We start from the raw sequence: 54,673 nt of genomic DNA, 5'->3' as shown, positions 1-54,673 counted from the left end.
TTCCTGATGGATATGGAAACCAGCAAGTTCTACTTCATCGAGGTGAACCCGCGCGTTCAGGTGGAACATACCGTCACCGAAGAAGTCACAGGTATCGACATTGTGCAGGCACAGATCCTGATCGCCGAGGGTAAATCGTTGGCCGAAGCCACCGGCGCCGCCAGCCAAGCGGATGTGCACCTGAACGGTCATGCCCTTCAGACCCGGATCACAACCGAAGACCCGCAGAACAACTTCATTCCCGACTACGGTCGCATCACCGCATACCGCTCGGCTACTGGCATGGGTATTCGCCTGGATGGCGGCACGGCCTATGCGGGTGGTGTAATCACGCGGTACTACGACTCGCTGCTGACCAAGGTCACGGCCTGGGCCCCGACGCCACAGGCCGCGATTTCGCGAATGGACCGAGCGCTGCGCGAATTCCGTATTCGTGGCGTCAGCACCAATATCGACTTTGTCATCAACCTGCTGAAACACCCGACCTTCCTGTCGAATGAATACACCACCAAGTTCATCGACACGACGCCCGAGCTGTTCACCTTTAAACGACGCCGTGACAGGGGCACCAAGGTTCTGACCTATATTGCGGATATCACCGTGAATGGGCATCCCGAAACCAAGGATCGTCCCGAACCGCGTACCGATCTGAAAGAGGCCAAATCCCCGGCCCTGAAAAGTGAGCCGCAGATGGGCACCCGCAACTTGCTAGAACAAAAGGGCCCGCAGGCGGTGGCCGATTGGATGAAGGCTCAGCGCCAGTTGCTGATCACCGACACCACGATGCGCGACGGGCACCAGTCGCTGCTGGCGACGCGGATGCGGTCGATCGACATGATCAAAGTGGCCCCGAGCTATGCGGCCAATCTGCCGCAGCTGTTCAGCGTCGAATGCTGGGGCGGCGCCACTTTCGATGTGGCTTATCGGTTCTTGCAGGAATGTCCGTGGCAACGTCTGCGTGACCTGCGCGAGGTGATGCCGAACCTGATGACCCAGATGCTTTTGCGCGGTGCAAACGGGGTTGGATACACCAATTACCCCGACAACGTGGTGCAGGAATTCGTTCGTCAGGCGTCAGAAAATATCGACGTGTTCCGCGTCTTCGACTCTCTCAACTGGGTCGAAAATATGCGTGTCGCGATGGATGCGGTGGTCGAGAACGGTAAAATCTGTGAAGGCACCGTTTGCTATACTGGCGATATTCTGGACCCGAACCGTGCCAAATATGACCTAAAATACTATGTTGGCATGGCGAAAGAGCTGCGCGATGCCGGGGCTCATATTCTGGGCCTGAAAGACATGGCCGGCCTGTTGAAACCAGCCTCGGCCAAGATTTTGATCCGTGCGCTGAAAGAAGAGGTCGGGTTGCCAATCCACTTCCACACGCACGACACTGCCGGTATCGCCAGCGCCACCATTCTGGCCGCCTCCGAGGCGGGTGTGGACGCAGTGGATTGCGCGATGGACAGCTTCAGTGGCAACACTTCTCAGGCGACATTGGGCACTGTGGTCGAAGCGCTGCGCCATACGGAACGCGACACCGGCCTGGACATCAAGGCCATCCGTGAAATCAGCGACTATTTCGAGGTGGTCCGAGGCCAGTATGCGGCCTTTGAATCTAGCCTGCAGGCCCCTGCATCCGAGGTATATCTGCACGAGATGCCCGGTGGCCAGTTCACTAACCTCAAGGCTCAGGCGCGCAGCCTTGGCCTGGAAGAGCGTTGGCATGAAGTGGCGCAGATGTATGCGGACGTGAACCAGATGTTCGGCGATATCGTCAAAGTCACGCCTTCGTCAAAAGTGGTTGGCGATATGGCGCTGATGATGGTCAGCCAAGGGCTGACGCGCGCCGATGTCGAAAACCCGGACTCGGACGTGGCCTTCCCGGATTCGGTCATCGACATGATGCGCGGCAATCTGGGGCAGCCTCCGGGCGGGTTCCCTGATGCGATCATCAGCAAGGCGCTTAAGGGCGAAAGCCCCAACACTGACCGCCCCGGCAAAGACGTACCCCCGGTCGATCTGGAGGAAACGCGCGCCGAACTGTCCAAACAACTGGACGGCAAAGAGGTCGACGACGAGGATCTGAACGGATACCTGATGTATCCCAAGGTGTTCCTTGATTACATGGGTCGCCATCGGATCTATGGCCCCGTCCGCACCCTGCCCACGCGCACATTCTTCTATGGAATGGAGCCCGGCGAAGAGATCGCCGCGGAAATCGATCCCGGCAAGACTCTGGAAATTCGCTGTCAGGCCATCGGTGAAACCGATGAAAATGGTGAGGTCAAAGTGTTCTTTGAACTGAACGGTCAGCCCCGTGTGATCCGGGTGCCAAACCGTTTGGTGACATCAACCACGCAGGCCCGACCCAAAGCAGAAATCGGCAACCTCGCACATATCGGCGCACCGATGCCGGGTGTCGTGGCAACCGTTGCGGTTACTGCGGGACAAGAGGTCAAAGAAGGCGATATGCTTTTGACCATCGAGGCCATGAAGATGGAGACTGGCATTCACGCCGAAAGGGACGCCGTAGTCAAAGCCATCCACGTTCAGCCAGGCGGCCAAATTGACGCCAAGGACCTGCTGATCGAGCTGGAATAGCAAAAAAAGGCGCGCCTCTGGGGCGCGCCTTTTCCATTTCATTGGGTTAAGGTTCAGCCGTCTACGGTTTCTTCTTCAACCTCATCTTCGACCAACTCCTTTTCTGTTTCATCATCAAAAACATCATAATCCGCAAGCGCCGGCAGACCCAGCAGGTCGTGCAGCTCGTTCAGGGCGTCGTTAGACAACTCGCGACCGCCGGTCAGAGTATCCAGAGCCTCTTGCGGGTCGGAAGATCCGGCCAGGTTTGTCTCGGCCTCCTCTACAGCCAGCTCAGCCTCTTCGACCGCTTCGTCGTACTTGTCCTGAGCGGTGATGCCCTCGGCAAGCTCGTCCTCGGTCGGCTCATAGGCCTCTTCGATCTCTTCTGCGGTCAGTTCCTGCAGGTCTTCCAGATCGTCGTTCTTATCCTACAGATCTGTCGTCGCGTCGGTATGACCAAGGATGTTCTGCTGATAAGAGTACAGCTTTCCTGGCATACTGTTCGGGGACGCATTCATAAGAGCCGTTTGGCTGGCATGGGCCGCGTTCAGACCTTTAAGCTCCGATGCAATTTTGCCGTGCTTGTTGGGGTGAACCGGCTTCTCATCAACGACAGCAGTGGTAACTTTGGTCATCTTGGCAGGTTTCTTATTGCCCTTGACCAGATTACCAATCGAAGCGACCAGCCCGTTTTTCTTTTGAGTCGTAGCGCCCGTTTTGGCAGTTTTTTGCTTTTTCAGGCCAAGACTGGCGAGCAACCCTTTGCCCGTCCCCTTTTTACCCAAGGACTTGCCACCTTTCACCTGTGAGGACTTGTCGCCAGACTTATCCGCGCCGTTCCCATTTCCACCACCATTGCCTTTGCCACCGCCATTGCCGCCGCCATTTTTGGCGATGGCCATATCAGGTGCGGCAACAACTGCCACAAAGCTTACAGCGCCAAGCAGCAGAAATGAGGTGCAACTACACGCGAAAGTAACAAGAACCGCTTCATATTATTCACCTGTCCTTCTTGAGCAGTGGCAGCAGATACCACAAAATCAAGCACCTGAGATAACGTTGACAGTTAGTTAATAATTGAATTTGGGTAAAACGGTGGCCTTTTTCGGCGTGAGCGACCCACCGCGCTCACACCGCCAGCACAATATTGGCTATTGCAGCTACGAGGATTGAACCAAATGTCAACAGCATTCCGATTTGCCTGAGGATAACGATCTGCGGAGACCTGCCAAACCCATATGCATGAAGCAGGCGACCACCCAGCAAGGCCAATCCCAACAGGTTCAACAGCAACCCGCTGGCGCCCTGCAATTCAACCATTGCCATCAATAACAGCGCAAACGGCGCGTATTCGGCGAAATTGCCATGAGTTCGGATCGCCTTGATCATTTGCCCCTTGCCACCATCCCCGTAGGAAACCTTTTCGCCCCGTCGGTGGCCAATGACCCGAAGGCTCAGCGCCAGATACAAAAAGGCGGCTAATGCCGCATAAACCGGTGTAATTGTCAGCATGGGTGGCTCCGTCTATTAATATTCCTAAGCTCTGGGCAAAGCTTAACGCGGAATCTCGACCGGTCCAGTTGAACCGGGCTGCTGCTACGCGAGGTCAAGTCTGTCTGGATTTCCTCCGCACGAGAAGATTTTTTGCAAAAGTCGCGTTTTTCCCCTTGCAGCTTTCCGCCAGAATTAATACTTCACGCCTCACTCAACGGCGCGGGCGTAGCTCAGGGGTAGAGCATAACCTTGCCAAGGTTAGGGTCGGGCGTTCGAATCGCCTCGCCCGCTCCATTGAGAGGTCTCCGGACCAAATATGTATCTGATGCGGGCGTAGCTCAGGGGTAGAGCATAACCTTGCCAAGGTTAGGGTCGGGCGTTCGAATCGCCTCGCCCGCTCCAGATACAAACCCTCTCACTCAACGCTGTTTTCTTATGGCGCGGCCTGCTGAAAAGCATGACCCGCGTATATGTTCATATGCCGCAACCGAACAAAGCCGCCTTCACATTGGCCGCGCGGACGGCGCGTAAGAACGTCTTTGACACCGCGCCGAAGTACTCCAATCACGACCCGGACCGAATCTTCCGCGTGACCACGTTTGAGCAGGGCTAGAAGGCCTTGAACGTCATTGTGGTCAGCGAGCGTTCTATACCCGAGATCACCAGCAGATTTTCATTGATGAAATGTCCCACATCCTCGGCCTCGGGGATGTAAAGCTTCAGCAGCAGGTCATATTCGCCGCTGGTAGAGTAGAGCTCCGAGTGGATTTCGCGCAACGCGATCTCTTCAGCCACCTTGTAAGTGGTGCCAGGTTTGCAGCGGATCTGGATGAAAACACAAGTGGACATGGGCCGAGCCTTGTTGGTTGAGTTGGCCGCAGGCTGACATGGGCTGCGCCCGGGCGCAATCCCCTGCAACAGTTTGCGGCGATTGCGACGGATGGTCTGGATCAACCCGCCCTACCCCGTCTATAAGCACGCCTGTAGTAAAAGGAATTCGCCCATGCGCAGCGCAAAGATCAGCCGTCAGACCGCCGAAACCGAGATCACGGTCAAGGTCAATCTGGATGGGACTGGCCAGTATGACAATCAGACCGGCGTCGGTTTCTTTGACCACATGCTGGATCAGTTAGCGCGCCATTCTCTGATCGACATGACGATCCGCGCCAAGGGCGATTACCACATCGACGACCACCACACGGTCGAGGATACCGGAATCGCACTGGGGCAAGCGTTGACACAGGCCTTGGGCGACAAAAAGGGCATCCGGCGGTATGGCGAATGTCACCTGCCGATGGACGATGCACAGGTGCGCTGTGCGCTGGATCTGTCAGGGCGACCGTTTCTGATCTGGAACGTAGACCTGCCGACACCCAAGATTGGCACCTTCGACACTGAACTGGTGCGCGAGTTCTTTCAGGCGCTGGCCACTCATGGCGGCATCACGCTGCATTTCGACCAGTTGCACGGGTTCAACAGCCACCACATCTCAGAAGCGGCGTTCAAAGCTGTTGCGCGCGCATTGCGCGACGCGGTTGAGACTGATGTGCGCAAAGCAGATGCGATTCCGTCGACCAAGGGCGCGTTGTAAATGCTCACCGCCATTATCGACTATGAAAGCGGCAATCTGCATTCCGCTGAAAAGGCGTTTCAGCGCATGGCGCGGGAACTGGACGCCGGCGAGGTCGTAGTAACTTCAGACGCGGATGTCGTTGCACGCGCCGACCGCCTGGTGCTGCCCGGCGACGGCGCTTTCCCTGCCTGCGCGGCCGAGCTGCGCGGGCACAAGGGTATCTATGACGCGATGGTCGAAGCGGTCGAGCAGAAAGCCCGCCCATTTCTGGGTATCTGCGTGGGTATGCAGCTGATGGCCTCGAAAGGTCATGAGTACACTGACACTGATGGGTTGGACTGGATTGCTGGGGATGTGGTGCAGATTGCGCCGTCAGACCGGTCGCTGAAAGTGCCGCATATGGGTTGGAACGATCTGGTGTTGGAAAGCGAACACCCTGTCTTTGCCGGGGTCACATCAGGCGATCACGCCTATTTCGTCCACTCATACCATTTCCGGGTCAGCGATCCGGCACAGCGTCTGGCCTATGTGGATTACGGTCAGGACGTCACGGCCGTGATTGGCCGTGACACTATGGTCGGGATGCAGTTCCATCCTGAGAAAAGTCAGGATGTTGGCCTGCGCATGATCGGGAATTTCCTGACCTGGACGCCCTGAGCGGTTACTGAACCCGTGTCCAGTCCTGCCCGCGACACACCAATCCACCCGCAACACAACCTTTGACGGTCAGTTTGTTCTGGCTGTCCAGGGTCATTTTCGAGCTGTAGGTCTTGTCTCTGTCCGGAGCCCAGATCTTGCCCCCGCCATAGGTGCCGTCGCCATCGGGCACCATATCCCAGATGATCTGCTTGCCGAGGTTTTCATATTCCAACTGTTCATTCCCGTCTTTGTCAAAAGCGGTATCGATGGTACCGCAAATCGCGCTGCCGCATTCGGCAATCGAAACATGCAGATATCCGCCGGTGTCTCCGGGCTGGGTTTTCCAAAGACCGTCAACCGGGTCGGCCGTCGCCGCTCCCGAAATCAGAGATGCCAGCCCCAAGGCTGCTGCAAAAGTTGTTTTCTTCATAAAATCCTCCCTATTTGACCAGCAGTCTGGCGCGCTGGTGGACGTGGGGCAAGATTGACTTTGCGTCGCGTTGCATCCCCTGCCTTGCCTGTGCGATATCCCGCCGGGAAAACAGCGATTCAAGGCCTGACAACATGATCCTCTATCCTGCCATCGACCTCAAAGACGGACAGGCCGTGCGCCTGCTGCGCGGAGAAATGGACAAAGCGACCGTGTTCAATGAAGACCCCGCCGCCCAGGCCCGTGCCTTTGTCGACGCGGGGTGCGAATGGCTACATCTGGTTGACCTGAACGGTGCCTTTGCCGGTGAGCCGGTCAACGCCGCCCCAGTCGAGGCAATTCTGAAGGAATGCAACGTTCCCGCCCAGCTTGGCGGCGGTATCCGCGACATGGCCACCATTGAAACCTGGATCGACAAAGGTCTGGCCCGAGTGATTCTGGGCACAATCGCGGTCGAGAACCCGGATCTGGTGCGCAAGGCGGCCAAAGCCTTTCCCGGCAAAGTTGCCGTTGGCATTGATGCCCGCAACGGCATGGTCGCGACCAAAGGCTGGGCTGAAGAGACGAATGTGCAGGTCACTGATCTGGCGCGCAGCTTCGAGGATGCCGGCGTTGCTGCAATCATCTATACTGATATCAACCGCGATGGCGCGATGCAGGGCCCTAACATTGAGGCCACCGCGGACTTGGCCCGTGCCGTATCGATCCCGGTGATCGCGTCAGGCGGCGTCAGCTCATTGGATGATCTGATTGCTCTGCGTGATTGCGGTGTGGAACTGAACGGCGCGATTTCCGGCCGGGCGCTGTATGACGGCGCGATTGACCTGGCAGAGGCCATTCGCGCCCTGACCTGATTTACTGCGCGGCAGCCGCAGTCAGCTTTGCCAGCGCCCCGCGCATTTTCTCGATGATGGGAGAGTTTTCGACCGCGTCGAACTCATCCATCGTCTCTTTTGGATCTTCATAGATCAGCCAAACCTGACCGTCGGCATCTTCATACGCTTGCACCTTGAGCGGCAGGAACAGTCCGGCACGGGGGTCGATCTGCATTGCAGGCGTACCCAGCGCAGGATTGCCGAAAATCAGCACCTGATTGGGCGGGATCGGCGTTCCGACCTTTTCAGCTCCGGCGGCGTGGTCGATCCGCGCAAAAACCGTTGCACCCGCGTTGCCAATCGCCGTCTCAAGCGCGTCCAGCGCCTGGGTCACCGATTTGTCGGTCTTCATCTTGATGATATCGTCAGCCATTGCGGCAGCTGCTCCTGCGAAAATGAAAGTGGTTGCTAAAAAGAGTCTACGCATCTCATTGATCTCCTGATGAATTGGGGACAGTTTTCACAGGTTCCAGAGTTGTGACAATCACAAGTCTGGCATCGGCGGGGCTTTGCCGTTAGAGGTGCGCCAACAAAGGACGAGAGATGCTGAAAACCCGTATCATACCCTGTCTGGATGTCGCCGATGGCCGCGTTGTCAAAGGTGTTAACTTTGTTGGCCTGCGCGATGCGGGTGACCCGGTGGAATCCGCCAAGGCCTATGACGCGGCAGGCGCTGACGAGATTTGCTTTCTGGACATCCATGCCACCCATGAAAACCGCGGGACCATGTTCGATGTGGTGCAGCGCACAGCGGAACAGTGCTTTGTACCCCTGACCGTTGGCGGCGGCGTGCGGACCAAGGAAGACGTGCGCGCTCTTTTGCTGGCGGGTGCAGACAAGGTCAGCTTCAACTCGGCGGCAGTGGCAAACCCGGATGTGATCGCCCAAGCCGCCGATCAATTCGGCAGCCAGTGCATCGTCTGTGCCATCGACGCCAAAACCGTCAGCCCCGGCAAGTGGGAAATTTTCACTCATGGCGGACGCAAGCCCACTGGCATCGACGCGGTCGAGTTCGCCAAAACCGTCGTCGCCAAGGGCGCGGGTGAAATTCTGCTGACCTCGATGGATCGCGATGGTACCAAAGCCGGGTTCAACTTGCCTCTGACACGCGCCATTTCGGATGCTGTCAATGTACCAGTGATCGCCTCGGGCGGGGTTGGAACTCTGGATCATCTGGTCGAAGGCGTCACCGAAGGCGGTGCCAGCGCTGTCCTTGCCGCATCGATCTTTCACTTCGGCGAATTCACCATCCGCGAGGCCAAGGAACACATGGCCGCCGCTGGCATCCCGATGAGGCTTACATGAGCATTCTGCACGAGCTGGCCCAAACGATTGAGGCCCGCAAAGGGACGGATCCTGAAGGCAGCTGGACCGCCAAGCTGTTGGCCAAAGGCCCCGAGAAATGCGCCGAAAAATTCGGCGAAGAGGCGGTTGAGGCCATCATTGAGGCGGTTAAGGGCGATCAGGCCAAGCTGACCTCAGAGGCGGCGGATGTACTGTATCACCTGCTGATCATGCTGGCCGCGCGCGATGTGGCGCTGGATGATGTGTTGGCCGAACTGGCCCGGCGTCAGGGCACCAGCGGCATCGCGGAAAAGGCCGCGCGACCCAAGGGGTGACGCAGGTGTTGTCGATCCATTATTCTGATCCTGACAGGTTCGCAGGTCAAAGGGCGCGCAGATGATCAGAGCTTTGGTATTTGGGCTGGCGCTAGCCGTTCTGGGGTCCTGCGCAATTGCCCCGCCGTCCACCAGTGATGAAGTTCAGCGCCTGGCGTCTGAAATCCGCAACCTCGGGCCTGACATCGACCCTGAAGAGGCCAACCGCGCCGCGAGCATTGCCTATGCCTACACCGATCAACTGGCTCAGGAATATCAGATCACCGACCCGCCACTGATCCACAATGCCAAAGTCAACAAGGGCCTGAAGCCGCGCGGACTGTGTTGGCACTGGGCCGAGGATATCGAACGGCGGCTGGATCAGGAAAACTTCCAGACGCTGGAAATGCACCGCGCCATCGCTAATGCCGACAACCCGTTCCGGATCGACCACAGCACGGCAATCATCAGTCGCAAAGGCGAGACAATGTATGACGGTGTTGTGCTGGACCCCTGGCGCTATGGCGGCGTGCTGTACTGGACGCCCTTACAACAAGACACGCGCTATGACTGGGTTCCGCGCGAAGTGGTTCTGGAAAAGCGGCGTTTGGAACAATTCGGCGAACTGCAACCATATCTCGGTGAATAACCGCTCAGAGTTTCGACGAAATCATTCCGGTGGCAAAACCACCCATGCGCAACTCACCAAACAGGCGTTGATATTCGATCTTGGGACAGCGGTTCATTACCACATCCACCCCACGCGCCTGCGCTGTGGCCGCGGCCGTGGCATGCTCAATCCCGATCTGCATCCAGATTGTGCGCAGATTGGGGAACGCCTCTAACGCCTCATCGACAATGGGCGGGACGGCTTCGGACCGGCGGAAGATATCGACCATGTCTACCGGTTCGGAAATCTCGGACAGTGACACACGGATTGTCTGGCCAAACAACATCTTGCCCGCATGGCCGGGGTTCACAGGGATCACTTTGTATCCCTTAAGCGACAAATACCGCGCCACATAATAGCTGGGTCGCACCGGATTCATCGACACGCCCGCCACAGCAATGGTTTTTGTACGCTTTAGAATCTGGGTCAGGAATTCATCGGAATATTCAGTCATTTGGGCACCCTAGTCGCCCTTTCCAAAAGAAAAAAGCGCCCAGGAATACCTGAGCGCCAGTTGTTGGAACGAGGGACAGTGAAATGACCCGCGGCAGTTCCGTTCCGCGGTCACTGTGACATTTAAGCATGAGTTCGGAGAAAAAAAGAGGTAGCGCGCAATTTTGTGATGACAGATCAGAAAAAAGCGGTCGCCGGCCGATTATTTGTACAGAACGCTCGGCCAATGCGCTTCGGCCTCGCGGATATAGGCGGCGGTATCGGTCTGCCAGATGCGCTCGATTTCGGGCGAGTGGGTAAGATACAGCCGACCGTCAATCACCTGCCAAATAGTCGGATCGGTGCTGACAAGCTCTCCTTGCGCCATTGCGAAGGCGCAGTACCCGCCGAACTGAGGTGCATAGGCACGCGGATTCATCTCAAACGCATCCCGATTCTCAGCGGTGGCAAAGTGCCATTCAGCGCCTTTCCACATAACCGCGTATTCAGGCTGACCCCGAACAGGTGTTTCGCCATTGAAATAGGACACCGCATCATATCCGGCCATGGCTGCACCGTCCGTCCGATAGAAGACGGGCAGATCCTGCGCAAACGCAGGAAGAGCAATCACACTGGCGGCAATCGCGCCAAAAAGGAAACGTCTGTTCATGGTCATCGGATCACAAATAGAAACTCAGGGTATCAAGATGCAATTTATTATCGCAACTGAAACCCCTTTTAACGCGCTTGTGAACATTCGAACCGGCAACGCCAGCCTTTAGTCGAAAATGTCCTCGATCACATCCCAGGCTTCATCCAGCACCCGTGAGAAAACGCCTTTTTTCTTCTTCTTTTTGCCTTTGTAGGGACGATCCTGCTTGGCTGTTTGACGGTTCGCCTTGGCATCGTCCAGTTTGCGCTTTGGCATCATCTTGAGGTTATGCAGCGGGGCACCGCAGCTTGAACAACTGAGCTCTTGGCGCTGCGTGCCTTTTAGAACAAGCGCTGCCCGGGTCCCACAGTAACAGCAGGTCGCAATTTTGGATGGCGTGGAAATGACGTTCTCCTGTCGTTATCTTTGCCTAGAAGCATATAGGGCAATCGCCGCCGCATTTGAGACATTGAGAGAACCAAACCCGCCCACAGCGTCAATTTTGACCAACTTGTCGACGGTTTCTTTGGTTTTTTGCCTCAGGCCCGGCCCCTCTGCGCCCAACACCAATGCCACTGGCTGGTCCGGGTTACCTCTCAAGGCGGCCTCGATCGTGTCGTCCGCCTCGCCGTCCAGTCCTAGAACCAGAAACCCCATTCCCTGCAACTCGACAATGGCATCAGCCAGGTTACGCACCCGCAAATAGGGTTGACGTTCCAGTGCGCCGCTGGCGGCCTTGGCTAGCGCGCCAGTTTCCGGCGCCGCGTGATGGCGCATACCGACTACAGCGCTGGCTCCAAGAACCTCAGCTGACCGTAGAATCGCTCCGACATTATGGGGGTCTGTTACGCGGTCTAACAAAATGACGCGCGGGTGTTCGCGCCCGATGCAGTTTTCCGCCAGCCCCCCCCATTCCAAAGGCTTAACCTCAAGGGCCGCGCCCTGATGAACCGACCCTGGGTCGATCGGAGCGGTAAATTTGCGTGGATCAACCATCTCGGGCTCAATGCCAGCAAATTCAATGGCTTCCACCAGCTTGTCCCGCGCATTCCGCGTCACAATCAGGTGCAATTTTGTGCGGTTTGGGTTCATCAGCGCATCCCGCACCGCATGCAGACCAAACAGCCAAACAGTTTCGGATGCGGCAGCTTTGCGCGCCTGTTCTTTTTCGACGACCCACTTGGGTTTCTTCATTTCTTTGGCCTCCGGGCCGCGAATTCGGTTTCCTGCGTCAAAGCAGTATTTTCCTGTTGACGCTCCTTTAGAGCGCTAGTAATCACGCCTCCACGTCAGGTGCAACGCCTGACAGTGGGCGACAGGCCGCAAGGTGTGGCAGGGGACTGTAACTCCCTCGCGGAGACGCACGCCTGGTTCGATTCCAGGGTCGCCCACCATTTTCTTCCAGACATCCAGCCAGCTTTGCCAGCGCGAGTGATGGATGGCTGATCACACCGCACCATGCAGAAATTGGCAGGACCGATGGCCCCGCCTTATGACCGTTCTGTCAGGCGGCAGCTTCACGTTGCGCAGTGACCCGGTCAAACCAGGCCAAGATCGCCTCAAGGTCGGGCTCAATCTGCTCGGCACCGCCGCCCGTGAATTCTTTGAATTTGGCCGTGTTCAAACCGTTCACCCCGACAAGAACCGGAATGTCCTGCGCCAGTGCTTCAGCGATGACCGGGCGAAAACCGCGCCCATCCGCCTCGTGCTTGCCGAACTTGTTAACGATCAGCAAATGGGGATTCTCTGCCAGCGATGTCGTCACATATCCAACTGCCCGCTCAAGTGCCGCAGGGTCCAGACGGCAGCCGCGCGACTGTGTACCCAAAGACTGCGAAATCCGGATGGTCTCTCCCTCTGGCAGGACACGGACGTCCATGTCGCACTTGCTGCTGTCGGCGCATTCGGTGTTGGTTTGCACCACACCCGCCAACTGCGCATCTGCGGCCAAAAGGCGATCCGCAGCCGCGCTCAGCAGACGGTCGGTTGCACCGCGGTCGGTGGTCGTTACATAGGCGAGGTACATGCAAATCCCCTTGTCGCAACAATTCGAAACATCAAATAGCACGCACGACCCGCCCCGACCACCACTCAGCTTATGGCAGCGGAGACAATCCGATCACCGGTTCGTGTAGGTGAAGCAGGATTGCAAATGCCACCAGCGCTACAAACCCGATCCAAACAGGCGGCCAAGGGCGTGGCGCACGCAAAGAAAACCTTGCAGTGTTGCGCGACAGCCGACCCCATTCAGCACCCATCTGACGGGACTTGCGTCGATCAATCAGCGGCAGCCCCATCGCAGCAAATACCGCAAACAAACCGAACAAAATCACGTGGGACAGGCTGCCATTGGCCAGCAGATGAGCGACAGCCCACACCAACAGCGCCACCAAAACAGGGTGGCGCGTGGTGCGCAGAATGCCGGGCTTTTCCGGATCGAACGGGCGCTGGCCCAAGCCACCAAATGAAAACGGGTTCTGGATCGTCAAGCCCGCAACCGCGAGCCAGCACACTACGGGCATCATCAGAACGGGAATCCAGCGGAATATCCAAATGGGTGGGATCACCTCGACATACGGGGCTTGCGCTGCGGCGATGATCAACCAACCCAGAACCAGCAGAGACAAGATGGAATAAGCCACGAAATACCCGCGCCGTCCGAACGTAGTGATCAGGCGATCGCGCACAGCGGGGCGCGCTGGTATCGCATGGGTCGCCAGAAACGCTATCAGTGCAGCAAAGAATAGGGGCCAGCCTGCCATGGTAGTCTCCGATCATTTGCGCCAAGTTTAATCACCTGCGCCGGAACGTCCTTGCCCGAAATCAAATGAGGCAGAGAGGCGGTTGTTCCGCCTTTCTGCCGATGTTTACAGGCCCAGCGCCTTGCGACGTTCCTCGGCAAAGCCCTGCACGATGCGGTCAGCTATCAGCGCAAGGATAGCCATCGCCGCCCCTGCTGAAATCCCCAATCCCACATCCGCCTGCCCCAGCGCCAGATAGATCGACTGGCCCAGACCGGTGGTTCCGATCAGCGCAGCGATCACCAGCATGGCAAAGGCGTAAAGGATGGTCTGGTTCAGACCCAGTAAGATAGTCGGCGCAGCATAAGGCGCGCGCACGTCACGTATGATCTGCCACTCGGTCGCGCCACTAGAGATGGCGGCCTCCATCATCTCATCCGGTGTATTGACCAGCCCGTGCCGTGTGTAGCGGATCATCGGAACAACGGCATAGGCGCAGATTGCCAGAAAGGCCGAAAACTCGCCGATCTGAAACACCATCAGCACAGGAATCAGGAACACGAACAGTGGGATCGTCTGCAACATGTCACAGACGGGGCGGACCACCTTCCAAACAGGCAACCAGACTGCACTGGCCAGACCAATCACACCGCCGACTACGGCACAAGAAAACACCGCAGCACCGCTCAGATACAGCGATAACAGCGCGCGTTCCCACAGGCCCGAGACAAGAATGGTACAGAGCAATCCGACCGAAAGCGCCGCCAATCGCCAGCCCCCTGCCACCCAACCCAACGCGGCGGCGGCAGTCAGAACGAAAGGCCAGGGCAGATTGGCAATGCCGGTTTCCAGCATCCCGATCAGGATCAGCATCACCAGCCCGCCGGTCAAGTGTCCGCGCCATGCCATTAGCACAGCAATCGCTGCGGCGGCGGCGAACAGGCCATAGCTCATCACGGGCGTCCACTGAAAACCCCATGTGAACGGCAGCACGGCCTGGTCCAAACCAATCCGAAGCGGCAGCAGCACATAGAACAAAGAGTTGTTCTTGAGCGCGTCAAGCCACGGCCCATTAGCCTGGGTAAACGCCGTCAGCCCGCCGTCAATCACCCCGGCCAGCGGGTCGAGAATGGTCAGTTCGGACGGGTTCGGCAGCCTGGTCCAAAAGACAGCGGTGAACAGCACGGCAACGCCAATTACTGCCCAGGCGACACGCTGGTCATAGCGTTTACGTTCGGTCGCCAGCGTCCCGCTCATCCGGTCGATGACGACGGCAAAGACCACGATCACCAGACCGGCCATCAAGGCTTCGCCGAACTGTGCCTTGCGCATGGTCAGAAGAACCTCCCAACCGATATCGTTGAAGCCGCCAATGACGGCTGCGATGATAACCATCGACAGCGCAGCCATTAGGCACTGGTTCACACCGACCATGATCTGCGTGGCTGCAGCCGGGATCTCGACCTGAAACAGCTGTTGAAACCGCGTGCCGCCGGACATGATGGCAGCCTCTTTGATTTCCGGTTCGACCCGCTCCAGCCCCAACATCACGTTGCGCGCCATCGGAGGGGCCGCATATATGGCCGAGGCGATCAGCCCAACCACAGGACCGAAACCAAACAGCAGCAGCAGCGGCGTCAGATAAGCGAATGTCGGCACGGTCTGCATCACGTCCAGCACGGCCTGCACAAATGACTTCACCCGCGGAACTTCGTTGGCAAGGATGCCGATAGCTCCGCCCATGATCAGCGCAACCGGCACGGAAACGGCCACTAACGCCAGGGTGTTCATACTTTCGGCCCAATAGCCCGATGCCAACACAAAGCTAAGGCCCACAAAGCCCAGCGCCGCCATCGGCAAGCCGCCCAAATACCAACCCAGCGCAGTCACCAGACCGATCAGGATGGGCCATGGCGTATTGCCAAGCACAAAGTTGGCCCAGTTCATGGGATAGGCCATGAGATCGGAAAACAGCCGCGCCGCCGGTTTGATCCCGTTCAGGAACCAGTCCAGAAACGTGCCTACCCATTGCGTTGCAGGCAGTTCCCAGCCTGCGGGCCATTTGACCAGCCAGGGCGCGACGCCTTCCAGCGCCAGACACAGCGCACCGACGATCACTGTGATCAGTGCGGCGCGCGCGCCAATGCTCAGGCGCGCCTGCGGCACAGAAACTTCCGTCGCTACAGTCATGTTTCATCAACCTGCAGGGCGGCGGCCAGATCGGACGGATGAACCGTTCCGACGATGTTACCATCGGCATCCCTGACGGGCACCGGTTCGTATAACTCCATGCAATGCGCCAATGCAGCGTCCAATGTCATCGAGGTTGTTAGGCCAGGGTCATCTGGTCCCCGCTCTCCGTCTTGGCGCATGACCGATGCGACCTTGGCATGCTGACCCTTGGCGACATCCTTTGAAAACTCTCGCACGTAATCATCCACCGGGCGCAGTACGATATCGGTGGGTGTACCGATCTGGACTATCTTGCCGTCGCGCATGATGGCAATCCGGTCGGCCAGTTTCAGCGCCTCTTGAATATCGTGGGTGATGAAGACGATGGATTTCTGCAGCGTCGCCTGAATGCGCAGGAATTCATCCTGCAACTGACGGCGGATCAAGGGATCGAGGGCCGAGAATGGTTCGTCCAAAAACCAGATATCGGGGTTCACGGCCAGAGACCGGGCAATCCCGACGCGCTGCCGCTGACCACCCGAAAGCTGACGCGGGAAGCTGTCTTCGCGCCCTTCCAGCCCGACCAACGAGATCACCTCCTGCGCACGGGCCTGCCGCTCTTTGCGGCTAACACCCTGAACACGCAGCGGATAGGCGACGTTTTCGGCAACGGTCATATGCGGGAACAGGCCGAAATGCTGAAATACCATGCCCAGCTTTTTGCGGCGCAGCTCGGTCATGGCTTTCTTTGACGCGCCGATGACGTTCTCGCCATCCACACGGATTTCGCCACCTGTGCCCGGCAAAAGCTGAGAGATACAGCGGATCAAAGTGGACTTGCCCGATCCGGACAGGCCCATGATCACAAACAGCTCGCCCTCCTTGACCTCGAAATTGGCATCCTGAACGGCGGGGATGAACCCGTTTTCCCGCAGATCGGCAGCGGCTTTGTCAGCGTCATTCCCTGACCGAGACAGCGCGTCGGTCAGGGCTTTGTCAGCGCCGGGGCCAAACACCTGCCAGAGATTCTGGCAGGCGATGGCTGGCGAATTTACATCAGTCACTGATGTCAGCTCACTGCGTTGCCGCGTCAACAACAGGGCGCCATTTGCCTTCGTTTTCAGCCATCCAAGCGCCGACGACCTCTTCGACGGAACCACCTTCAACGTCGATCGCACCCATCATCGGCTGCTGATCTTCGACCGCCAGCTGATAGTTGGTCAGGATTTCATAGGCTGCGGGCCATTTGTCTTCCATGCCGCTCCAACCCGCCTTGAAGATGCGCGACGGCGAGAAATCGCAATCGTTCACAGCGTTCGGGTTCGGGCCCCAAGCGGGATCGGTGAAACAGGCGTCTTCCCCGGCTGGCAGTTCGACGAATTGCACATCATAGGCCGACATGGCCCAATGCGGCTGCCAGAAGGTGATCAGCAGCGGCGAGTTGCGCTCGGTCGAGGCCCGAAGCTCGGCTATCAAAGCCCCCTCGGAACCTGCGGGAACCGCTTTGAACGGCAGATCCAGGCCCACCATACGGTCAGCGCCGGGCGTACCCCAATCAGCCGGGTAATCGACCAGACGGCCCCCAGGCAGTGTTTCGGCCGTCGCAAATACCTGCGCGCAGTCCTTCAGCGCTTCCCATGCGGGCAGGCCGGGACACAGGTCAGCCACATGCGCGGGATAGGCGATGCCTTCTTTGGCGTCGAGGCCCAGATCGCCGATTTCAACGACGGTGCCTTCGTCGATCTTCTTGGCATATTCATCCGATACGTTGGACGACCAGATTTCCAGGGTCGCGTCGATGTCACCATCGGCCAGCGCCTGGAACTGATTCATCATGCCTGCGGTCACATATTCCACATTGTATCCGGCAGCTTTCAGCATCTCACCCGCGACATGGGTGGTCACGTGCTGGCCAGTCCATTCGTTGATCGCCAGTTTGATCGGCTGATCCACGGCCCCCATCTCGGCGGCATAGGCAGAGCCTGCAACGGTCAGCGCCATCAGGCTTACACTCAGTTTTTTCATTGATTTTCTCCCTGCAGTATTCGTTTTGTCCGGTCCGGCGCGCTGTTACGCGCCAGTCGGCTTGTCATGTGACAAATCCATGTCGCAACATGCACAAAAACTGGCGAAGAAGGGAAGCAGACAGTTCGGCGCGGCACGGAATAACTCGCCCCTTTGCCCCAGTGTTTCCCCTCTTTCAGCATCATGCTAGGCGCCCGCGCCCACTGCATTTCCCCAGCATTGCGGTGCGGATATTGATTGACGAGTCAATCACAAACCAGAATCACCCACTTTGTCGAGCATTTCTTTTGGGCTTGGGATGTTTTTTTACCTTGGCAGGCATGTGTCCCGGGCCACCTTGCAACACCGACCGCAAAACGCGACGCTAGGTTTGGAGGATTCTGCAGATGCGCCATTTCGACGAGATTTTCGCCATAGCCGCCAGCCGTCACGGCGGGACAGATGCCCTGAGCAACAAGCTTTCCAAACCCAAAAGCCCTGCGGAACTGGCTGAAATGCCCGAAGATCGCTGGCTGTCGATTATCACGAAATGCATCTTTCAGGCCGGGTTTAACTGGAAGGTCATCGAAAACAAATGGGACGGGTTCGAAACTGCTTTTGACGGGTTCGACATTGGACGCTGCGCCTTTATGGACGACGAAAAATTCGATGCTCTGCTGCAGGACACTCGGATCGTGCGCAATGGCACTAAGATCGCCACGGTCCGCGACAATGCCGCCTTTTTGCTGGAACTGCGCCAAGAAGGTGGCGTCGGAAAGATTCTGGGTGGGTGGCCTTCGGATGACTATGTCGGTTTGCTGAACATGCTGAGCAAGCGAGGGTCGCGTCTGGGTGGCGCATCGGCGCAATATGCGATGCGATTTGCGGGGCGTGACAGTTTCATCCTGTCGCAGGATGTGACCGCACGGCTGGTGGCCGAGGGCGTGGTCGATAAGCCGCCGACATCGAAAAAGGCGATGGCCTCGGTTCAAGCGGCATTCAACACATGGATGGAACAGTCCGGGCGATCTCTGACAGAAATCAGCCGCGTCCTAGCAATGAGTCTGTAAAAAAAACATTTGCACACGTGTGCTGCCAGAATAGATTTTTTGTCATGTTACGCCTCATTTTGATGACGTCCCTTTTGGTATTCACCGCTTGCGGTCGCCCCCTGACTGATCAGGAGGCTGCTTTTACCCGCACACTTCAGGGTGATACGCTGAAACTCAACAAAGTGCGGTTGGTCGAAGGCGCACCAGTTGCGCCAATAACTTTCTATCGTAAAGATCGGTCACGCCTTGCCTGCCGCGAGCGCATTTTTCCCGCCCCGAAAGAAGGTGTCGTCACCGCAAAACCCGCGGCAGTGGCCCTGTTCAACAAAGTCTATTTCACCCGGGACTGGTATCTGGACGATTATATGTCCGAATTCCCGGATCGGATGAACCTGATCGCGGCGATGTTGCTGGGTCATGAACTGACCCATGTGTGGCAATGGCAAAACCGCAAGAAGACCGGCTATCATCCGCTGCGCGCCGCAGCCGAGCATGGCGGGAATAACGACCCCTATCAATTCGACCTGGAGAGCTCGCCAGATTTCCTTTCCTACGGGTTCGAACAGCAGGGCGCCATTGTCGAGGAATACATTTGTTGCCGGGCGCTGGATCCTTCGGCACCCCGCACCAGACGTCTGCACGAGATGCTGGGCGCACATTTCGATCTGGCTCCGCTACGTGGTGACAAGCGTGAAAGCGCAGTGGTCATCCCCTGGGCCGATGCCGAGATCGAAGGAATCTGTCGGTGACGTTCAGTTGGCCTGCAGCGTCTGCAGATAAGCCACCAGATCCACGATCGGCTGGCTGGTCAGGATCGGCTGCCCATCTGGTGTTTTCATCGCCGTATCCTGCCCTTCGAAATACGGTCCATAGACTGGCATCGGGCTGCCATGGCTGACCAGCGGGTCTCGTCCATCTATGCGCGCCACAACACGAGCGGTCGGGAATACCCCTTCGCTGCTTGCAAGCCGCGTCAGGTCAGTTGGCTGAATAACAAGGACGCCTGCCATTGGACCATAGCCCGTCGCGTCGATCCCGTGGCAGGTTGCACAATAATGCTGGTACAGCTCGGCGCCGGTATCTGCATCCTGCGCGCTGACCTGAGACGCCGTCACAAACGCCGCTATCGATAGCGCCCCCATTGCCTGTCTGATCATCACATCCTCCTGTCAGATTTGACATTTTCAGGCTTGCCCGTGCCTGGGCTTGGCGCAATGATCCAGATCAACGAGGCAATAGGAAAACCGCATGACACAATATGCTGCTATTATGCTTGTGGCTGGAATTGGAGTTCCGATCCTTGCCGCGTTGAATGCCGCATTGGGCAAATTGATCGGGTCGCCAACAACAGCGGCTGTGGTCCTGTTTGCGATAGCCTTTGCATCAAGTGCAGCGTTGATGGTGGTTTTTCCCGGCTTTGGAGCCCTTTCAAAAATAGCCGATGCCCCCAAGCACCTGCTTCTGGCCGGTGTGCTTGTCGCCTTTTACGTTCTGTCAATCACCCATGTTGCGCCACATTTTGGGGTCGGCAACGCGGTGTTCTTTGTCCTTCTTGGGCAACTCGTCAGCACTGCAGCCATCGACCACTTCGGCTTGTTTGGCGCGCAGGTCACCCCGCTGACATGGATTCGCGCAAGCGGTATCGCAGTGATGGCTGCAGGCGTTGCCATCACTCAACTGGCCTAAGCGCGCCTCCGTCCAGCCTCAGTGTTCGGTCCATCCGGGCGGCAAGCTGCATGTTATGCGTGGCGATCAGAGCCGAGAGCCCCTCGTCCCGCACCAAAGCCATCAATGCGTCAAAAACCTGATCCGAGGTTTCAGGGTCCAAATTGCCGGTCGGCTCATCCGCAAGAAGAACCCGAGGTTTGTTGGCCAATGCGCGGCAGAAGGCCACGCGTTGCTGCTCACCGCCAGACAGGGCGGCCGGCCGGTGATCGGCGCGCGCGGCGACGCCGACATGATCCAGAAGGGACATCGCCCGTTCCAGGGCTGCCCTTTCGGACACGCCATTGGCCAGCTGCGGGAGGGTAATATTCTCCAACGCGGTGAATTCTGGCAACAGATGGTGAAACTGGTAGACAAAGCCGACATCCTGCCGCCGCAACGCAGTTCGCGTGCGATCACCTTTCCCGGTCACGTTCTGGCCTGCAATCTCAACCGATCCTGTGTCGGGTGTGTCCAACAATCCGGCAATATGCAACAGCGTCGACTTACCGGCACCAGAGGGCGCCACAAGAGCCACGGCCTCGCCCGCACGCAGGCCCAAATCGACACCGCGCAACACCTGAACTTCGCCCGGCGTGCCTTTGAGGTAAGTCTTGGTCAGACCGGCCAATCGCATCATTACATCACTCATAGCGCAGCGCCTCAACAGGGTTCAGCCGCGCCGCGCGACGGGCGGGGAAATAGGTGACCAGGAATGACAAGCCCAGAGATAGGCCAACGGCCTTGAGCACATCCGAAAGATGCAGCTCGGCAGGCAGCGCATAGATGCCGCGGATGGACGGATCCCAAACCCCGCCCCCCATCACAAAGTTCACAAAACTGAAGATTGGGTCGATATAGATTGCAAAGAGACAGCCCAGCACCACGCCCAACGCAGTGCCGATGATCCCGGTAAACGCGCCGCAGATAAAGAACACGCGCAGGATCGAGCCTTCGCTCAGCCCGATGGTGCGTAGGATGCCGATGTCTCGGCCCTTGTTTTTCACCAGCATGATCAGACCCGAGACGATGTTCATCGCCGCGATCAGAACCAGGATCGACAAGATGATGAACATGACGTTGTCTTCCACTTCAAGCGCGCGGAGGAACCCGCCCGAGGCATCCTGCCATGTCCAGATCTGACTGCGCTCGCCTGCGGCTTCAAGGATCGGGATCAGGATCGGCGTCAGTTCTTCGGGGCGGTCAACCATAACTTCGATCTCATCAGCCACACCCTCGCGGTTGAAAAAACCCTGCGCCTGTTCGAAGGGCATATAGACCCGCGTCCGGTCGATGTCATAACGCCCAGCAGAAAACACATAGACCACCTGATAGGCATTCACCCGGGGAGAGGTGCCAAACGCGGTCTTCACCCCATTGGGCGAGGTCAGCTTGATGGTATCGCCCACCGTCGCCCCGATGCTGCGCGCGACGCCTGAACCTATGGCAATGACGTCCTGGCCGTTCTGAAACATCGACAGATCACCAACCGCCTGTTCGCTTTCGGCGACACCGGGCAGTTCCAGCAAATCTTCGGGCTGGATGCCAAATACCTCAACCCCGCTGCTGCGGTCGCGATTGGTGATCAGAACCTGACCTTTCACCAAAGGTGCTGCACGCTGAACGCCCGGAACCTGAGCGATCCGGTCGGCCATGTCCGTATAATCCGCAATAGTGCGATCGACCTGCCCCTGCGCAGTGAACTCACCCGATGAATACACGGTCAAATGGGCGTTAGCCCCCAGAATGGTTCCAACAAATTCGGACCGGAAACCGGACCTGACGGCCAATGTGGCGATCAGCGCAAACACTGCCAGGGTAATCCCGATCAGCGAAATCCATGTCATCACGCTGACGCCGCCTTCAGCACGGCGCGCGCGCAGGTATCGCCAAGCGATTTTCCACTCAAAAAGCGCAAATGGCGGTGGTGTCTTGGCCATGTCTGCTCCGCTTGTTTTGTTTTGTGGCGACCCTCTCGGCAATTCGACCGGGGGTCAAGCCGGTTATCCGCCCACTTCGACTTGCCCCGTCAAAGCAGCGGTTCTGTTCAAGGCTGCCTCGGCGATGGAACGATCGCAGATACCGCGGCTTTCCAGCTCGTGAAACACCCGGTTTCGAATGTCGGCGGGCAGCTTGTAAAGCGCTCTGTTATGCAAGCCTAGGGTCAGAGTTTCCGGATCGTCCAGCCGGGAAAGCTCATCAGTCAGTTTCTGCGCCGAAAAGGATGGCCACAGCCCTATGCTAGTGTTTCCCGAGGGTTCGAACCAAGGCGCAAAACCGGCTTCGGATTTCAGACAAAATGCATTCAACAACATAAACTCAGACGGGCGCCTGCGAGAGGCAAATAGCGACTGAACCGATCCGTGGCGCGCATTTATCTCTTGCAGCAGATTCAGGATCAGCGACCGGCGCACAGGATAGGGCGTTGCGAAATTTGTTGTCTGCAGGCCGTCCGTTTCCGGGATCGACGCGCCCAGCGCATCAAAGCTCTGTTCCAGCCAGCGTCTATGATAATCGCTGTTCACACCGATAAACGGAATCCGCGCCGCACCACTGTCCGAGAAAAACTCGGCCTCCTGAAAGGGGCGCAGAAACAGGTTCTTGGTGTCCAGTATTACAATGTTTTCTGTCGAGGCAGCCCGAGCAGATCCCAATTTCAAAACTTGCTGTGTCCGGTATCCGTTGTTGCCACGCCATCCACCCTTGCGCGCGCCCGGAATGCGGTATCGGTTTTCGACCAATATCCTGTCCGAGATCGACCGGCGCGCGCATTGCCCGGGAGCCAGCAATACGTCATCGCCGCTCAGGACTTCAACTTTGGGTCGCAATGGACCGTAAGAAGCCAAAATCGGTTCCACCATCACGCGCAGTGCCGGTTCGTCCACATCGTTCATGATCACCCGGATCGAGCCGACCTGATCAGGGTCAACAAATCGAGCGAAAGACAATGCCTGCAATTCAAGCAAGGGGAAATCTTTGGAATAGACGACGGTTGTGAAGCTCAGCAAACCGTGGATCCTTTTGTGATTTTCGGTCCGTGTATCAGCAAATTCCAGGTGATCCAATTCCGCAAGAAATTCAACCATCGGCGAATCAGGTCGGAGTTTTTCAAAATACGGATGATTTCCACATGCCGCATTATACCCTTGGTTGTGAAGCCCTTCACAGACAGCACCGCATTGTTTCAGCTATGAAGTCAATGTGAGCATTCAGGGTGGAACTGCACTCAAAATGCAACATTTTAGGCGCAATATTATTTCGCTTTTTGATTATTTAAAGAAACTTTGTCACCCTACTTTGTGGGGGAATTCATTTCCAGAGCGGGGGTCGCTCATGAATATTCGTACTGAAACAGAACAACCGGGCGCAATTTCGGCCCGGAAACTATCTACAGAAATTGATTGCGAGACCGCAGCACTGCTGCGCGCGGCGATACGCCCGATATTTTCCGGTGCCGCAAGCTGGGGCAATCTGACGGATATCCTGAAAGATAAAGGGTACCATTTGGCGTTTCGACAGGGGCGGTTATGTATCACCGATCGCATGACTGGCGACCGTGTTTGCGGAATACGCTTTCTGGGGTTCGAATTTAAGGACCTGGTCAATCGCTTGGGCCGTCCGATCGTTGTTCCACGCGGATCCGAGGCTGATGGCGATCTGCTATCCGTCCGACCGACTGCGGCAGGCCACTAATAGCGCCGCCAAAACTGTACGGATCGGCGGGCCGTTTTCCATAGGCTATGGCGTGCCGCCAGTTTGATCCCTTCCGGGGTATCTGGGCGCCGCAGTAATTCGATCATCAGATTGGCAGGCATGTGTCCGCGGCGGTAGAACCGGAAGAAATCCTGTTGGGTCAGGGTCCGCGCTGCATTGAAACCTGAATAGAATTGAACCCAGACACGGGCATAATCCTCGGCGGTTTTGACAATGTCGCTGGTTACGCCCCTGCCCCAGAACATGGAAACAGGCTCATCCGTGCGCTCTCCCTGATATCCGGTAGCGACAAGCCTCAGCATCAGGTCATAATCCGCAGCCACCCGAAACTGCGTGTCATGCCCGCCAAGCGCCTGAAACACATCCCGCCGCAGCAACACCGAATTATGGCAGAACGGCATCCGCTGCAGGATCGCTTTGAGCGACATGCGCTTTTCCCGACTTTCCGAACCGTCCTCGTATTTGCGCAGGGTCGAGCCATACAGGAAATCCGGTCGAGATTCGGCAAGCTGGTCGGCAAGGGTGTTCAAAATGCCATCCGATGCCAACGAGTCATCCGAGTTCAGGAACAGCAGATATTCACCCTGTGCAGCCTCGGCGCCTTTGTTCATGGCATCATACAGGCCAGTATCAGGCGCGCTGATCACGCGCGTTCGTGGTGCACCTGCCGTCAGCTCTTCCAGAAACGCCACCGTGCCGTCATTCGATGCGCCATCCTGAATGATATGTTCGGCCCGGTCGCAACTCTGCCGGGCCATACAGGCTATGACTTCGCGGAAACTGTCCTGCCGCCCTTGGGACAGTAGGTTATATGTCGCCGTGATGACCGAGATCAGCGGCGCGTCGGTTTCAGGCGATACGCTCATAGATCTCGGCGATCTTGGTGACGGCGGCTTCGGGGCTCAACTCTTCGCTTTCGCCTGTGCGGCGGCAAGTCAGTTCCACCACACCGTTCTTCAGGCCGCGCGGACCGACCGTGATCCGCCAAGGCAGGCCGATCAAATCCATCGTGGCGAATTTACCGCCTGCCCGTTCGTTACGGTCATCATAAAGTGGCTCCAACCCCAGCACGGTCAGCGCGGCATAGAGTTTTTCACAGGCTGCGTCCGCTTCGTCATCGCCTTGTTTCAGGTTCACGATACCGCAATGGAACGGGGTCACACCCTCTGGCCAGATGATGCCCTTGTCGTCATGGCTGGCTTCAATGATCGCGCCAACCAAGCGGCTGACACCGATGCCGTGGCTACCCATATGGACCGGAACTGGTTTGCCATCGGGGCCTTGAACGGTTGCCCCAAGAGGTTCGGAATATTTTGTGCCGAAATAGAAGATCTGGCCAACTTCGATCCCGCGCGCCACACGGCGCCGATCTTCCGGCACCTGATTGAACAGCGCCTCGTCATGCGTCTCGTCGGTGCGGGCGTATTTTGAAGTGAACTCTTCCAGAATGGACTGACATTGACCACGGTCGTCATAGTCAATCTGACGGTCGCCAAAAGTCAGGTCGGTGACGGCGCTGTCATAGAATACCTCAGACTCGCCGGTTTCAGCCAAAACCAGGAATTCATGCGTATCGTCGCCACCGATTGGGCCGGAATCGGCGCGCATCGGGATCGCCTGCAAGCCCATGCGCTCATAGGTGCGCAGATATGTAACCAGGTGGCGGTTATAGGCGTGCAACGCATCCTCTTTGGTCAGGTCGAAATTATATCCGTCCTTCATATAGAACTCGCGGCCCCGCATCACGCCGAAACGCGGACGGATTTCATCGCGGAATTTCCACTGGATCTGATAGAGCGTCAGCGGCAGGTCCTTGTAGCTACTGACATGACCCCGAAAAATGTCGGTCACCAGTTCCTCTGCAGTCGGGGTAAAAAGCATGTCCCGGTCATGCCGGTCTTTCATTCGCAACATTTCCTGGCCGTAGTCGTCATAACGTCCGGATTCGCGCCACAGATCTGCCGATTGCATGACAGGCATCTGAATGGCGATGTGACCCGCTCGCGCCTGTTCTTCGTGCACGATGTTTTCCAGCTTGCGCAGAACTTTGAACCCCAGCGGGAGCCAGGAATAGATCCCAGCAGCGGCCTGCTTGATCATGCCCGCGCGCAGCATCAGCCGGTGGCTGACGATCTGAGCCTCGGAGGGGTTTTCCTTGAGAACGGGCAGAAAGTAACGGCTGAGGCGCATGGCTTGACCTTTAGAGGTAAAATTCGACTTCAAAGGTGATTATGCCAAAGCCCCGCCGGGGGCAATCACGCATTGGGATTTTACGACCACGGGCCTGTCGGTTTTTTGATTGACCCGCCAGTCAGCTGCGTCAAATGTGGCGGCAATGTAAAGTCACCGAGGCGCCCATGCAGACCATTCAAGAACCCGCCCGTCAGATCCCGGTTGTGCACAGCACAGATGTTCTTGTCGTAGGCTCTGGCCCTGCAGGTCTGGCCGCAGCGCTGGCGGCCGCACGAGCCGGGGCCGAAGTGTCGCTGGTCGACCGCTTCGGCTGCATGGGCGGCAATATCACTGCTGTCGGCGTTGAAGGCTTTGCTTGGTATCGCCACGAGCAAACGGTCGAGGCTGGCGGCATCGGCATGGAGTTCGAAACCCGCGCCAAGGAAATGGGTGCGGCGGTGCCAGAAAGTCAGTCGCTGAGTTATGAGTTGGACAGCGAAGGGTTCAAATTGGTCGCCGACAAACTGATCGAAGAGGCCGGTGTGCATCCGATGCTGCACCGGCAATTCGTGGCTCCGATCATGGACGGCGAGCGGATCACCGGCATCATCACCGAATCCAAAGCCGGGCGCGAGGCGATACTGGCGAAGGTTGTCATTGACGCTACCGGGGACGCAGATGTCGCCCATCGCGCCGGTGCGCCCACGCACAAGACCGCACGCGAAGACATGATGGCGGCCTCGGTCATGTTCCATCTGGCGGGCGTCGACAAGCGCGCCTTTATCGAAGGCGTAAAGGCCGACCCCCAGACCTATAAGGACTGGGGCGGTGGTGGCGAATGGAACATTGAGACCAGCGGTAAAGAGGACGACATGTACTCGCCCTTTGTGCACAAACCGTTCCAGCAGGCGATTGATCAGGGGCTGATCCCGGCACATCTGAACACCATCGCGGGCACTTGGGGCGCGATGCATGACACCGGTGAGCTGACCTATATGAACCTTATTCATCTGGCCGGGATCGATGGCACCGATCCCGACAGCATGACCCGCGGTGAGATCGAAGGGCGGCGTCAGTCAATGCTCGCCATCGAGGCGCTGCGCCGGTTCATGCCCGGGTGTGAGAACGCCCGGCTGCGGAATTTCGGGATGACCATCGGCATCCGCGACACCCGCAAAATCGACGCGGTGTACAGCATGACCGAGGATGACGCCCGCCATCAGGGCCGGTTCGAAGACACCATCGGCATCTATCCCGAATTCATCGACGGCTATGGCATTTTGATCCTGCCCACGACTGGTCGGTACATGCATATCCCCTATCGGTCGATGCTGCCCAAAGGGATCAGAGGCTTGCTGGTCGCGGGCCGGTCACATGGGGCGGACCGGGTTGCCCATGCGGCGACGCGCAACATGGCTTGCTGTGCGGTCATGGGTCAGGGCGCGGGGATTGCTGCGGCGCTTTCACTCAAAAGCAACCAAGACCTCGATAAATTGAACCTTGCCCCGGTGCATAAAGAACTGGCACGGCAAGGCGTGAGGATGCGCTGATGGACCACATCCCAACAATCGACATTGCTCCGCTGGGAGACTCCAGCCACCCCGATTTCAACGCAACCGTTCAGGCAGTCATGGATGCCTGCACCCGGATTGGGTTCCTGTCGATTACCGGCACCGGCGTTTCGCGGGACACCGTCAACAACATGCGCACTTGCGTCCGGGAGATTTTCGACATCGACGATGATGCGAAATGGGATCAGGCGATCACACGCGAGAATTATCGCGGTTTTATCCCGATGGGGTTTTTCACCCCGAATGACGGGTCGGGCAAAGCGGATAAATACGAAGGCTACAAGCTGCATTATCAGGTGGACCTGGATGCACCCATCCGCCGAGATTGTGCCCTCTATGGCCCCAATATCTGGCCCTGTCATGTTCCACGGGCACAGGCAGTGATTCTGGATTACTGGTCAAAGCTGGACGGTGTCGCGCATATGCTGCTGGGCGCGCTGGAGATGGGATTGAAGCTACCTGCGAACCAGCTGCGAGACGCGTTTCATGATCCTATGACCAATATGTCTCTGCTGCACTATCCCCCTCAGGCCCCGGACGATACCGGCTATGGCATCCACCCGCATAAGGACACAGATGCGCTGACCATCATCGCCCCTGACCCGGTCGGCGGGCTTGAAGTTCAGACCCGCGATGGCGGCTGGATCACACCCGACTGCCCGCCGGGTGGATTTGTCGTCAATATCGGCGACATGCTAGAGCTTTGGTCGGGTGGCCGGTTGAAATCCACCCCTCACAGAGTGGTCAACCGATCGGGTCAGGAACGCTATTCCTTCCCGTATTTCGCGGTGCCGCGGCATGATGTGGTTGTCGAACCGCTTTTGACGCCTCTGCCCGGATTTGACCGTCCATCCGTTCATTGCGGCCATTGGTCTGCCGAAGTCTGGCGCACCAACTGGCCCGACGAAACAGCCCATGACGCCACCCCTGAACTGGGCACGTTAAGCGACTAGCCCCGCGCGATTCTGGCGGGTCATGAAGCGCTTGCATCGTGGGGCCGCATACGCCAAGAACATTTGCACGCGCCGAAACAAGGGGACAGCCATGGCTTTGCCGGTAAGAGATCAACTCAGGTACTGGGGCATCGCCGCAGTGGTTATTGTACTGCTGTTGTGGGCACTTGGCGATGTATTGCTGCCCTTTGTAATCGGTGGCGCGATTGCCTATTTCCTTGATCCTGTTGCGGATAGGCTTGAAAAGCTGGGCCTGTCCCGTATGGCCGCTACGGGGGTTATCACGGTTGTCGGCGTTTTGGGTTTCGTACTGCTTATCCTGATGGTCGTTCCGGCGCTGATCACCCAGTTGATCGACCTGGTCGAGGTTATGCCCAGCCTTCTCAAGCAGCTAAGAGGGTTTATCGAACAGCAATTCCCGTCGCTTTTGGACCGCGAATCCAACACGCACCAGTTTCTGGTGTCCTTGGGTGAGACGCTTCAGTCCAAAACTGGTGATGTCCTGCAATCTGTCGCTGCGTCGCTTGGATCAGCCATCAACGTGGTGGTTTTGCTGGTGATTGTCCCAGTAGTCACCGTCTACATGCTGTTGGACTGGGACCGCATGATTGCTCGTATCGCAGAGCTTTTGCCCCGCGACCACGCCCCCACCATCAAGCGGCTGGCTGGTGAGATTGACAGCGTTCTGGCCTCATTTGTACGTGGAATGGGCACAGTCTGCCTGATCCTGGGCACCTATTACGCCGTCGCGCTGATGGCCGTCGGACTGCAGTTCGGACTGGTCGTTGGATTTATCGCCGGCTTAGTCACGTTTATCCCTTATCTGGGCGCCCTGATCGGGGGCTCACTGGCCATTGGTTTGGCACTGTTCCAGTTCTGGGGAGACTGGACGCAAATTGGGCTGGTCGCAGCGGTCTTTGCATTGGGTCAGGTGGCCGAGGGCAATTTTCTGACGCCAAAGCTCGTCGGCAGCTCGGTCGGGTTGCACCCGGTCTGGCTGTTGCTGGCATTGTCGGTCTTTGGCGCCCTGTTCGGATTTGTCGGGATGCTGATCGCGGTGCCGGTCGCTGCAGCACTTGGCGTTCTGGCGCGCTTTGCCACGTCGATCTATTTGGATAGCCGTCTGTATACTGGCCTTGTGGGTATGGACCAGGAAGACGATTGAATGGCCCTACAGCTGAGCTTTGATCTACCGGCCAAGACTGCGCTGGGGCGCGAGGATTTTTTCGTCTCGCCCGCAAATGCTCTGGCTGTGGCCATGATCTCGGCCACCTCATGGCCGGGGAATAAACTGGTGCTCAGCGGACCTGCTGGCGCGGGCAAGACACATCTGGCCCATGTGTGGGCGGCAGAGACCGGTGGTCGAATTGTGCAGGCCTCGCAGATCAAGCACGACGAGGTTCCTGACCTCGCCCAAACACCGATCGCAGTGGAAGATGTCCCCATGATTGCTGGCGATATCGACCAGCAGAAAACCCTATTCCATTTGCACAATCTTGTGTTGGCAGAAGGCCACGCCCTGTTGATGACCGGGCGCCTTGCGCCAAATTTCTGGCAGTTGCCCTTGCCTGACCTGCAAAGCAGGATCGAAGGCGCACATCACGTTGCGCTGGACCCGCCCGATGACGCGCTGCTAGGCGCCGTGCTGGCCAAACTGTTCGTAGACCGACAGCTGAACCCCGGACCCGAGGTCATCGCTTACCTCGTCAAACATATGGATCGCCGTTTCGAAACCGCCGCCAGCACTGTGGCGCTGCTGGATCAACTGGCGCTGTCCGAGAAACGAGACATCACGCGGGCTCTGGCCGTACGGGTACTGAGTGCGGAACTGGAAGATGCCGAAACCAGCGATTGACCCGTCCCCGGTGATTTCGCATCTTAAGCCTGGAATATCTGGACGAGATATGGATCAAGCCGTAGATACCAACATTCCCGACTGGGGACCTTTCGGAAAGCCGTTGTTTGACAACCCCGAGGCCCGCGCCCTGTCGCGCGTCGGCGTTGTTGATGTAGGGTCGAACTCGGTCAGGATGGTAATCTTTGATGGTGCGGCGCGATCGCCTGCCTATTTCTACAATGAAAAAGTCATGTGCGAGCTTGGCGCGGGCCTGTCCGAGACCGGCCGCCTGAACCCGCTTGGCAGGATACGTGCCCTGGCTGCGTTGAAGCGTTTTTCCCGGCTGTCAGACGATCTGGGTCTGCCGGGGCTGCACGTCGTGGCCACCGCCGCCGTGCGAGAGGCCAAGGATGGCCCGGATTTCTGCGCCGAAGTTCACGCGCTAACCGGGTTGACGGTCTCGGTCATCGACGGCGGGGAAGAGGCACGCCTGTCCGCTCAGGGCGTTTTACTGGGCTGGCCCGGTGCATATGGTCTGATCTGTGATATCGGCGGGTCCTCGATGGAGCTGGCCGAGATCGGTGGTGGAGACGTTGGTCGTCGCCTGTCATCGGCCCTGGGTCCGCTGAAGCTGCGGGATATCAAGGGCGGTCGTCGCGCGCGCAAGGCGCAAATCAAGGAGACGATGGAAAACCTGCGCGACCAGATGGGCCCTCAGCGCGATCGTCTGTTTCTGGTGGGCGGAAGCTGGCGGGCCTTTGCAAGGCTCGACATGCTGCGCCGGGGATATCCCCTGAACGTGCTGCATGAATATCGGATGACGACAAAGCAGGTGCATCAGACCATCAAATTCATCGAAAAGGGTGACCCGGAAAAACTGCGCAGTCTGGCAGGCGTCTCGGGTTCTCGGATGGCGCTGATCCCTTATGCGATGGATGTGCTTGCGCGACTGGTGCGAACGTTCAAACCCAAGGACATTGCCGTTTCCAGCTATGGTATCCGCGAAGGCCTGCTTTACGAACAGATGCCACAAATCCTGCGCGATCGTGACCCTCTGATCGAAGCCAGCTATTTTTCCGAAGCCAAAGATGCCCGCCTGCCCGGGTTTGGCAAACATCTGTTCGAATTCGTCATGCCTCTGTTCAAATCCGCGCCGGCCGCGCGGGTCAGGCTGATCAAGGCTGCGTGTCTTTTGCACGATGTCAGTTGGCGCGCCCATCCGGATTACCGAGCTGAAACCTGCTTTGATTACGTAACTCGCGCCAACTTGGGCGGTTTAAAGCATTCCGAACGGGTCTATATCGGGCTGGCCCTGCAGCACAGGTATCGCAACAAGCGTGAGGGCAACCGGTTTACCCCTCTCTATGACTTGTTGGGCGAAAAAGATCAGGAACAGGCCGAGATTCTGGGCAAAGCCATGCGCTTTGGTGCAATGCTGTGGATGCAGAACGAAGCCACGATGGGCACGCTTCGGCTGTACCCTAAAAAACGTCAGCTAGAGCTGATTTTGCCCGAAGCCGCAGCCCCTCTCTTTAGCGAAGTGGCCGAAGCACGACTGAACTCATTGGCAAGCACGCTGAAATCCGAACCCCGCTTGATCATCAAAGGCTGACCCTCAGATATCAATCTCGCCTTCGGGCTCATTTTCGGGTTTTTCCGGCTCAACCTCGGGCTCGGGCGGCTTTTTGCGGATAATGATATCCCCGTTCGGCAGGATTTCCGGAGCCTCGTAAACGCTCCAGTCCTGCACTTCGGCGGCCAGTTCCGCCAGGGCCGGTCCCATTTCCTCAAAAAACGACTGCATCGCGGGGCCGAATTGATCTGCCAGCCCCAACAAATCCTCAAGCGCGGGTTCCATTTCCTGACGCAGCCCTTCAAAGAACAACTCAGCCCCTTGTTCCATCAAGGATTTGCCTGTGTCGTCCTCTGCCTGTGCCGGAACGCCCATGGCCGCTGTGACCACGCATATTGAAATGAACTTTTTCATGCTTCAGATATAAGTCGCCCACGCCGGCGATGAAAGGTCACAGATCAATATCCAGCGTGACAGGGAAGTGATCCGAGGCTGTCAGCAGCGCCTCGTGCAGGTCCCGCGAGGCATAGCATGCAGGGTCCTGGAAAGGATGCCATATGCGCCATTTCGGGCGCTTAACACGCAGCCCTTCGCTGATCATGACATAGTCCAACAGCGCCTCAAGATGATCAGCCCTGTCGCGGCGCACAAAGCGCGCGGACGAGGGTAAGATTTCGGGTTTAGCCTCATTTGCCATCACCGCATGCGGATCGAACAGACCGGTCTGCAACAGGATTTCAACAGATGAGCGCCCGAACAGGTTTTCAAACTCATCCAAGCCCGGCCCGTCGTTGAGATCGCCCAAAAGGATGACATGCTCGTCAGCCGCAATATGCGCCTGTACTCGCCGCCCCAACCAGACAGCCTGTGCAAGCTGTTTGCGTCGATTGGCGATGGATATCCGGATCGCCTCATCGCGGCTTTCTGCCCCATGCGGGGCTTTGGATTTCAGATGCGCTCCGATCAGGCGAAACGTCGCCCCGCCTGACGTCTGCGCTGACAACTCCATTGGCGGCTTGGAAAAGCGCACATGATCCTCGGTTGCATCAATATCCAGGTCGATCTTGAAAACGCCATCAAAACGAGGGGCAGCCCCTTTTCCTTCCTTGTTTCCTTTGGGATCATGGCGCAATGACAGGATCTGAGGATCGAAAAGAAACGCAAGTTCCTGATGGGTATCGTTCGGAAACCCCATGATCGCGTTTCCTATGCGCAGATCGAACGCTTCGGCAAACCCTTGCAGCGCACGCACCGTGTTCTGCGTCTTACCAGTATTCGGAGCTTCAACAATCAGCACGGCATCCGCATCGATTGCCGTCAGCACTTTTGCGATGGCCTCGATCTGTTCAGCTTTGGTGACATTGTATCTGCCGGACCAGCTGTCATCTACGATCAAGCGGTCTTGCCGGTCGAAGAGATTGGCGAACCATTCAATATTGTAGGTTGCCAATCGCATCGGTTCAGGCCTGCGCGCCTTTGATTTCATCCCAGGCGCGATTGATGTCGATCATCTTTTTTTCGGCCAGACGAATGGCCTCTTCCGGAACGCCTCGTGACATCATGGCGTCGGGATGAGTGTCGCGTACAAGTTGCCGCCAGACCTTACGAATGTCGGGCAGCGGCATATTCCGCGGCACACCCAGCACCGTATAGGGATCCTTTGGTGCATCCGGTACAAACCGTGCGCGTAAGGCCAGAAACTGAGCATCGGTCTGACCGAATATCCGGCTGACATCTTCCAGAAACTTATTTTCGTTGGGATGATAAAACCCGTCGGCCATTGCGATATGAAACAACCCCTCCATCAGGTCGCACAAGGTGGTGCTGTCTTCTGCGAACATATAGGCAATTTTGCTGGCATATTCCTGATACCCGGCGACATCGGTGCGCGCCATGTCAAAGACACGGGCTGCACCGGCCTCATCTTCGCGCGCGATCTGGAATACATCCCGAAAGGCAGTAACCTCGTCTCGCGTGACCTGCCCGTCGGCCTTGGCCATCTTGGCCCCCAGGGCGATGACCGCAATCGCAAAGGCGACCGAGCGTTCCGGCGGCGTGCGCAGTTTCTCGAACACGGCCGTCAGGCTTTCGCCCTGTGCAAGCGCGCTTAGCGCATCGGATATACGGGTCCAAATCGACATGAGCGCACCCTAACCCGCTCCGTCGCGACTGTCAGGTGCGACAGATCACTGCGGGGCAAGAATTTTCTGCATCAGCACAAGATCTAACCACTGACCGCATTTAAACCCCACCTCGGGCATCAGGCCCACTTGTGTAAATCCGGCAGCCGTATGGAAAGCGATGGCCGCAGGGTTGGCCGAGGAAATGCCCGCAATCAGAACATGAACATTGTCCATCTGTGCGCGGGCTTCCAAGGCCTGCAACAATACGCGGCCTATCCCCTGGCCCCGCGCCTGCGGTGCCAACAGGATCGAGTGTTCACGCGTATGGGCATAGCCCGGCCCTGACCGAAACGCACCATAGGTTGCGAAGCCCAGAACAACGCCGTCACGCTCGGCCACCAGAAACGCCGCCCCCCTGGAGACGATATCCAAGGCAACGGCGTCATCGTTGCGCAAGTCAGTGGTGAATGTGATCAGCGTATCGCGGATGATCGCATTCCAGATCGCCGCAACAGCGGGTGCATCTTCTGGCTGGGCTTGCCGGATGTTCATTCCAATACCCGTACCCCGTGCGGTGTGTCGATTTCGGCACGCAACGCCGCCGGACCGCTGTCGAACTCAACTTGCCCCAACGGCCCCACCGCTTTGGCGAGATCCAGCGCATCAGGGTGATAGACGACTAGGCGGCGCAGCTGGCAGCCACTGTCGTTCAGCATGTTTGCCGGGTGAAGGTCACCCTGCCACTGGATCAGCGCCGGGAAAAGATTATCAAACGGCAGGCGCCCATTGGGAGGCACCGCCATGCGCCAACGCAGCGCGCCACGGTTTAGGTCGATCGGTTGGCCGACTCCGTCAGGAAAGACCGTCAGCGAGGCCTCGATATCCGGAACCTGGCAAATCCAGTTGGTCAGGCGGGGAGCGCCCTGAAACCGATCTAGATCGAACCAGCGGGTTCTTTGCGGATTGGGTGCATCGGGGTCAATCGCGATGGCTTCCAGATACAAACCGTCCCGCAGGCCCAACAACCGGTTATGAGTTCCGAATTTCTCGTGCTTGCCGCCATCATGCAAGGGTACGCCCAGCGCCTGTTCGACATGAGCCGAAGCCTGTTCAAGCGTTTCGCCAGCAACCGCCAAGTGATCAAGTAACACGGATGAGCCCCCCAGATGACAAACGGCCAGACCGCAAGGGTCTGGCCGTATGTTTTCCTCAAAGGCGCTGGATCACAAGATTTTTCGACGAAAAATCTTGGTGCCGGTTCAATCTTTGGCTTCGCCGATCAAACGCAGGATATCTTGTGCCGCCTCTGGGATGTTCGTACCCGGACCAAAGATCGCCTTAACCCCGTGATCATAGAGGAACTTATAATCCTGTTGCGGGATGACACCTCCGCAGATGACGATGATATCCTCAGCCCCGGCCTTTTTCAGTTCTTCGACCAGCTGCGGGGCCAGCGTCTTGTGCCCGGCTGCCTGAGACGAAATGCCGACGACATGGACGTCATTGTCCACCGCGTCTTGTGCTGCCTCGGCCGGCGTTTGGAACAGCGGGCCAACGTCCACGTCAAAGCCGATATCGGCAAAGGCTGTGGCGATCACCTTGGCTCCCCGGTCATGCCCGTCCTGCCCCATCTTGACAACCAGCAGGCGCGGGCGACGGCCTTCGGCCTCAGCAAAATCCTCAATGGACTTCTGGATGGCGGCAAAGCCTTCGTCGCCCTCATAGGCGGCCCCATAAACACCGGCCAGCGTTTTGACCTCGGCGCGGTGGCGACCAAATTCCTTTTCCATTGCCATGCTGATCTCTCCTACGGATGCGCGGGCACGGGCGGCTTCGACAGCAGCGGCCAGCAGGTTGCCGCCATCGCGGGCGGTGGTCGTCAGGGTGTCCAGCGCCATTTGGCAGGCAGCCTCATCGCGCGTGGCACGGATGCGTTCCAGACGTGCCACCTGCGCCTCGCGGACAGCCACGTTGTCGACATCCAGAATGTCTATCGGGTCTTCCCGTTCCTTGCGGTACTTGTTGACGCCGACGATTACCTCGTCACCCCGGTCGATCATCGCCTGCCGTCGGGCGGCGCTTTCTTCTATCCGAAGCTTTGGCATGCCGGATGCAACGGCCTTGGTCATGCCGCCCATTTCCTCGACCTCTTCCATAAGAGCCCAGGCTTTTTCGACCAGCTCATTGGTCAGGCTTTCGACATAGAAAGACCCGGCTAGCGGATCGACCACATCGGTCACCCCGGTTTCCTCTTGCAGCACCAGCTGCGTGTTCCGTGCAATGCGAGCAGAGAAATCGGTGGGCAGCGCAATCGCCTCGTCCAAGGCGTTAGTATGCAGCGATTGGGTGCCGCCCAGAACCGCACTCATCGCCTCATAGGCGGTGCGGATCACGTTGTTATAGGGGTCTTGTTCTTGCAGCGACACGCCCGAGGTCTGGCAATGGGTCCGCAGCATCTTAGAGCGCTCGGATTTCGCGCCGAAATCGGTCATCACCCGATGCCAAAGGGTACGGGCCGCACGCAGCTTGGCAATTTCCATGAAGAAATTCATGCCAATGGCAAAAAAGAACGACAAGCGACCAGCGAATTTGTCGACATCCATTCCGGCCTGTGTCGCTGCACGAACGTATTCGCGCCCATCAGCCAGCGTATAGGCCAGCTCCTGCACCAGGTTCGCCCCGGCCTCTTGCATGTGATAGCCCGAGATTGAGATCGAGTTGAATTTGGGCATATCATTCGACGTATATTCGATGATGTCCGAGATGATCTTCATCGAAGGCTCAGGCGGGTAGATATAGGTGTTACGCACCATGAATTCTTTCAGAATGTCATTCTGAATAGTGCCGGACAGGACGGATTTGTCGTGGCCCTGTTCCTCACCCGCTACAATGAAACTTGCCAGGATAGGAACCACGGCACCGTTCATGGTCATCGAGACCGAGACCTTGTCCAACGGGATGCCGTCGAACAGGATTTTCATGTCCTCTACGCTGTCGATGGCCACACCGGCCTTGCCCACATCGCCGACAACGCGTGGGTGGTCGCTGTCATATCCGCGGTGCGTGGCCAGATCGAAAGCCACCGAGACCCCCTGCTGACCCGCCGCCAGATTGCGACGGTAGAAGGCATTCGATTCTTCGGCGGTGGAAAACCCCGCATATTGGCGGATCGTCCAAGGACGACCGGCATACATTGTCGCCTTTACCCCGCGCGTGAACGGCCCAAACCCGGGCATGGAGTCCATATGCGGCAGATCAGCCGTATCTTCCTGTGTATAGAGTGGCTTGACGGCGATGCCTTCCAGCGTCTCTTTTGTCAGGTCGTCCAACGGGCGACCGCGCAGCTCTTTCTCGGCCAGCGCCTGCCAGTCTTTCCTATTGGTCATTGCGATATCCTTTTCTCAATTCGGGTCGCGCAAGGGCGTGGCCCGCGCGTTATCATCCGTGGTTGCGCCCATTGGAATTGGATGGGACGCAATATTTTATGGGCTGCGTGCATTTCGCTGGTCGCATTCGTGCGCACAGGGACTATATTCAATCCAACAGGAGGCCCAATGACACGAACGCTAGCCTTTGTTTTTTCGGCGCTATTTCCATTGGCGGCCCTTGCAGCTGACGGGGCAGCCCCGGCTGACGATGAATTTGTCCGCCCTGTGGGGGATAGCGAGCTCAGCGAATATCTGTGGATCAAGCGGCCCATTGTTGTCTTTGCCGATACACCTGCTGACCCGCGATTCCAGCAGCAGGTCGACATGCTTTTGGAAGGGGAGGACGTCATGCGCGACCGCGATGTGGTCGTTCTGATCGACACTGACCCTGACGCCCGCTCGCCCATCCGGTCAAAACTACGCCCGCGCGGGTTCCAGATGGTGTTTGTCGACAAGGACGGCGTGGTCAAACTGCGCAAACCTTCCCCTTGGAGCGTGCGTGAAATCGGTCGCTCCATCGACAAGACCCCCCTGCGCCAACGCGAAATCCGTGAACGGCGTGAGGGCGGCTGAACGCGTTTCCCATACCCGACGGCCCCGGCGGCGACCGCCGGTTCCCTTGCAGGATATGTCAAACGCGTGGTCATGATCATTCAAACTCGATGATCACATCATCCACGGCGAGGCTGTCGCCGGGGCCTGCGTTGATCTTGGCAACGGTGCCTTTTTTCTCGGCGCGCAGGATGTTTTCCATCTTCATCGCCTCGATGGTGCACAGCGCCTGACCTTCCTGCACTTCTTGGCCCACTTCGACATCGACCTTTACGATCAGGCCAGGCATCGGGCAGAGCAGCAGTTTCGACGTATCCGGCGGCAGTTTCTCGGGCATCAGCTTGGCCAGTTCCGCCTGACGCGGACGGCGCACATGCACCTTCATATCCGCGCCCCGGTTGCGGATCCGGAACCCGCCCGAGATTTTGTCGGCCTTCAGAACCAGCGGGCTACCGTCTATGTCCAGCACCGCCAGCTGGTCGCCCGGCGTCCACTCCGAGGCCACGCGCAATGTCGCGCCGTCTTCGAATTTGACCGTCGCGCCCTCTTTATCGGCATTCACCTGAACTGCGTATTCCTGGCCCTGCAGGGTCACGACCCAGCGTTTGCCGACCTTGCGTTCATGGTTGTCCATCCGGCCCGATACACGGGTGCGGCGAATCTCAGCCACCCGGTGCATGGCGGCGCAGGAAGCTGCGATCTGGCGCAGGTCAGCCTCGGGCAGCTCTACGCCCTGGAACCCATCGGGGTACTGTTCTTCGATGAACGCGGTAGTCATCTCGCCCTTGATGAAGATCGGATGATCCATCACTGCCGACAGGAACGGCAGATTGTGCCCGATGCCTTCTACCTCGAAACTGTCCAGCGCCACTCGCATCGCCTCAATCGCTTGATCACGGGTCGGGGCCCAGGTGCAGAGCTTGGCGATCATCGGATCGTAATACATACTGATCTCGCCGCCTTCATAGACGCCGGTATCGTTGCGAACGGCGGCCTCTCCGCTGGGGGCCTCACCCTGCCATTTGTCATTTACCAACAGCGGACCAGCGGCAGTTTCCTGCGGCGGGCGGTAGCGCGTCAATCGACCAATGGACGGCAAGAAGCCACGATAAGGATCTTCGGCATACAAACGGTTTTCAATCGCCCAGCCGGTCAGTGTGACATCGTCCTGGGAGATCGACAGCTTCTCACCGGCCGCGACGCGGATCATCTGTTCGACCAGATCGACACCGGTGATCAGTTCGGTCACCGGGTGTTCCACCTGCAGGCGTGTGTTCATTTCCAGAAAATAGAAGTTCTTGTCACCATCAACGATAAACTCGACCGTGCCAGCGCTCGCATAATCCACAGCCTTGGCCAAGGCCACCGCCTGTTCGCCCATCGCCTTGCGTGTCGCCTCGTCCAGGAAAGGCGATGGCGCCTCTTCCACAACCTTCTGGTTTCGGCGCTGAATCGAGCATTCGCGTTCGCCCAGATAAATGCCATTACCATGGCTGTCGCACAGAACCTGAATCTCGATGTGACGGGGTTGGGTCACGAATTTCTCGATGAAAATCCGGTCATCTCCAAAGGAATTCGCGGCCTCGTTCTTGGAGGACTGGAACCCTTCGCGCGCCTCGTCGTCGGTCCATGCGATCCGCATACCCTTGCCACCGCCGCCAGCACTGGCCTTGATCATGACCGGATATCCGATCTCATTCGAAATCTTGACGGCCTCGTCGGCGTCTTCGATCAGGCCCATATAGCCCGGAACCGTAGAGACGCCGGCCTCTTGCGCGATCTTTTTAGAGGTGATCTTGTCACCCATGCTTTCAATCGCACCGACCGGAGGGCCGATAAAGGCCACGCCTTCGGCATCCAGAGCTTGGGCGAATCTCGAGTTTTCCGACAGAAAACCATACCCCGGGTGAACCGCCTGCGCGCCGCTCTGACGGATTGCCTCCATCACCCGGTCGATGACGATATAGGACTGGTTTGCAGGCGGTGGGCCAATATGCACCGCCTCATCCGCCATCGATACATGCAGGGCGTTCTTGTCCGCGTCAGAATAGATGGCGACCGTGCCGATGCCCATCTTGCGGGCGGTTTTGATAACCCGGCAGGCGATCTCGCCCCGGTTGGCGATCAGGATCTTGTTGAACATGGAACGTCCTCTGTCTTGAAGTTCTGGAAACGCAAAACGCCGCCGCGGGGCAATGGCCCCACGACGGCGTGTCGCGCGATGACGGTCGGGGCGACGGGGACCCCGAAGATTTCGTTATCTACAGTTGTTCTGGGTCTTGCAGTAAAGCACGTTGCCTGCCGCGCCGACCACGGCACCCAACAGCGGGTCGGCACTGACGACTGCCGCGCCAACGGCGCCGGCTCCGCCGCCAAGCAACGCCTGCTCGCCGGTCGAGTCTCCGCACGCCGCGAGCCCTGCACAAGCCGCCATTGCAAGAATGACTTTCGAGATTCGCATGATGTTTGCCCTTTTTGGTTTTTTAACAATTTCAGAGCCAGATGCGGGAAATCGCCACTGTTATTCAATAACGAGCGTACCGAAATGCCCATTTGCGCAGTTTTATGCCATCCAATGACTGAAGTTTGCACAAAGAAAAACGCGGGCAGGACATTGTGAAAACCACAAGCCTGCCCGCGGAAGGAAGGGGTACGGAATAGTAGGTGCGCGTGCGACGCAGGCAAAGTAGAGCCGCACGACCCGCTCACCATGCACGGCCCGGTTGCACCTGCAAACCGGGATTGGCCAGTGGTGAAATTTCCGGCCAGAATCTGCCCATTCAGCGAAATATCGCGCAGAAACGCGCCGATTCCGCTCGCGTGAACTTTGGTTGAGCAGGGTGAAATTCGCGCCCCGACAGTTACGCAAACCTTTGTTTTATCAACACTACCTGAGATCACATGACCTGAAGAATTTGATCCTAAGTCGCCGCGGCCAACCCCCGCCGACTGGCCTTTTTCCTGCCCAAGCCTTGATGGTTCTCCCGCCACCAAGCCACGGGTGATACACGCCATAGAATCAGTAGTTTGCGCCCTTTCCCTCAGGTATTTTGAGCGATTGTCACGCGCCCGATCTGCACAGCGCACATATCCTTCTTGGCCCAACCGGGGCAAAGAAACCCTGTTGGAATTTTCAAGGCGTTTATGTGCGACGACGTCGATCACCTTCAGCTATCCCCGCCGAAAATGTCAGGAAACGAGGCTCTGGCCACGCTCGGATCAATGACCAGCAATGCATCATAGCTGGCGGGGTCAAACGGATCCTCCGCCGGAATGACCTCACGCCCGAAAAACCAGCTCAGGCGACCGGCATCCAGATTGCCACGTTCGAATGGCTGGTCGCCAAAATGCTCCCACAAGGCCTCGATAAACGCTGCATCCGCGCGACGATCAGCAGGTTTACGATCCCGGAACCGTTCACGCGTTGTCAGTGGGGTAACACCCTTTGGGTTGGCCCGTCTGATAGTGAATTGATAATCCGTCCCGGTCAGACGGCCGGGAAATCCGCGATGTTTCAACATTTCAGCGCCTCTTCGCTAAGGTCCTTTGAGGCGAAGGGGAATGCACAGAAATTGTGGTAATTGACAACCATTCTCAAATCCCTCCGTCCCAGACACATTGGGAATCCTGCAGAAGATACGCTTCGAAGAACTGCGTGGCATCCGGCGCAGTATGGCCAAAATCTATCGGCTTGTTCGACAGGGAAATCACAACCCTGGCTGGTTCCAGCTTGTGGTGCGCGACATAGGCCACGGCCAGCGTCTGACACAGGTGCTCCATGTCGATCGTGGCGACATCATATCCAATGCGTCCCACATCCGAGCCGATCTTTGGCGCGATGAACCGAAAGCGCAGCCATAACTCGCCCGGATTGTTGTCCAGCAGGACGTCGTTCAGATGTACAGGCTGCCCAGAGGGCACCGGCACCAATGCTTCAGCGAATGTAGGCGAACCAAGACAGAGAATTGCCAGACATAAGGCGCGATCCCAGACCCACCAAAGGCGAGCTCCTCTCTCCGGGATCGCGCGCGCATGCCTACTGGCTCGCGCTTTTCTATGTCCAATAAGGCATTTCATTTAGCAGCTTTGCTCTCAAAGTCAAATTCGCCGTTTGGTGGTCTTTACACCAACGTGCCGAGAGGCAGGCACACCAGAGCACCTGCCCCGCGACCTTCAGCTTACAGCGGAATGTTATCGTGCTTTTTCCAGGGGTTTTTCAGTTGCTTGTTACGCAAGCTGGCAAAAGCTCGCGATACGCGGCGGCGGGTCGAATGCGGCATGATCACCTCATCAATGAATCCACGTTCCGCAGCCACAAACGGGTTGGCAAACCGGTCCTCATAGTCCTGAGCGTGCTGTGCGATTTTGTCGGCATCGCCCAGATCCGCACGGTGGATGATTTCGGTCGCGCCCTTGGCCCCCATCACCGCGATCTCGGCGGTTGGCCAAGCATAGTTGAAATCGCCACGCAGATGTTTGGATGCCATCACGTCATAGGCACCGCCATAGGCCTTTCGGGTGATCACTGTGACCTTCGGAACGGTCGCCTCGCCATAGGCAAACAGCAGTTTTGCGCCATGTTTGATCACACCGCCATATTCCTGCGAGGTTCCCGGCAAAAAGCCCGGCACGTCGACCAGTGTCAAAATCGGAATTTCAAAGCAATCACAGAACCGGACGAAGCGCGCGGCTTTGCGGCTGCTGTCGATATCCAGACAGCCGGCCAGCACCATCGGCTGGTTGGCTACAACACCTACGGTCTGACCTTCCAGACGGATAAAGCCCGTGATGATGTTCTTGGCGTAATCTTCTTGAATCTCGTAAAAATCACCCTCGTCCGCCACTTTGGCAATGAGTTCTTTCATGTCATAAGGCGTGTTCGGGTTGTCCGGAATCAATGTATCCAGCGAAGCCTCAATCCGGCCCGGTTCGTCAAAGAAGGGACGAACGGGCGGTTTTTCCTTGTTGTTCAACGGTAGGAAATCGACAAGACGGCGCACTTCGGCCAGTGCTTCGACATCGTTTTCGAATGCACCGTCGGCAACCGAGGATTTCTTGGTATGGGTCGATGCACCACCCAGCTCTTCGGCGGTTACAACCTCATTGGTGACGGTCTTGACGACATCGGGGCCTGTCACAAACATGTACGAGGTGTCTTTGACCATAAAGATAAAGTCGGTCATCGCCGGACTGTAGACAGCGCCACCGGCGCAGGGGCCCATGATCACACTGATCTGCGGAACCACGCCCGAGGCCATGATGTTACGCTGGAACACCTCGGCATAACCCGCAAGCGAGGCCACACCTTCCTGGATTCGCGCACCACCCGAATCGTTGATGCCGATCACCGGAGCACCATTCTGGATTGCCATGTCCATGATCTTGCAGATTTTCTGCGCGTGGGTTTCCGACAGAGACCCGCCGAAAACGGTGAAATCCTGGCTGAAGACATAGACCATACGACCATTGATTGTGCCCCATCCGGTGACGACACCATCGCCTGCAGGCTTTTGATTTTCCATCCCGAAATCCGTGCAGCGATGGCTGACAAACATGTCGAATTCTTCGAAACTGCCTTCATCCACCAACAGCTCTATGCGTTCGCGTGCGGTCAGCTTTCCCCGCGCATGCTGCGCATCAATACGTTTTTGCCCACCCCCCAGCCGTGCATCGTTGCGGCGGCCTTCAAGCTCGGAAAGGATGTCTTTCATAACGATGATCCCCTTTGAAATTTGGCGCGACACTATACTTAGTTTCGTTCAGACCAAAGCGTCATTCGGCAAATTTGCAAATCTTTGAAAAGATAGTTCCGGGTAATTGTAAACATGCAAAGTTTCGCACTGAGACACGGTCACGGATGGCAATCCCAAAAACCGTCAGTATACATGTGAACCATGCAGTTTACTTTTTCGCCAGCGCGTCGTTCGCCCCCCACCATTGCCACACTTGTGATGCTATCCGGGCTGTCAGCACTGAGCTTGAATCTTTTCCTTCCCAGCCTGCCCAATATGGCCGCGTATTTTGACGCAGACTACAAAGTCATGCAGTTGTCGATCGCTCTGTATCTGATGATCAGCGCAGTAATCCAAATTCTGATCGGCCCCATCGCAGATAAGGTGGGCCGCAGGCCGGTTATTCTCTGGGGATTGGTTCTGTTTCTGATTGCGACACTGGGTTGCATCTACTCCCCGAACGCCGAAGTATTTCTGGCCTTCAGGATGTTTCAAGCGGTCGTAGCTGTTGGAATGGTCCTTAGCCGCGCAGCGGTGCGAGACCTTTACGAAGCGGATCAAGCCGCTTCGATGATCGGCTATGTCACCATGGGAATGGCCATTGTTCCAATGATCGGCCCTGCCATCGGCGGCTTTCTGGAAGAGAGCTTTGGCTGGAAGGCAAATTTCTGGCTTCCTTTCGGGCTGGGCCTACTGGCGCTAATGCTGACCTATTCCGACTTCGGAGAAACATCCCGCAAAAGCGGGCTGACCTTGCTGCAGCAGTTTCGTGAATACCCGGAATTGCTCAGATCCCCTCGGTTCTGGGGCTATTCCATGGCCTCAGCCCTGTCGTCGGGCGCTTTTTTCGCCTATCTGGGCGGCGCGCCTTTCGTCGGGACTGAACTGTTCGGCCTAACAGCGTCAGAACTGGGCATTTACTTCGGCGCCCCTGCGGTGGGTTATTTCTTCGGCAACTTCTTCAGCGGCAGGTTCTCTGTCCGCTTTGGCGTGAACCGGATGGTTCTTTGGGGGTGCTGGATGAACGCAACCGGCGTTGCACTGTCGACTATCGTGTTCCTTACGGGCTTCGGCTCGGTTCTCAGCTTCTTTGGGTTCATGACCATTGTTGGTGTGGGCAATGGTATGACCATTCCAAACGCAACTTCAGGCGCACTGTCCGTCCGCCCGCACCTGGCCGCGACAGCATCTGGACTGAGCGGGGCCATCATGCTGGGCGGCGGAGCTGGCCTGAGCGCGCTCACGGGCGCAATACTAACCCATGAAACAGGCGCGATGCCGCTGCTGTGGCTGATGTTGGCCTCTGCAACATTTGCCATCGTTGCTATTGCCATCGTGATCCGGCGCGAACGGTATTTGGGCCTGTAACACGCCTTGCGCAGGACGGTTTGCAAAGCTAGCGTTCAAGATTAGAAAAGTTGCAAAGGTACGCCATGGCGACCCAAAAGCTCTATGCTGGTGCAAAACTGCGTGAAATGCGCACGCGCCTGACGCTGACACAAAAGGAATTCGCAGCCAAACTGGGGGTTTCGCTTCCCTATCTGAACCAGATGGAGAATAACAACCGCCCGATCTCGACCACGGTTGTTCTGGCTCTGGCGCAGGAATTCGGCATGGACGTGACCGAACTTAGCACTGGCGACAGCGAACGTCTGGTCTCAGACCTGCGCGAGGCGCTGGCGGACCCCGTGTTTGATGACGCCATGCCACCGCTCGCTGATCTGCGCCTAACAGCTTCAAACGCCCCCGCAATGGCCCGAGCGTTTATCGCCCTGCACCGCACGTATCGCCAGACGCATGAAAGGCTGGCCTCGCTGGACGAAGCCCTGGGACGTGAAGACGCACAGATTCAGGCCAGCCCCTGGGAAGAAGTGCGAGACTTTTTCCATTATTGCGACAACTACATAGACGCGGTTGACCGGGCCGCAGAACGATTTTCTGGCCGCGCCCAGGACAAAGGCGGAATTCGCGCCGCCGCAATCGAAAGCTTGGGTGAAAACGGTATTCGCGTTCAGTTCCCGGATATCGAAGAAACCCGGAAATACGATGCGGATAGCAAAACATTGCTGCTGTCATCACGGATTGCACCGCAAACACAAGTGTTTCAGCTGCTCTTGCAGGTATCCCTAATCAATCAGGACAAGCTGCTTGAAGCGACACTGGATTTCGCCAAATTTCACAGTGATGAGGCGCGCGCGATTGCGAAGATCGGCCTGGCGAATTATTTCGCTGGCGCCTCTCTGATGCCTTATGGCGAATTTCTCAGTGCAGCCCAGCTTTACCGCCATGATTTGGAATTGCTCAGCAATCGTTTTGGAGCATCCATCGAACAGGTGGCCCACAGGCTTTCGACACTGCAGCGCCCCGGTGCAAAGGGGATACCATTTTTCTTTGTTCGGGTGGATCAGGCCGGAACGATCACAAAACGCCACTCCGCCACGCGCCTGCAATTTGCGCGCTTTGGCGGTGCGTGCCCGTTGTGGAATGTGCACCGCGCCTTTGAAACTCCGGGTCACTTCCTGCGGCAGCTTGCCGAAACCCCGGACGGGGTCCGCTATATCTCGCTGGCGCGGGATGTTTCGAAATCGGGCGGTTCGTACGGAGCGCCTGTCCGGCGCTATGCGATTGCGCTGGGATGCGAGGTCCGCCACGCTGAAGCGTTGGTTTATGCGGACAATCTGGATATCTCAAACGCCAGTGCCTACGAGCCCATAGGTATCTCGTGCCGGATCTGCGAACGCCAGAACTGCCACCAACGGTCAGTTCCTCCGCTGGAACGTCGCCTGTCCATCGACACTCATACCCGCGGAACCTTACCCTATGAAGTCACCTGAGCTTTACCCGGCCTAAAACCGCGGCCAGCCGAAACGGGGGCAATGCCCCCGCCCAACCCTTAAGCGTTCGACAAAATCGCCCAGATCTCATCCTTCAGTGCGGCGCGTTTCTTGCGCAGCTCGCCTTCGGCAAGGTCCTCCATCGGCTCGACGTTAGTTTCCGCGCGGTGCACGATACGATTGACCTCATGATACTCTTCAGCCAGACGAGAAAAATGCGCATCGGACTGTTTAAGCTGACTGATCAATTCGACCTTGTCGGGAAACTCTTCGGCCAATTCGTGCGGGGTGTGGGACATTCCTGTTCGCTCCTTAGAAAATGCGTTGCGATTCAGGTCTATATTGGTCCCACTCCCCCCGCTTTGACGCGGATCAAATCAGCGCTGCGCCGAGGACCATAGCGGATGAATCCAAGGCTGATCATTGGCTTTGGGCAACGGATCTTTGCCCAGCAGATGATCCGAGACTTTCTCGCCCACCATGATCGACGGCGCATTAAGGTTGCCGTTGGTGATTTGCGGAAAGATCGAACTGTCCGCCACACGCAGCCGATCCACGCCGATCACCCGGCCTTCGGAGTCGACAACCGCGTTCTGGTCATCCGCCCGTCCCATCCTGCAGGTGCCGCAGGGATGATAGGCACTTTCGGCATGCTCAGCGATAAAGGCGTTCAACTCTTCATCTGTTTGTACCGCAGCACCGGGCTGAATCTCTTTCCCGGCAAAGGGTCTGAACGCCTCTTGCCCGAAAATCTCTCGCGTCAGGCGGATACAGGTGCGGAACTCCTCCCAGTCTTTTTCCTGGCTCATGTAATTGAACCGGATGACAGGTGCGTCCTCGGGTCGAGCCGAGCGCAATGTCACAGCACCCCGTGATTCCGATCGCATCGGACCCACATGTGCTTGGAACCCGTGCCCCTCGGCCGCAGCCTGCCCGTCATAGCGCACCGCCATCGGCAGGAAGTGGTACTGGATGTCGGGGTATTCGACACCCGGCCTTGATCGGATGAAGGCCGCGCTTTCGAACTGGTTCGAGGCACCAAGGCCGGTCTTGGTGAACAGCCATTGCGCCCCGATCAGGCCTTTGCTGACCAGGTTCCAGTGTTTGTAGAGCGTGATCGGCTGAAGCGAGGCTTGCTGGATATACAGCTCCAAATGGTCCTGTAGATTTGCGCCAACCCCCGGACGGTCTGCAACAACTCCGATCCCCTGCTCAGCCAAATGCGCAGCCGGGCCGATTCCAGACAGCATCAAAAGTTTCGGCGAATTGATGGACGAGGCTGCGATGACCACTTCGCGGCGGGCGCGGATGACCTCTGTCTTGCCGCCACGGATCAGTTCAACACCAACAGCGCTTCCGTTTTCCAGAACAATCCGGGTCGCAAGACCGCGCACGATATCGCAGTTCTCGCGCTTGAGCGCAGGCCGCAGATAAGCATTTGCCGCCGACCAGCGCCGCCCTTTCCAGACGGTCTGCTCCATCGGGCCGAAGCCTTCTTGCTTTTCACCGTTATAGTCGCCCGTGATTTCATACCCGGCTTGCTGGCCCGCATCGACAAAGGCCTGGAACAGCGGGTTCGCACGCGGGCCCCGCGACACATGCAGCGGCCCGTCAGTGCCCCGCCACGCGGAATCACCACCATGACCGCCGTCATGCCAGGTCTCCATCCGTTTGTAATACGGCAGCACATCTGCATAAGACCAGCCATCCGCGCCCATCTCGGCCCAGGTATCGAAGTCCCGGGCGTGGCCGCGCACATAAACCATTCCGTTGATCGAAGAGGATCCGCCGATCACCTTCCCTCGCGGGCAGGCCAGGCGGCGGTTGTTCAGATGCGGCTCAGGCTCGGATTGATAGCCCCAGTCATAGCGCGACATGTTCATCGGATAGCTTAGCGCGGCGGGCATCTGGATAAACGGGCCCATGTCGGTACCGCCATGCTCGATCACCAGAACCGAGGCACCGGCCTCACTCAAACGATATGCCATCGCGCAGCCTGCGGAACCTGCGCCGACGATGACGAAATCTGCTTCCATTTTCGGGTCTCCATTCTCAACCGGAGCCAAGATTTTTCATCGAAAAATCTCTGCCTGACCGGAGAGGGTCTTGTTAATTCGGGTTGTTACTCTCCGCGTGGAAAGCGTTGGCTTTCCTCGACGATATTCAGATCCATGTGGTTACGCATGTACCGCTCAGATGCTTTCTGCAGGGGCTGGTAGTCCCACGGATAATACCCGCCCTGGCGCAACGCCTCGTACACGACCCAGCGACGCGCCTGGCTGGCGCGAACTTCGGCGTCGAACCGATCCAGATCCCAACGGGCATCGGACTTGGCACGCAAGGTCTGCAACGTTCCTGCGTGCTCTGGCCTGTCTGCGAGGTTCTCCAACTCGGAAGGGTCCGTCTCGAGGTCGAACAGTTGATCAGGGTCTAGCGCACATCGGTTGTATTTCCATTTGCCATAACGCAAGGACACCAGTGGCGCATAAGAGGCCTCGGCTGCATATTCCATCGCGACCGGCGCACTGCGCTCGTGCCCCATGGCCAGCGGCACAAGGTTTTCGCCATCTGTCCACGGCGCGATCTCTGCCATATCGACACCGGCAAGAGCACCCAAGGTCGGCGTCACATCTATGGTCGAAACCGGAGCGTCGATCCGGCCCGCTGGCAGATCGGGTGCACAGATCATCAGCGGGACGCGGGATGACCCTTCATAGAAGGTCATCTTGAACCACAATCCGCGTTCACCAAGCATATCGCCATGATCCGAAACGAACAGGATGATCGCCTCTTGCCGCGTAGTCTCTAACACCTCGAGGATTTCTCCGACCTTGTCGTCCAGATAAGAGATATTGGCGAAATAAGCGCGGCGTGATTTGCGGGTATCTTCTTGAGTGATGTCAAAGCTGCGCCAGTCATTGGCGTCAAAAATCCGTTTCGAATGCGGGTCCTGATTATCATAACCAAGGTCGGCAATCTCGGGCAGAAGGTGCTCGCAATCTTCGTACAGGTCCCAGTATTTGCGACGTGCAACATAGGGATCATGCGGGTGGGTAAAGCTTACAGTCAGGCACCATGGACGGTCGTCCTTGCCACGGGCCAGATCGTATAGCTTGGACTTGGCGTTATAGGCCACCTCGTCATCATATTCCATTTGGTTGGAAATCTCGGCTACACCTGCGCCCGTGACCGAACCCATATTGTGATACCACCAGTCAATCCGCTCGCCTGGTTTACGGTAGTCCGGGGTCCAGCCGAAATCGGCGGGGTAGATGTCGGTGGTTAGGCGATCTTCAAACCCGTGCAACTGATCAGGCCCGACGAAATGCATCTTGCCCGACAGACAGGTATAGTACCCTGCACGGCGCAGATGGTGGGCATATGTCGGAATATCACTGCCAAACTCGGCGGCATTGTCATAGACACCAGTGCGCGACGGCAACTGACCGGACATAAAACTGGCCCGACCCGGCGCACACAGGGGCGACGCCGTATAGGCATTCGCAAATCGCGTGGATCGTTCGGCCAGCTTTTTCAGGTTTGGCGCATGCAGCCAGTCGACAGGACCGTCAGGAAAAAGGGTCCCGTTCAACTGATCCACCATCAGGATCAGAATATTAGGTTTAGTCATTTCTCGGCCTCGAGCAAGGTGCTGAGCACGCGCATCGCGTGGTTTACAGCCAGTTGCGGTTCTTCCGGGGCGCTCAGCGCGGCGTGGATATAAAGTCCGTCGATCAAGGCGATCATGTTCCCGGCCGCCTCAACCGGATCGGCCAAATGCGGGCGCAGCGCATAAACCAGGTTCGACCGGATTCGGGCCTGATAAATCTGCCACAATCGCAGGGCGTCGTCATTGGTCTGCGCAAGAACGTAGAATGTCATCCACGCTGCCGTCACATCCGGCGTGAAACAGGATGGGGCAAAGCATGCCCGGATGATCGCCTGCGCGCGTCCACTTGGCGTGGCTGCTTTCAGTTCGGACCGGACCTCTGCCCCGAAATCCGACAGGATGCGGCGCATCGCTGCCAGAAAAATCTGATCTTTACCGCCGAAATAGTGATGTGCCAGCGCGCTGGACATGCCAGCCCGCTTAGCGATCTGGCTGACGGTTACATCGAGGGATTTTTTCGACCCGAGCTCAGCAATCGTTGCCTTTACGATCGCATCACGGCGGATTGGCTCCATTCCGAGTTTCGGCATCCGTACCCCTCAACTGCTTTTGATAGAAAAACGCTAGGAGATTTTTATTGACTCGTCAATTAATAACGTTTTTTCGGCAAAAATCGGCTAGAGTTTAGGTGCAATACTGGGGGTCGTCAGGCTGCTGCGGTTCAACACGGCCTCGCGCCAGGCAATAAAACTGACTGCCAACAGAATCAGCGTGCCGCCGGCGACCACCCACAAATCTACGCTTTCGTGGAAAACCAACGCCCCAACCAGCGTGGCCCAGATCAGCTGTAAGAATGTGACGGGCTGCGTCACTGCTACGGGGGCGGCCTGCAGGGCCAAGGTCATCAGATAGTGTCCAAGTGTGGCAAAACAGGCAACCAGAAACAGCACACCCAAATCATGGAGACTTGGAGGGGACCACACGGCAATGGCGAAAGGTATCAGCGCCATCGTCACCCATATGGACATATGTGCAACCACGACCGAGGGCGGCAGATCTCGCACCAGCATCTTGGCCAGCAGGTAGGATGCACCAAGCGTCAACGAAGTCCCCAACATGGTCACGTGACCAACCGAGATATCCCGAAACCCAGGTCGGAGAATAATTGCGACACCGATCAATGCGACACCAATGGCGGCAATCCGGCGGAAGGCTAGTTTCTCGCCTAGAAACAGGACAGCACCCAATGTGACATAGACTGGCGTCATGTAGTTCATGGCCGTGACTTCGGCCAACGGAATTCGGGTCATGGAAAAAAACCACAGCATCACGGCAATGGCGTGAACCACCCCGCGGATGCCGAACAGTGTCAGATGCCTACGTGTCAGAGGTGTCGTAACGATCAGCCTTAACGCTGGCAGTAGGAACACCAACCCAAAGACAAAGCGCAGAAATGCGGCCTGTATCGGGTCCATGGAGGTGCCCAGAGATTTGACGAGCGCAGTCATGACAACAAAGGACAGACCGGCGGAAAACATCCAGAACATTCCCGCCAATGGCCGATAGGTGTTAGGTTGAGTTGTCATGTTAACGGTTCAACACCGAAACACAGGTGGGAACAAGACCTCAGATCGCCACCAGCTTGACCGCAATCGCCAGCATGACAAAACCGATAACAACATCCAGCACCTGCCATGCCCTTGGGCGGGCAAAGACCGGCGACAGAATCCTTGCCCCGTAGCCCAACGAGAAGAAGAAGACAAAGCTGGACAGCATCGCTCCAATAGCAAAGGCCAACCGGTCATCATATTGTGCAGATATCGACCCGATCAGAACCACCGTGTCCAGATAGACATGCGGATTCAACCAGGTGAATGCCAGCACGGTCAGCAGGACAGACCTCAGACTTGAACGTGTCCCTTCGCTGACATCCATGGAAGACCCGCCGCGCCAGGCCGATAGCAGGCTGCGCAACCCGTACCAGGTCAGAAACACAGCCCCGCCATAGCGCATGACCGGCTCGAACCAAGGAGCAGTCTGAGCAAGCGTTCCGAACCCGGCAACCCCTGCCGCAATCAGAATGGCATCCGATACGGCGCAGGTCAGGCATAGGGCAAAAACATGTTCGCGGCGCAGCCCTTGACGCAGGACAAAGGCGTTCTGCGCACCAATGGCCAAAATCAGACTAAAGCCCAGAGCGAATCCGGAAATCAGAGATGCGGACATGAAACCTCCTGTGTTCGATTTGATTGACTAGAGCCAGTCAGTCGACTTATCAAATTAAAGAAGTTACACTTGGTTAAGCTCTGCTAATGTTGCTGGATCCCAATCACCTTGCCGCACTTTCGGCCATTCTACGCCACGGAAGCTTTGACGCCGCCGCCACAGAGCTGTCGGTGACGCCTTCGGCGATATCGCAGCGGATCAAGTCATTAGAGGATCGGATAGGCGCCGCTCTGATCACTCGTGGTGCGCCCTGCACAGCGACACCCGCCGGCTTGCGCATTGCCAGATACGCCGAGGATATCGGGCTGCTTGAGGCACAGCTGGCCCGTGAACTTGCGTTGGAGGGAACCTCTGGCCCGACCCAGGTGCGCATTGCAATTCCTGCAGACAGTTTGGCCACATGGTTCATCGCTGCGATGGCCCAAACAGATGAATTGCTGTTCGATCTGGTAATTGATGATCAGGACCATTCGGCCGATTGGTTGCGCCGCGGTGAGGTCAGCGCGGCTGTTACCACCGGAGGGCAACCGGTCTCTGGCTGCGATACCCATCCACTTGGGGATTTCAGGTATATTCCAACGGCCAGCCCAGGTTTTATGCAAAAATGGTTTCGGGACGGTGTAACCAAAAGCAGCCTTGCCATGGCACCGTGCCTGACCTTCAATCAAAAGGACGGTCTTCAGAAAGCCTGGTTTGCGCGAGAGTTCGGGCACCACATTTCCCCGCCATCGCATTTCCTGCCATCCTCGCATGGGTTTGTTGACGCTGCGATTGCCGGTCTTGGGTGGGGAATGAACCCGAAAGGGTTAGTCCAGCAGGCTCTGGCAGATGGTCGGCTCTGCCCTCTGATACCAGACGCACCCCTTGATGTGCCGCTGACCTGGCAGGTCGGGCGGGTCTTATCCTCGGCCCTGTCGCCTCTGACCGCCGCTGTAAAGCGCGCGGCTGTCGTCGCGCTTATTCAACGATAGACAGGATTGGCCGATCAGGATGGCTCGGGCGCTTTAGGAATTGGCGTCACCACCCGGTAACAGGCAAAAGCTGCGATCAGGCTGACCAAGACAACGATCAAAACCGCCGCAGAGACCTCGTGCATATGCGCCAGCCCAGCCAGCGCCGCCGACACGATGACCGCAACAATCCGCGAGATGCTTTTCACCGCAGCCGCGCCTTTGACCCGCTGATCAAACGGGGCGACATCCAGAAAATACAGCTTTCGAGCACTGCTGATACCCGTGACCGCCACGGTCACCACAAACAGGGCAATCGCATGGGTGTGCACCTCATGATCGATATGGAGGTAATGGACCGCCAGCAGCCCTGCTCCGGTCAGGGCCACCATCAGAGTGCCTGAGACCATGACCGCCCGGTGGGATTTCAGGTTAACGAACTGCCACAGGGGTGCCGCAACCAGATATCCAGAGGCCGAGGAAATGATCATGGCGGTCAGACCCCTGGCTGAACTGTGATGCGCCTCGGCCGCCATCAGGGCAAAGAACGGAACCGACAGGCCAACAACCACAATCGGCAGGCGCATCACCATATAGCGCCGGAACCAGGCGTGGTTGAACATCGACAAAATGTCAGTGAGATATTCGGACCAATGCCTTTTGCTTTCGCCCTCATGTGCGTCGGAAGTTCTGTGATGCGGGACCTCGGACATCGCGAGGATGGATAGGCCCGACAGCAGGAAGAACACAACTGACACCCCAATCACAACCGAATG

At 57.5% G+C, this 54,673-nt stretch carries 60 protein-coding genes and 3 tRNA genes (2 of these 63 cut by a window edge); 24 read left to right on the top strand and 39 right to left on the bottom strand.

All coding sequences use genetic code 11. From position 1 onward, the window contains the following. On the top strand, positions 1-2,604 hold the 3' portion of the coding sequence (locus AC2FIC_RS01180; RefSeq protein ID WP_496690907.1) for a pyruvate carboxylase. It extends 834 nt beyond the left edge of the window; only the last 2,604 of its 3,438 coding nucleotides appear in the window; its start codon lies off the left edge, out of view; it ends in the stop codon at positions 2,602-2,604. Between the two features lie 53 nt (positions 2,605-2,657). Here AC2FIC_RS01180 and AC2FIC_RS01175 read toward each other — a convergent pair whose 3' ends face one another. From AC2FIC_RS01175 to AC2FIC_RS01165, 3 genes are all read right to left on the bottom strand, one after another. Continuing rightward, entirely contained in the window at positions 2,658-2,792 is a 135-nt protein-coding gene (locus AC2FIC_RS01175) for a hypothetical protein (protein ID WP_496690908.1), read from the bottom strand. Positions 2,793-3,014: 222 nt separating this feature from the next. After that, positions 3,015-3,488: a hypothetical protein gene (locus tag AC2FIC_RS01170; protein ID WP_496690909.1), complete on the bottom strand. Its 474-nt coding sequence runs from the start codon at positions 3,486-3,488 to the stop codon at positions 3,015-3,017. Between the two features lie 226 nt (positions 3,489-3,714). Next, positions 3,715-4,098 (bottom strand): MAPEG family protein, encoded by a 384-nt coding sequence (locus tag AC2FIC_RS01165; protein WP_496690910.1) that lies wholly within the window; start codon positions 4,096-4,098, stop codon positions 3,715-3,717. Between the two features lie 201 nt (positions 4,099-4,299). On the opposite strand from AC2FIC_RS01165, the gene AC2FIC_RS01160 reads away from it, so the two are divergent. The 3 genes from AC2FIC_RS01160 (at position 4,300) to AC2FIC_RS01150 (ending at position 4,693) form a co-directional block, all read left to right on the top strand. Continuing rightward, positions 4,300-4,374, top strand: a tRNA-Gly gene (locus AC2FIC_RS01160). Between the two features lie 33 nt (positions 4,375-4,407). Next, positions 4,408-4,482: transfer RNA gene (locus tag AC2FIC_RS01155), tRNA-Gly, on the top strand. Between the two features lie 55 nt (positions 4,483-4,537). Next, positions 4,538-4,693, top strand: coding sequence for a hypothetical protein (locus AC2FIC_RS01150; protein WP_496690911.1), 156 nt, complete (start codon positions 4,538-4,540; stop codon positions 4,691-4,693). On the opposite strand, the gene AC2FIC_RS01145 is transcribed toward AC2FIC_RS01150, so the two are convergent. Further along, on the bottom strand, positions 4,690-4,929 hold the full coding sequence (locus tag AC2FIC_RS01145) for an Lrp/AsnC family transcriptional regulator (RefSeq protein WP_142636899.1): 240 nt from the start codon (positions 4,927-4,929) through the stop codon (positions 4,690-4,692). The two genes, AC2FIC_RS01150 and AC2FIC_RS01145, sit on opposite strands and share 4 nt — an antisense overlap. Positions 4,930-5,083: 154 nt before the next feature. On the opposite strand from AC2FIC_RS01145, the gene hisB reads away from it, so the two are divergent. Further along, entirely contained in the window at positions 5,084-5,671 is a 588-nt protein-coding gene (gene hisB, locus AC2FIC_RS01140) for an imidazoleglycerol-phosphate dehydratase HisB (RefSeq protein ID WP_496690912.1), read from the top strand. After that, the gene (hisH, locus tag AC2FIC_RS01135; protein ID WP_496690913.1) at positions 5,672-6,310 is read left to right on the top strand and encodes an imidazole glycerol phosphate synthase subunit HisH; all 639 of its coding nucleotides are present in this window, start codon (positions 5,672-5,674) and stop codon (positions 6,308-6,310) included. Positions 6,311-6,314: 4 nt separating this feature from the next. Here the strand turns inward: hisH and AC2FIC_RS01130 are convergent, their stop codons facing one another. Next, entirely contained in the window at positions 6,315-6,722 is a 408-nt protein-coding gene (locus AC2FIC_RS01130; protein ID WP_496690914.1) for a DUF2147 domain-containing protein, read from the bottom strand. Between the two features lie 134 nt (positions 6,723-6,856). Here AC2FIC_RS01130 and hisA point away from each other — a divergent pair, with 134 nt between their 5' ends. Next, positions 6,857-7,576, top strand: a complete 720-nt coding sequence (hisA, locus tag AC2FIC_RS01125) for a 1-(5-phosphoribosyl)-5-[(5-phosphoribosylamino)methylideneamino]imidazole-4-carboxamide isomerase (protein WP_496690915.1) — start codon at positions 6,857-6,859, stop codon at positions 7,574-7,576. Between the two features lies 1 nt (position 7,577). Here hisA and AC2FIC_RS01120 read toward each other — a convergent pair whose 3' ends face one another. Further along, the gene (locus AC2FIC_RS01120) at positions 7,578-7,970 is read right to left on the bottom strand and encodes a DUF302 domain-containing protein (RefSeq protein ID WP_496690916.1); all 393 of its coding nucleotides are present in this window, start codon (positions 7,968-7,970) and stop codon (positions 7,578-7,580) included. Positions 7,971-8,140: 170 nt separating this feature from the next. On the opposite strand from AC2FIC_RS01120, the gene hisF reads away from it, so the two are divergent. From hisF to AC2FIC_RS01105, 3 genes are all read left to right on the top strand, one after another. Further along, the gene (gene hisF, locus AC2FIC_RS01115) at positions 8,141-8,902 is read left to right on the top strand and encodes an imidazole glycerol phosphate synthase subunit HisF (protein WP_271949509.1); all 762 of its coding nucleotides are present in this window, start codon (positions 8,141-8,143) and stop codon (positions 8,900-8,902) included. Beyond that, entirely contained in the window at positions 8,899-9,216 is a 318-nt protein-coding gene (locus tag AC2FIC_RS01110; protein ID WP_496690917.1) for a phosphoribosyl-ATP diphosphatase, read from the top strand. Before hisF ends, AC2FIC_RS01110 begins: the two co-directional genes overlap by 4 nt. Positions 9,217-9,277: 61 nt before the next feature. Next, on the top strand, positions 9,278-9,844 hold the full coding sequence (locus AC2FIC_RS01105) for a hypothetical protein (protein ID WP_496690918.1): 567 nt from the start codon (positions 9,278-9,280) through the stop codon (positions 9,842-9,844). 4 nt (positions 9,845-9,848) lie between these two features. Here the strand turns inward: AC2FIC_RS01105 and AC2FIC_RS01100 are convergent, their stop codons facing one another. From AC2FIC_RS01100 to rlmB, 4 genes are all read right to left on the bottom strand, one after another. Beyond that, on the bottom strand, positions 9,849-10,319 hold the full coding sequence (locus AC2FIC_RS01100; RefSeq protein ID WP_496690919.1) for a CoA-binding protein: 471 nt from the start codon (positions 10,317-10,319) through the stop codon (positions 9,849-9,851). A 201-nt stretch (positions 10,320-10,520) separates the two neighbouring features. Beyond that, a complete protein-coding gene (locus tag AC2FIC_RS01095) occupies positions 10,521-10,967 on the bottom strand; it encodes a YHS domain-containing (seleno)protein (RefSeq protein WP_496690920.1) in 447 nt (148 codons plus the stop codon). 108 nt (positions 10,968-11,075) lie between these two features. Beyond that, positions 11,076-11,354 (bottom strand): hypothetical protein, encoded by a 279-nt coding sequence (locus AC2FIC_RS01090; RefSeq protein ID WP_142636860.1) that lies wholly within the window; start codon positions 11,352-11,354, stop codon positions 11,076-11,078. A 15-nt stretch (positions 11,355-11,369) separates the two neighbouring features. Beyond that, the gene (gene rlmB, locus AC2FIC_RS01085) at positions 11,370-12,143 is read right to left on the bottom strand and encodes a 23S rRNA (guanosine(2251)-2'-O)-methyltransferase RlmB (RefSeq protein ID WP_496690921.1); all 774 of its coding nucleotides are present in this window, start codon (positions 12,141-12,143) and stop codon (positions 11,370-11,372) included. A 116-nt stretch (positions 12,144-12,259) separates the two neighbouring features. Between rlmB and AC2FIC_RS01080 the strand changes: the two genes are divergently transcribed. Beyond that, positions 12,260-12,343: transfer RNA gene (locus AC2FIC_RS01080), tRNA-Tyr, on the top strand. Positions 12,344-12,453: 110 nt separating this feature from the next. On the opposite strand, the gene AC2FIC_RS01075 is transcribed toward AC2FIC_RS01080, so the two are convergent. From AC2FIC_RS01075 to AC2FIC_RS01055, 5 genes are all read right to left on the bottom strand, one after another. Then, positions 12,454-12,975, bottom strand: coding sequence for a DUF2478 domain-containing protein (locus AC2FIC_RS01075; protein ID WP_496690922.1), 522 nt, complete (start codon positions 12,973-12,975; stop codon positions 12,454-12,456). A 70-nt stretch (positions 12,976-13,045) separates the two neighbouring features. After that, a complete protein-coding gene (locus AC2FIC_RS01070; RefSeq protein ID WP_496690923.1) occupies positions 13,046-13,711 on the bottom strand; it encodes an NnrU family protein in 666 nt (221 codons plus the stop codon). Between the two features lie 105 nt (positions 13,712-13,816). Continuing rightward, the gene (locus tag AC2FIC_RS01065; RefSeq protein WP_496690924.1) at positions 13,817-15,880 is read right to left on the bottom strand and encodes an ABC transporter permease; all 2,064 of its coding nucleotides are present in this window, start codon (positions 15,878-15,880) and stop codon (positions 13,817-13,819) included. Further along, complete coding sequence (locus tag AC2FIC_RS01060) at positions 15,877-16,926, bottom strand: quaternary amine ABC transporter ATP-binding protein (RefSeq protein ID WP_271949493.1); 1,050 nt, start codon at positions 16,924-16,926, stop codon at positions 15,877-15,879. Before AC2FIC_RS01060 ends, AC2FIC_RS01065 begins: the two co-directional genes overlap by 4 nt. A 10-nt stretch (positions 16,927-16,936) precedes the next feature. Then, positions 16,937-17,887 (bottom strand): ABC transporter substrate-binding protein, encoded by a 951-nt coding sequence (locus AC2FIC_RS01055; RefSeq protein WP_271949491.1) that lies wholly within the window; start codon positions 17,885-17,887, stop codon positions 16,937-16,939. Positions 17,888-18,273: 386 nt separating this feature from the next. Here AC2FIC_RS01055 and AC2FIC_RS01050 point away from each other — a divergent pair, with 386 nt between their 5' ends. Both AC2FIC_RS01050 and AC2FIC_RS01045 read left to right on the top strand, forming a co-directional pair. Further along, on the top strand, positions 18,274-18,936 hold the full coding sequence (locus AC2FIC_RS01050; RefSeq protein ID WP_142636846.1) for a DNA-3-methyladenine glycosylase I: 663 nt from the start codon (positions 18,274-18,276) through the stop codon (positions 18,934-18,936). 44 nt (positions 18,937-18,980) lie between these two features. Then, complete coding sequence (locus tag AC2FIC_RS01045; protein WP_496690925.1) at positions 18,981-19,667, top strand: hypothetical protein; 687 nt, start codon at positions 18,981-18,983, stop codon at positions 19,665-19,667. 3 nt (positions 19,668-19,670) lie between these two features. Here the strand turns inward: AC2FIC_RS01045 and AC2FIC_RS01040 are convergent, their stop codons facing one another. Then, complete coding sequence (locus AC2FIC_RS01040; RefSeq protein WP_496690926.1) at positions 19,671-20,075, bottom strand: c-type cytochrome; 405 nt, start codon at positions 20,073-20,075, stop codon at positions 19,671-19,673. Positions 20,076-20,166: 91 nt separating this feature from the next. Between AC2FIC_RS01040 and AC2FIC_RS01035 the strand changes: the two genes are divergently transcribed. Next, positions 20,167-20,604 (top strand): DMT family transporter, encoded by a 438-nt coding sequence (locus tag AC2FIC_RS01035; protein WP_142636840.1) that lies wholly within the window; start codon positions 20,167-20,169, stop codon positions 20,602-20,604. On the opposite strand, the gene AC2FIC_RS01030 is transcribed toward AC2FIC_RS01035, so the two are convergent. The 3 genes from AC2FIC_RS01030 to AC2FIC_RS01020 all read right to left on the bottom strand — a co-directional run bounded on the left by AC2FIC_RS01030 (position 20,588) and on the right by AC2FIC_RS01020 (position 23,708). Beyond that, a complete protein-coding gene (locus AC2FIC_RS01030) occupies positions 20,588-21,274 on the bottom strand; it encodes an ABC transporter ATP-binding protein (protein WP_496690927.1) in 687 nt (228 codons plus the stop codon). The two genes, AC2FIC_RS01035 and AC2FIC_RS01030, sit on opposite strands and share 17 nt — an antisense overlap. Then, a complete protein-coding gene (locus AC2FIC_RS01025) occupies positions 21,267-22,562 on the bottom strand; it encodes a lipoprotein-releasing ABC transporter permease subunit (RefSeq protein WP_496690928.1) in 1,296 nt (431 codons plus the stop codon). Before AC2FIC_RS01025 ends, AC2FIC_RS01030 begins: the two co-directional genes overlap by 8 nt. Before the next feature lie 63 nt (positions 22,563-22,625). Then, entirely contained in the window at positions 22,626-23,708 is a 1,083-nt protein-coding gene (locus AC2FIC_RS01020; protein WP_496690929.1) for a DUF6492 family protein, read from the bottom strand. A gap of 247 nt (positions 23,709-23,955) precedes the next feature. Here AC2FIC_RS01020 and AC2FIC_RS01015 point away from each other — a divergent pair, with 247 nt between their 5' ends. Further along, entirely contained in the window at positions 23,956-24,315 is a 360-nt protein-coding gene (locus AC2FIC_RS01015) for a hypothetical protein (protein ID WP_281972745.1), read from the top strand. Here AC2FIC_RS01015 and AC2FIC_RS01010 read toward each other — a convergent pair. Both AC2FIC_RS01010 and proS read right to left on the bottom strand, forming a co-directional pair. Further along, a complete protein-coding gene (locus AC2FIC_RS01010) occupies positions 24,312-25,202 on the bottom strand; it encodes a glycosyltransferase family 2 protein (protein WP_496690930.1) in 891 nt (296 codons plus the stop codon). The two genes, AC2FIC_RS01015 and AC2FIC_RS01010, sit on opposite strands and share 4 nt — an antisense overlap. Beyond that, a complete protein-coding gene (gene proS / locus AC2FIC_RS01005) occupies positions 25,186-26,526 on the bottom strand; it encodes a proline--tRNA ligase (protein ID WP_271949474.1) in 1,341 nt (446 codons plus the stop codon). Before proS ends, AC2FIC_RS01010 begins: the two co-directional genes overlap by 17 nt. Before the next feature lie 167 nt (positions 26,527-26,693). On the opposite strand from proS, the gene AC2FIC_RS01000 reads away from it, so the two are divergent. The 5 genes from AC2FIC_RS01000 to AC2FIC_RS00980 all read left to right on the top strand — a co-directional run bounded on the left by AC2FIC_RS01000 (position 26,694) and on the right by AC2FIC_RS00980 (position 32,481). Then, positions 26,694-28,058: an FAD-dependent oxidoreductase gene (locus tag AC2FIC_RS01000; protein ID WP_496690931.1), complete on the top strand. Its 1,365-nt coding sequence runs from the start codon at positions 26,694-26,696 to the stop codon at positions 28,056-28,058. After that, positions 28,058-29,032 (top strand): isopenicillin N synthase family dioxygenase, encoded by a 975-nt coding sequence (locus AC2FIC_RS00995; protein ID WP_496690932.1) that lies wholly within the window; start codon positions 28,058-28,060, stop codon positions 29,030-29,032. Before AC2FIC_RS01000 ends, AC2FIC_RS00995 begins: the two co-directional genes overlap by 1 nt. Positions 29,033-29,123: 91 nt before the next feature. After that, complete coding sequence (locus tag AC2FIC_RS00990; RefSeq protein WP_496690933.1) at positions 29,124-30,197, top strand: AI-2E family transporter; 1,074 nt, start codon at positions 29,124-29,126, stop codon at positions 30,195-30,197. Further along, positions 30,198-30,887 (top strand): P-loop NTPase family protein, encoded by a 690-nt coding sequence (locus AC2FIC_RS00985; protein WP_281972741.1) that lies wholly within the window; start codon positions 30,198-30,200, stop codon positions 30,885-30,887. 49 nt (positions 30,888-30,936) lie between these two features. Next, a complete protein-coding gene (locus AC2FIC_RS00980) occupies positions 30,937-32,481 on the top strand; it encodes a Ppx/GppA family phosphatase (RefSeq protein ID WP_496689682.1) in 1,545 nt (514 codons plus the stop codon). 3 nt (positions 32,482-32,484) lie between these two features. Here the strand turns inward: AC2FIC_RS00980 and AC2FIC_RS00975 are convergent, their stop codons facing one another. The 6 genes from AC2FIC_RS00975 to scpA form a co-directional block, all read right to left on the bottom strand. After that, positions 32,485-32,856, bottom strand: a complete 372-nt coding sequence (locus tag AC2FIC_RS00975; protein ID WP_496689681.1) for a hypothetical protein — start codon at positions 32,854-32,856, stop codon at positions 32,485-32,487. A 37-nt stretch (positions 32,857-32,893) separates the two neighbouring features. Continuing rightward, a complete protein-coding gene (locus AC2FIC_RS00970; protein WP_496690934.1) occupies positions 32,894-33,898 on the bottom strand; it encodes an endonuclease/exonuclease/phosphatase family protein in 1,005 nt (334 codons plus the stop codon). Between the two features lie 4 nt (positions 33,899-33,902). Next, entirely contained in the window at positions 33,903-34,583 is a 681-nt protein-coding gene (locus AC2FIC_RS00965) for a molecular chaperone DjiA (RefSeq protein ID WP_142636813.1), read from the bottom strand. Between the two features lie 45 nt (positions 34,584-34,628). Beyond that, positions 34,629-35,117 (bottom strand): GNAT family N-acetyltransferase, encoded by a 489-nt coding sequence (locus AC2FIC_RS00960; protein WP_496690935.1) that lies wholly within the window; start codon positions 35,115-35,117, stop codon positions 34,629-34,631. Next, a complete protein-coding gene (locus AC2FIC_RS00955) occupies positions 35,114-35,716 on the bottom strand; it encodes a VOC family protein (RefSeq protein WP_271949459.1) in 603 nt (200 codons plus the stop codon). Before AC2FIC_RS00955 ends, AC2FIC_RS00960 begins: the two co-directional genes overlap by 4 nt. Before the next feature lie 108 nt (positions 35,717-35,824). Continuing rightward, positions 35,825-37,951 (bottom strand): methylmalonyl-CoA mutase, encoded by a 2,127-nt coding sequence (scpA, locus tag AC2FIC_RS00950; protein WP_496690936.1) that lies wholly within the window; start codon positions 37,949-37,951, stop codon positions 35,825-35,827. Positions 37,952-38,119: 168 nt separating this feature from the next. On the opposite strand from scpA, the gene AC2FIC_RS00945 reads away from it, so the two are divergent. Next, entirely contained in the window at positions 38,120-38,566 is a 447-nt protein-coding gene (locus AC2FIC_RS00945; RefSeq protein ID WP_496690937.1) for a DUF4174 domain-containing protein, read from the top strand. 76 nt (positions 38,567-38,642) lie between these two features. Here AC2FIC_RS00945 and AC2FIC_RS00940 read toward each other — a convergent pair whose 3' ends face one another. From AC2FIC_RS00940 to AC2FIC_RS00920, 5 genes are all read right to left on the bottom strand, one after another. Further along, positions 38,643-40,688, bottom strand: a complete 2,046-nt coding sequence (locus tag AC2FIC_RS00940; protein WP_496690938.1) for an ATP-binding protein — start codon at positions 40,686-40,688, stop codon at positions 38,643-38,645. Between the two features lie 114 nt (positions 40,689-40,802). Further along, positions 40,803-41,006 (bottom strand): hypothetical protein, encoded by a 204-nt coding sequence (locus AC2FIC_RS00935; RefSeq protein ID WP_496690939.1) that lies wholly within the window; start codon positions 41,004-41,006, stop codon positions 40,803-40,805. Between the two features lie 706 nt (positions 41,007-41,712). Next, on the bottom strand, positions 41,713-42,066 hold the full coding sequence (locus AC2FIC_RS00930; protein WP_142636799.1) for a hypothetical protein: 354 nt from the start codon (positions 42,064-42,066) through the stop codon (positions 41,713-41,715). A gap of 73 nt (positions 42,067-42,139) precedes the next feature. Continuing rightward, positions 42,140-42,466 (bottom strand): DUF6497 family protein, encoded by a 327-nt coding sequence (locus AC2FIC_RS00925; RefSeq protein WP_271949451.1) that lies wholly within the window; start codon positions 42,464-42,466, stop codon positions 42,140-42,142. A 257-nt stretch (positions 42,467-42,723) separates the two neighbouring features. Then, the gene (locus AC2FIC_RS00920; RefSeq protein WP_496677724.1) at positions 42,724-44,256 is read right to left on the bottom strand and encodes an acyl-CoA carboxylase subunit beta; all 1,533 of its coding nucleotides are present in this window, start codon (positions 44,254-44,256) and stop codon (positions 42,724-42,726) included. Positions 44,257-44,439: 183 nt separating this feature from the next. Between AC2FIC_RS00920 and AC2FIC_RS00915 the strand changes: the two genes are divergently transcribed. Together AC2FIC_RS00915 and AC2FIC_RS00910 are read left to right on the top strand one after the other, a co-directional pair. Further along, complete coding sequence (locus AC2FIC_RS00915) at positions 44,440-45,645, top strand: multidrug effflux MFS transporter (protein ID WP_281972733.1); 1,206 nt, start codon at positions 44,440-44,442, stop codon at positions 45,643-45,645. A gap of 65 nt (positions 45,646-45,710) precedes the next feature. Beyond that, entirely contained in the window at positions 45,711-47,111 is a 1,401-nt protein-coding gene (locus AC2FIC_RS00910; RefSeq protein ID WP_142636792.1) for a helix-turn-helix domain-containing protein, read from the top strand. A gap of 59 nt (positions 47,112-47,170) precedes the next feature. Here the strand turns inward: AC2FIC_RS00910 and AC2FIC_RS00905 are convergent, their stop codons facing one another. The 6 genes from AC2FIC_RS00905 to AC2FIC_RS00880 form a co-directional block, all read right to left on the bottom strand. Continuing rightward, positions 47,171-47,410 carry an HP1242/YdcH family protein gene (locus AC2FIC_RS00905; protein ID WP_142636790.1) on the bottom strand — a complete coding sequence of 80 codons (240 nt, stop codon included), beginning with the start codon at positions 47,408-47,410 and terminating at the stop codon, positions 47,171-47,173. 78 nt (positions 47,411-47,488) lie between these two features. Beyond that, positions 47,489-49,147: a choline dehydrogenase gene (gene betA / locus AC2FIC_RS00900; RefSeq protein ID WP_496690940.1), complete on the bottom strand. Its 1,659-nt coding sequence runs from the start codon at positions 49,145-49,147 to the stop codon at positions 47,489-47,491. Between the two features lie 86 nt (positions 49,148-49,233). Then, positions 49,234-50,742 (bottom strand): choline-sulfatase, encoded by a 1,509-nt coding sequence (betC, locus tag AC2FIC_RS00895; RefSeq protein ID WP_281994927.1) that lies wholly within the window; start codon positions 50,740-50,742, stop codon positions 49,234-49,236. After that, positions 50,739-51,311 carry a choline-binding transcriptional repressor BetI gene (gene betI / locus AC2FIC_RS00890; RefSeq protein ID WP_271949443.1) on the bottom strand — a complete coding sequence of 191 codons (573 nt, stop codon included), beginning with the start codon at positions 51,309-51,311 and terminating at the stop codon, positions 50,739-50,741. Before betI ends, betC begins: the two co-directional genes overlap by 4 nt. An 87-nt stretch (positions 51,312-51,398) precedes the next feature. Continuing rightward, entirely contained in the window at positions 51,399-52,307 is a 909-nt protein-coding gene (locus AC2FIC_RS00885; RefSeq protein ID WP_496689676.1) for a DMT family transporter, read from the bottom strand. A 40-nt stretch (positions 52,308-52,347) separates the two neighbouring features. Beyond that, a complete protein-coding gene (locus tag AC2FIC_RS00880) occupies positions 52,348-52,947 on the bottom strand; it encodes a LysE/ArgO family amino acid transporter (protein ID WP_496690941.1) in 600 nt (199 codons plus the stop codon). A gap of 86 nt (positions 52,948-53,033) precedes the next feature. Between AC2FIC_RS00880 and AC2FIC_RS00875 the strand changes: the two genes are divergently transcribed. Then, positions 53,034-53,918 carry a LysR family transcriptional regulator ArgP gene (locus AC2FIC_RS00875; protein WP_496690942.1) on the top strand — a complete coding sequence of 295 codons (885 nt, stop codon included), beginning with the start codon at positions 53,034-53,036 and terminating at the stop codon, positions 53,916-53,918. A gap of 14 nt (positions 53,919-53,932) precedes the next feature. Here the strand turns inward: AC2FIC_RS00875 and AC2FIC_RS00870 are convergent, their stop codons facing one another. Then, a protein-coding gene (locus tag AC2FIC_RS00870; RefSeq protein ID WP_496690943.1) for an MFS transporter crosses the window boundary here: on the bottom strand, positions 53,933-54,673 show its 3' portion. 531 nt of this gene lie beyond the right edge of the window; 741 of the gene's 1,272 nt are visible here — the last part of the coding sequence; its start codon lies off the right edge, out of view; its stop codon occupies positions 53,933-53,935.

This window comes from Ruegeria sp. CDSC079 (assembly GCF_059610505.1).
Note: the sequence above shows the minus strand (reverse complement) of the source record. Positions and strands in the feature narration are given on the sequence as shown.

Excerpts from the sequence above, each read along its gene's own strand:
- AC2FIC_RS01170 (WP_496690909.1), bottom strand. The coding sequence starts at position 3,488 with ATGGCCATCGCCAAAAATGGCGGCGGCAATGGCGGTGGCAAAGGCAAT.
- AC2FIC_RS01165 (WP_496690910.1), bottom strand. The coding sequence starts at position 4,098 with ATGCTGACAATTACACCGGTTTATGCGGCATTAGCCGCCTTTTTGTAT.
- AC2FIC_RS01150 (WP_496690911.1), top strand. The coding sequence starts at position 4,538 with ATGACCCGCGTATATGTTCATATGCCGCAACCGAACAAAGCCGCCTTC.
- AC2FIC_RS01145 (WP_142636899.1), bottom strand. The coding sequence starts at position 4,929 with ATGTCCACTTGTGTTTTCATCCAGATCCGCTGCAAACCTGGCACCACT.
- hisB (WP_496690912.1), top strand. The coding sequence starts at position 5,084 with ATGCGCAGCGCAAAGATCAGCCGTCAGACCGCCGAAACCGAGATCACG.
- hisH (WP_496690913.1), top strand. The coding sequence starts at position 5,672 with ATGCTCACCGCCATTATCGACTATGAAAGCGGCAATCTGCATTCCGCT.
- AC2FIC_RS01130 (WP_496690914.1), bottom strand. The coding sequence starts at position 6,722 with ATGAAGAAAACAACTTTTGCAGCAGCCTTGGGGCTGGCATCTCTGATT.
- hisA (WP_496690915.1), top strand. The coding sequence starts at position 6,857 with ATGATCCTCTATCCTGCCATCGACCTCAAAGACGGACAGGCCGTGCGC.
- AC2FIC_RS01120 (WP_496690916.1), bottom strand. The coding sequence starts at position 7,970 with ATGGCTGACGATATCATCAAGATGAAGACCGACAAATCGGTGACCCAG.
- hisF (WP_271949509.1), top strand. The coding sequence starts at position 8,141 with ATGCTGAAAACCCGTATCATACCCTGTCTGGATGTCGCCGATGGCCGC.
- AC2FIC_RS01110 (WP_496690917.1), top strand. The coding sequence starts at position 8,899 with ATGAGCATTCTGCACGAGCTGGCCCAAACGATTGAGGCCCGCAAAGGG.
- AC2FIC_RS01105 (WP_496690918.1), top strand. The coding sequence starts at position 9,278 with ATGATCAGAGCTTTGGTATTTGGGCTGGCGCTAGCCGTTCTGGGGTCC.
- AC2FIC_RS01100 (WP_496690919.1), bottom strand. The coding sequence starts at position 10,319 with ATGACTGAATATTCCGATGAATTCCTGACCCAGATTCTAAAGCGTACA.
- AC2FIC_RS01095 (WP_496690920.1), bottom strand. The coding sequence starts at position 10,967 with ATGAACAGACGTTTCCTTTTTGGCGCGATTGCCGCCAGTGTGATTGCT.
- rlmB (WP_496690921.1), bottom strand. The coding sequence starts at position 12,143 with ATGAAGAAACCCAAGTGGGTCGTCGAAAAAGAACAGGCGCGCAAAGCT.
- AC2FIC_RS01075 (WP_496690922.1), bottom strand. The coding sequence starts at position 12,975 with ATGTACCTCGCCTATGTAACGACCACCGACCGCGGTGCAACCGACCGT.
- AC2FIC_RS01070 (WP_496690923.1), bottom strand. The coding sequence starts at position 13,711 with ATGGCAGGCTGGCCCCTATTCTTTGCTGCACTGATAGCGTTTCTGGCG.
- AC2FIC_RS01065 (WP_496690924.1), bottom strand. The coding sequence starts at position 15,880 with ATGACTGTAGCGACGGAAGTTTCTGTGCCGCAGGCGCGCCTGAGCATT.
- AC2FIC_RS01055 (WP_271949491.1), bottom strand. The coding sequence starts at position 17,887 with ATGAAAAAACTGAGTGTAAGCCTGATGGCGCTGACCGTTGCAGGCTCT.
- AC2FIC_RS01050 (WP_142636846.1), top strand. The coding sequence starts at position 18,274 with ATGCGCCATTTCGACGAGATTTTCGCCATAGCCGCCAGCCGTCACGGC.
- AC2FIC_RS01045 (WP_496690925.1), top strand. The coding sequence starts at position 18,981 with ATGTTACGCCTCATTTTGATGACGTCCCTTTTGGTATTCACCGCTTGC.
- AC2FIC_RS01040 (WP_496690926.1), bottom strand. The coding sequence starts at position 20,075 with ATGATCAGACAGGCAATGGGGGCGCTATCGATAGCGGCGTTTGTGACG.
- AC2FIC_RS01035 (WP_142636840.1), top strand. The coding sequence starts at position 20,167 with ATGACACAATATGCTGCTATTATGCTTGTGGCTGGAATTGGAGTTCCG.
- AC2FIC_RS01030 (WP_496690927.1), bottom strand. The coding sequence starts at position 21,274 with ATGAGTGATGTAATGATGCGATTGGCCGGTCTGACCAAGACTTACCTC.
- AC2FIC_RS01025 (WP_496690928.1), bottom strand. The coding sequence starts at position 22,562 with ATGGCCAAGACACCACCGCCATTTGCGCTTTTTGAGTGGAAAATCGCT.
- AC2FIC_RS01020 (WP_496690929.1), bottom strand. The coding sequence starts at position 23,708 with ATGGTTGAATTTCTTGCGGAATTGGATCACCTGGAATTTGCTGATACA.
- AC2FIC_RS01015 (WP_281972745.1), top strand. The coding sequence starts at position 23,956 with ATGAATATTCGTACTGAAACAGAACAACCGGGCGCAATTTCGGCCCGG.
- AC2FIC_RS01010 (WP_496690930.1), bottom strand. The coding sequence starts at position 25,202 with ATGAGCGTATCGCCTGAAACCGACGCGCCGCTGATCTCGGTCATCACG.
- proS (WP_271949474.1), bottom strand. The coding sequence starts at position 26,526 with ATGCGCCTCAGCCGTTACTTTCTGCCCGTTCTCAAGGAAAACCCCTCC.
- AC2FIC_RS01000 (WP_496690931.1), top strand. The coding sequence starts at position 26,694 with ATGCAGACCATTCAAGAACCCGCCCGTCAGATCCCGGTTGTGCACAGC.
- AC2FIC_RS00995 (WP_496690932.1), top strand. The coding sequence starts at position 28,058 with ATGGACCACATCCCAACAATCGACATTGCTCCGCTGGGAGACTCCAGC.
- AC2FIC_RS00990 (WP_496690933.1), top strand. The coding sequence starts at position 29,124 with ATGGCTTTGCCGGTAAGAGATCAACTCAGGTACTGGGGCATCGCCGCA.
- AC2FIC_RS00985 (WP_281972741.1), top strand. The coding sequence starts at position 30,198 with ATGGCCCTACAGCTGAGCTTTGATCTACCGGCCAAGACTGCGCTGGGG.
- AC2FIC_RS00980 (WP_496689682.1), top strand. The coding sequence starts at position 30,937 with ATGGATCAAGCCGTAGATACCAACATTCCCGACTGGGGACCTTTCGGA.
- AC2FIC_RS00975 (WP_496689681.1), bottom strand. The coding sequence starts at position 32,856 with ATGAAAAAGTTCATTTCAATATGCGTGGTCACAGCGGCCATGGGCGTT.
- AC2FIC_RS00970 (WP_496690934.1), bottom strand. The coding sequence starts at position 33,898 with ATGCGATTGGCAACCTACAATATTGAATGGTTCGCCAATCTCTTCGAC.
- AC2FIC_RS00965 (WP_142636813.1), bottom strand. The coding sequence starts at position 34,583 with ATGTCGATTTGGACCCGTATATCCGATGCGCTAAGCGCGCTTGCACAG.
- AC2FIC_RS00960 (WP_496690935.1), bottom strand. The coding sequence starts at position 35,117 with ATGAACATCCGGCAAGCCCAGCCAGAAGATGCACCCGCTGTTGCGGCG.
- scpA (WP_496690936.1), bottom strand. The coding sequence starts at position 37,951 with ATGACCAATAGGAAAGACTGGCAGGCGCTGGCCGAGAAAGAGCTGCGC.
- AC2FIC_RS00945 (WP_496690937.1), top strand. The coding sequence starts at position 38,120 with ATGACACGAACGCTAGCCTTTGTTTTTTCGGCGCTATTTCCATTGGCG.
- AC2FIC_RS00940 (WP_496690938.1), bottom strand. The coding sequence starts at position 40,688 with ATGTTCAACAAGATCCTGATCGCCAACCGGGGCGAGATCGCCTGCCGG.
- AC2FIC_RS00935 (WP_496690939.1), bottom strand. The coding sequence starts at position 41,006 with ATGCGAATCTCGAAAGTCATTCTTGCAATGGCGGCTTGTGCAGGGCTC.
- AC2FIC_RS00930 (WP_142636799.1), bottom strand. The coding sequence starts at position 42,066 with ATGTTGAAACATCGCGGATTTCCCGGCCGTCTGACCGGGACGGATTAT.
- AC2FIC_RS00920 (WP_496677724.1), bottom strand. The coding sequence starts at position 44,256 with ATGAAAGACATCCTTTCCGAGCTTGAAGGCCGCCGCAACGATGCACGG.
- AC2FIC_RS00915 (WP_281972733.1), top strand. The coding sequence starts at position 44,440 with ATGCAGTTTACTTTTTCGCCAGCGCGTCGTTCGCCCCCCACCATTGCC.
- AC2FIC_RS00910 (WP_142636792.1), top strand. The coding sequence starts at position 45,711 with ATGGCGACCCAAAAGCTCTATGCTGGTGCAAAACTGCGTGAAATGCGC.
- AC2FIC_RS00905 (WP_142636790.1), bottom strand. The coding sequence starts at position 47,410 with ATGTCCCACACCCCGCACGAATTGGCCGAAGAGTTTCCCGACAAGGTC.
- betA (WP_496690940.1), bottom strand. The coding sequence starts at position 49,147 with ATGGAAGCAGATTTCGTCATCGTCGGCGCAGGTTCCGCAGGCTGCGCG.
- betC (WP_281994927.1), bottom strand. The coding sequence starts at position 50,742 with ATGACTAAACCTAATATTCTGATCCTGATGGTGGATCAGTTGAACGGG.
- betI (WP_271949443.1), bottom strand. The coding sequence starts at position 51,311 with ATGCCGAAACTCGGAATGGAGCCAATCCGCCGTGATGCGATCGTAAAG.
- AC2FIC_RS00885 (WP_496689676.1), bottom strand. The coding sequence starts at position 52,307 with ATGACAACTCAACCTAACACCTATCGGCCATTGGCGGGAATGTTCTGG.
- AC2FIC_RS00880 (WP_496690941.1), bottom strand. The coding sequence starts at position 52,947 with ATGTCCGCATCTCTGATTTCCGGATTCGCTCTGGGCTTTAGTCTGATT.
- AC2FIC_RS00875 (WP_496690942.1), top strand. The coding sequence starts at position 53,034 with ATGTTGCTGGATCCCAATCACCTTGCCGCACTTTCGGCCATTCTACGC.